Raw genomic sequence first — 57,671 nt, forward strand, 5'->3', positions numbered from 1 at the left:
TGCGACACCATCATTTCCGCCACCGGCGGCCCGCCGGTTTTATAAGACAACTGCAACGGCGTATAGCCCTCCACCAAAAACACGCCCTTCGGTTTCAAAGCGGTTTGCACGCGATGATACACATCCGCCCGCAAGTCTGCCGGCAAATGGCAGAAAATCGACACAATGCCGTCCCAAGCTTCTTCGCCCAAATCAAACTGCGCCAGGTCGGCACAGACGGTTTCGATTTCCACTTGGTTTTCTTCGGCCAGACGCTCGGCCTTCTGCAAGCCAACGTGCGATAAATCCACCGCGGTGACGTCATAGCCTAACTTGGCCAGAAAAACCGCATTACGCCCTTCGCCTTCGGCCAGACACAACACCTTGCCTTTCGGCAAATGGTGGACCTGTTCGCGTAAAAAATCATTCGGTTCGGTGCCGTAAACGTAATGTTCCGTATCGTAAGTGTCGTTCCACATAGTGTCTGTCTATTCTTGCTACTCTTGTTTTGGTTAACCTTTAAAGTGCGACAGGATAGCATACTCGATTCAGGTAAAAACCCCATTTTCAGGAAGCTTAAAGCCTATCACAGGAGATTTTCAATAAACCTCAACACTTGCGGTTTGTTCTGGTAACAAACAGCGGAAAAACCGATATTGGCCGCCACCTGAACATTCCGTTCATTGTCGTCAATGAAAACCGATGTCTCTGCCGTGCTATGGGTCATGGATAAGGCTTTTTCGAAAAAGCCCCGCTCGGGTTTGGTCAAGGCAATGTCCGACGAGTTCACCACCGCGTCAAAGGCCGACATCAAATTGGATTGTTTGAGATCCTCCGCCAGTTTGGTCGTGGCATTCGTCGCCAAAACCAGCTTGGCTTGCGGGGCCAGTGCTTGAATATCCGCCAGCAAATCGAAATCGATGGTATAGTCCGCTTTTTGCCAGGCCTGTATCAAGCCTTCCGCGACCGTGTTTGAAAAATCATCGGCCAGGCACTGTTTGACCGACGCTTCCCAAGCTTCATGACACACTGTCCCAGTAATGGCCGGATGCAAACGAGCTCGATCAAACGCGGCTTGAAACAAAGTGCCCGTCGGCACCTTTAAGTCTGCTTCGCGGGCATGAATGTCGTTTCCCGCCCAGTGACGCACCACGCCGTCGAAATCAATGAAAATCGTGCCGTTGAAACTGTCGGTCATCTATACCGCCCAAACAGCTTTATTTGGCCTGGTTAACGCGATACTGCCAATACAACAAACCGTAGGCGATAACCGGCAGGAAAATATCCGTCCACAACACCACGCCCGCATTACCCGGCGCAAAATTATGGTGCGCGAAGATTTGATAAACATGACCCGCCGCGGCGCCCCATGTGAAAAACGCCGGGCCGGTGATCGCCGCCGCTCGGAACGCCCACCCTTGACGGAACGCCAGCACGCCCACAATGCCAAAGCCCAGGCTGGCAAAGCCCACTTCATATTGGAACGGGCTGTTCGGCCAGCCGATGAAATGCGCCGCCATCTCCGCGAAAAACACATGAATCACAAAATTGTATAAATAGGCGATGCCCACCGCAAACAGCATGAAATACGCAAACACCCGCTCCATCACCACCGCTTGGGTCAACGGTTGGATTCGCGCATACAGTGCCAACGAGAATCCCGCACTCAATACCCCTAAAATAAAGGCCGTTAACGGGAAATTACTCAACGCCAATTTAATCAGTTCACCCATGCGATTCACCTGTCCCAATAAAAAAGTAAAATGGTTTCAAACCGTTTCAATGGATTATAGAAGAAATTAGCGGGCAGGAAATAAACAATCGATAAAACGACCAGGCCTGGCCGTTTTGGGGAATCTCAACGTCTAAGATTGTTTTACAGCAGCGTAAACAATTCGTCTTCGGAGAAGCGAGATTTCGGCAATTGCGCGTTGAAATCGTCTTCGGCATGGAAGCCCAGCGCCACCACCGCCACGGCCGTAAGGCCTTGGCTTGGTAAATCGAATTCCTGATTCAACACCGCCAAATCCACGCCTTCAATCGGCACCGCATCAATGCCCAGCATGCCCGCGCCCAACAACAGATTCCCGATGTTCAAATACACTTGTTTTTCCGTCCAGCAAGCGACGTCGTCCCATTCCTTGCGATGCAAATCGGCATAGAAGCCGCGCACTTTCAGCGCCATCTCTTTGGCTTCCGGTTTCGGGAAACGGCCGTCGGCGTCTTCCTGATCCGTCACCTTCTGCAAATACGCATCGGAAATATCGGTTTTGGCACAAAACAACACCACATGCGACGCCTCCATAATTTTCGGATGATTCGCCGCATAAGCGCCTTCGGCGCCCTTCGCCAAACGCGCCTTGCCGCCCGCCGAACTGGCCAGCACAAAATGCCAAGGCTGCGAATTCACCGACGACGGGCTCAAGCGCAATAACGCCTTCACCTGCTCAAACTGCTCGTCGGTCAAACGTTTCGTCGGGTCGAATTTCTTGGTCGCGTAACGGGTGTTTAGGATGTCATTTAAATTCATATTGTCTCTCATCATCGTACAAACCCGCCAAACATCTCGGCGGGCTTTGAACGGGTTTTAAAGTTGTGTCGAATATTTTAATATGGATGGTCTGATAAACTGCGGTTTATTATTCTATGGCGACGACACTCTCAGAGCAAGGAGACACCATGAGCATTACCCCTGAAGAACTCGAACGCATTATCGGCCACATGAATGACGATCACGGCGATGCTTTGGTACGCTACGCCCACGCCTTTGCCAATCGTAGTGACGTCACCGCCGCCAAAATGGTTGACCTGTCGGAAACGGAAATCGTGCTGGCATTGGAAAACGACGAACGCCTCGCGATTCCTCTCACCAGCCCGGTGCAAACCGCCGAAGACGCTCATATTGTGCTGGTAGAAATGGCCAAACAAGCACACAACATATTGGCCGCCAAAACCGATTAAATGCTTATGCTTGCTCGCGTCATTGTCGAAATGTAAAAACCACCAGGCCTGGTGATTTCTCAATTATCTTTTCATGAAATGAAATTTGCCCCTTCTAGCGCCGGTTTGGCGCTTTCCTCCCAAAACAACCAGATTGATTTCGGTGATGGCTCATATCATTTAGATTGAGGTCTGAGTCGATTTGATTAGAATAGAAAGCAGATGATTCTTTTAGCCTTTTTATTGTCTTATTCACACCAACTCAAAGGAGGTGATTATGAGCACCACGATCGGCTATGCCATCCTCGCGGACTTAGGCAACCTGAAAGTCTTTTCCATCCAACAAACAGACCAAAAAACCAACTCTTTGCAGGCCTATGAGTCTGTTGACAATATCGAAGGCCACGCCAAGCTGTCGGAAATCTACAGCGACAAAGCCGGCGATTATTCCAATACCGTTTCGGACAGCCACAGCACTTTCGAAACCAAAAGCGGAATGGAACGCGAAGCTCGCCTAATCGAAAGCCTGGCGGAATTCATCAACCACTTCGCCAAACAGCATCCCGGCAAACTCTATGTTTCCATTTCCAAGCCCATTCACGCCCAGATTAAAGACAATCTCAATGACTCAACCCTGAACAAAATCAAAGTGTTTCTAGGCAAAGACCTGAACCGACAGAACGTCGGCAGCATCATGGGCGCGTTTGAACTCTAACACCAGCGTTTGAGGTTAAAAACGCAGACATAAAAAAACCACCAGGCCTGGTGGTTTTTCAATATTCGGCAAATCACTTGAGCAAACGAGCTTAACGCAACCAAGCCAATTTAAAGCTTTCCCCTTTATACACATCTTGAGTCAAGGCGCACAAGCCGGCATTATCCATCACCTTATTCACGTGCGTAATCCACGCCGGGCGGGTATTGAAACTTCTCGGTTGGCCGCCAATGCTTTTCACAAAGTCTTTTGCGACCTGACAGTTCAATAACGCCGTTTTGCCGTCGCTCTTCACCAGCTTGTCCATGTTCTCCGCCGCTTTCAAAAACACCGGCACTTTGGACTTTTCACTGATCCAACTGCTGGAAAAATCCCGCATCACATTCGCATACGCCAGTTTTAACGCTTGCGGGTGGTTTCGGAAATACAGCAGATTATTCGCCGTTCCCGCATAAGGTTTCGGGCGATAATCCTTTTTCAAACTCGGCGGTCTTTTTTGCCAAACCACCTCATTTTTCGGCATGCGTTTCGCCTTGTCGACATCAATCATAATCTGATTGGTGGCTCGATTTCTCGGCAAGGTCAGCGGCGGCAATTCCGCCTCGCCTTTACGCGCGCCCAAGCTCATAATATTGCCGGTAATCTGCGCCACATAGCCTTGCCCATAACCGGATTCCCAACCCGCAATCGCCAATATCGCCGCCGGGGGAACATTGTCTTTCAAACCGATTTTAACGGCCTCTTCCGCCGTTAAATCGTAAAACGTTTGCACGTGTGCGTATTTGCGTAATGAATAATGAGACGCATTCGACTTTTTAACGAGGGCCTGTTCGTTGGCGTGCGCATTAACCGAAAAGGTTTGAATGGAAAATGCGCCAATAACAGACAAACTCAAGGCTAGGATTTTCATAGAAGTCTCTCATATCGTTTAGGATATTTAACCTGAATGTATCCGGAATTTCCAAATAAAGTTCTCAACCAATCAAACCGGACTCTTGGACTTTCATGGAATTTTAATCGGGTTTTAATACTTTCCTGAACACAGTTTTGCTCAAATGGCAAAAACGATTCAATCAAATGGTTTTAGAATAGCCTAATCGAATTATCCGAATAATCGTCACCTGCTTTCAATCAGCACATTAAGGAACAAACCATGTCCACAGATACCGCTGCGTTATTTCAGCCCGTTCAACTGGGCCACTTGACCTTAGCCAACCGTTTTATCATGGCACCTTTGACACGATGCCGTGCCATTGATCATTTACCAAACGACTTAATGGCGGAATATTACTCGCAAAGAGCCAGCGCCGGATTGATTATCAGTGAATGCACCATGGTCACCCCACAGACGTCCGCGTTCGGCAATGACCCAGGCATTTATTCGCAAGAACAAATCGATGGTTGGAAAAAAACCACCGACGCGGTGCATCAAGCCGGTGGCAAAATCTTTCTGCAAATCTGGCATGCCGGTCGTGCCGCCCATCCATTGCTCAACAACGGCCAAGAAGCCGTTAGTGCCAGCGCCCTGGCCATTGACGATGAAACCCACACGCCGGAAGGCAAAAAACCTTACACAGTCGCGCACGAACTGACCAAAGCGGAAATTGCCGACATTGTGAATGACTTCCGTCAAGGCGCGACCAATGCCATTGAAGCCGGGTTTGACGGCGTGGAAGTCCACGGCGCCAATGGCTATCTGATTGACCAATTCCTGCGAGACAGCGCCAATCAAAGAACCGATGAATACGGCGGTTCACTGGAAAACCGCGCCCGATTTTTGACCGAAATTTTGCAAGCCGTGACCGACGAAATCGGCAGCGACAAGGTCGGGTTACGTTTATCGCCGCTCAACAGCTTTAACAGCATGAAAGACAGCGACCCGGTCACGTGGATGGCGTTCCTGGCCAAACACCTCAACTCATTCAATTTGGCTTATCTACATGTCATGCGCGCGGATTTCTTCGGCCAACAACAGGCGGATATTCTTCCCGTCGCGCGGGAGCATTTTAAAGGCCACTTAATGGTCAATATGGGGTACACCGCCCAAGAAGCCGCAGACGTGATTGAACAAGGGCTGGCAGACTCGGTGGCCTTTGGCACCGGCTTCCTCGCCAACCCGGATTTACCGGCACGCATCCAAGCGGGTGCAGAGTTGAACACACCAGACCAAGATACCTTCTACACCAGTGATGAAAAAGGCTACACCGACTACCCGTTTATGAATGGCTAATCAAGCATCACCGAATAAAAAACCCGCTTTATGCGGGTTTTGTTTTAAAAGTAACCAAGCCTGGCCGATTTGATTCAAAAGCTTAGCTAAGCTCAATATGAAAAGCTAGACTTTCCGCCAATTTCATCAGATCTTCTGCATTGTCTAGCCCCTCAAGAAACCGCTTAGGGATGCCACTCAACCCCACTTGAGCCCCCGTAAGGGCACCGGTCAGTATGGCGCGTGCTTGATTTTGACCACCGCCGTTTACGGCATGTAACACCGCTGACTCATAATCATTATAAAATAAAGCGGACAGATAATAAGCCGCAGGCAGTTGATGGTAAATGGCGCATGGCATGCCGTAAACGATGGAGACTTTCCAGGGCTGATCAATTCGAATGTCCACATCAAAAGCCGCCTCCGCCATATAAGCCGGTGACAACAACGCATCCGGAGAGGCAAAACGTCCTGCACGTGGTGGATCAGGGTCGCCTTTTTGCGGCGGTTGTAAACCATCATTCGTCACCGCATGAAAAGGCAATGCACCGCTTTTCACCAGCTTCATCAGTTTGGTGGAGATATCTGCATCCAAACGATTACCCTGAACAAGCTGTCCCAATACCGCGCCAAACGCCACCGTCATGGAAACGACCATATCGTCATTCTGTGTCAGGAGTGTGTTATCAGAAATGGCGGCGGCAAGCTTGTCTGGCTGAAAGGCATAACGGACAGCAATGGCAAGGGTACGCTCAATCGCTTCTGTGGTATCCGCATGCCCACCAGTTTGCCCCCAAGGCAGGTTTTGTTGAACCCGCTTGCGCCAGGCGTCTCGAATGGATTGGCTGGTATAGTTTCCCGGTCCGCTGATTGGCTTGCCGTCAATGAGAGGAAAAAGTTCCTCATCCATTCGACGACAAAAATCTTGTTCATCATAACCTTTGTTTTCAACTAGGGAGCGCAGCGTGAGTTCCAGAATAAACCCCGCTTGAGAGAGTTGACCGGCTTTTAAGCCATCATGATATCGACCCGGTTTTGGGTCCGTGTAATCGTCTATCCACTCGCCATAATCTCGACGCAGTTCCGTCAGGTCGTAATACCAATGCGGCCCCAGCGCCAACGCATCACCGATAAAAGCGCCCATAATCGCACCCGCCGCACGATCTTGAATTTCTAAAGGATTCATCATCACGCCTCCTCTATTGCTGTTTTTAGTCTAACACTATTTTGCGGAAGAATATTCAATCCAAGATTTTCGCATACAAAAAAGCCTCGCAATGCGAGGCTTAATAACAAAGGCTCTATCCCGGCCTGGTAGATTTTGATATTTTCTACAAATCAATCGAGTTTGCCCCCCATTAATTCCTTTCTCATTAAAAGTTTATTTTCTTAACGGATCAAGCAGCTGCTTTAAACCATTGTGATCTAATTCATGCATGAGCGCCAATAACTGCCCTAAATGACCAGACGGAAAGCCCTTACGCGCAAACCAATTAAGGTAATTGCCTGGCAAATCGGCAATAATTCGTCCCTTGTATTTTCCATAAGGCATCGTGACTGTAACGAGTTTTTTTAAGTTCTCTGGATTCATAAGTCAAAGTAGTGAGATAAGCATTTAGGCCTGTGCATCTTTCAGTAGCGTTTAAGGGCATCCCTTTTCTAACCACCTAGCCCGGTAGGCTTTGGCTAAGATTAGGTCAATCGAGCCCGTCCCCCTATTGATTGAATAAAAAAACCGCGCAAGACGGGTTTAGATAATTCAAAACACCAGTCCTAGTGGTTTTTAGACGAGATTTTGAAAGATCAAATTATATTTACACTTATGACTCAACATCGCTAGTTTGGAATCCATCTGGACAAGAATGATTTTCATGCCTAGTATCGCAGACAGAAGCTGAACGGATAAACCTTACCCATTTACTAAACTGCTCTTTAGAAGGAACAAAACGGAAAGCTTTTTGGATAACATAAAAACTATCATTTCCCTTTATAGCCTTAAATAAGGTCAACTCTCTTTTTCCTGTCGACTTATTTAATGGACACTCTTGCAACCATACAGCAAATGGATATCCATTTTCTTTACCTTCTCTAATAGACACCATCTCCGCTTCTTTGCATACTGACATCCAAATTTTATTCATTCTTTGCTCGAACTGTTTTGGCGTAACATTCTTTAACCCTAAAAAAACCTGCGTTGTTACCATTTCTGTCCAGTTTTTTACTGACTCACTTTCAGGAACCATTTCGGTCATTATCATATTGTCTTTTCTTATTTTGAAATCTATTTTGTAACCTTTAGGCACAGTAACCAGTAAATTCTCATTTTTTAATTCAGCGTAAGATACAGAAGGCAACAATAAAACCAAAAAAAGAACGTAGTGTAATTTCATGAAATAAACCTTTAATTTATCTATTATTAAGAATTCTTAATTTAAAAAAATAAGTAAAAAAACTTAAAATAAATTTTACAATAAAAAACCCGCACAAGGCGGGTTTTAATGGTAAGTATGACTTAAACTAAATCTTTAGTGTTTTTTCTTTGGCGGCATCAAGTCCGTAATCGTCCCCTCCGCCATTTCCGCAGCGAAACAGAGCGTTTCGCTGAGTGTTGGGTGCGGATGGATGGTGAGACCGATGTCTTGCATGTCCGCGCCCATTTCAATGGCGAGCATGGCTTCAGCGACCAGTTCACCGGCGTTCGGGCCGACGATTCCGCACCCTAACAGCCGATGCGTTTCGGCACAGAACAAGGCTTTGGTCATGCCTTCGTCACGGCCCAGGCTCAAGCTACGACCAGACGCGGCCCAAGGGAAAGCGCCTTTTTCGTACTCGATGCCTTCGGCTTTCAACTCGTCTTCCGTTTTACCGGCCCAAGCCACTTCTGGGTCGGTATAGGCGACGGACGGAATGCCCATTGGCGTAAAGGCACTTGGCATGCCGTTAATGACTTCCGCAGCCACTTTACCTTCATGCACGGCTTTGTGCGCCAGCATCGGTTGCCCGACGATGTCGCCGATGGCGTAGATGTGGTCCACATTGGTTTTCTGGCGTTCGTCCACTTCGATAAAGCCCCAGTCGTTGACGGCGACACCGGCTTTTTCGGCATCAATCAACTTACCGTTCGGCGCACGACCGACGGCGACCAGAATGCGATCAAACGTATCGGTTTCCGGGCAGCCTTTGCCTTCGAAAGAAACCACCAGACCTGCGTCCGAGGCTTCCACATTGGTGACCTTGGAACCGAGATAGATGTTTTCGTATTTCTTTTTGATTTGCTTCAACAACGGACGGACAATGTCTTTATCCGCGCCGGGAATGATGTTGTCGGCCAATTCCACAATGGTGACATTTGCCCCCAGAGAATCGTACACCTGCGCCATTTCCAGCCCGATGATGCCGCCGCCGATGACCAGCATGCGATTTGGCACTTCTTCCAGCTCCAACGCATCGGTGGAGTCCATCACGCGCGGATCGTCATGCGGAATAAACGGCAGTTTCACCACGCGGGAACCGGCGGCGATAATGGCGTTTTCAAACGCGATGGTTTGGGTGCCGCCCTCGGCCAGTTCGACCGTGACGGTGTTGGCGGAGCTGAATTTGCCGTAACCTTGCACCACTTGCACATTACGCGCTTTAGCCAGGCCTGCCAAACCACCGGTCAACTTACCAATCACGGAATCTTTGTAATCACGCATTTTGTTGAGGTCGATTTCCGGCTCGGCGAAGGTGATGCCGTGCGCGCCCATTTCGCGGGTTTCGTTCAACACCACAGACATGTGCAATAAGGCTTTAGATGGGATACAACCCACGTTCAAGCAGACACCGCCGATGGAGGAATAACGCTCGATCATCACCACTTTTTTGCCCAAGTCGGCGGCACGGAACGCGGCGGTATAACCGCCCGGGCCGGAGCCCAGCACCAAGACTTCGCACTGAATGTCGGCATCCGGCAAATCGCTGGCGGCGACGGCCGCTGGCGCTTCCGGGGCTTTTTCTTCAGGGGTTTCGTCTGGTGTGACGCTTTCTTCGACATTGGAAGAAACGGTTTCTTCGTCGGCGATTTCGATTTTCCCGACGACGGAACCTTCCTTAACCTTGTCTCCGACGCTGATATTGACCTCGGTCACCTTACCGGCGAACGGCGCCGGGATTTCCATGGTCGCCTTGTCGGATTCCAAGGTCAGCAAGGAATCGTCCTGAATGACTTCGTCCCCAGCGGCGACTAATACTTCAATGACGTCTACTTCAGCGAAATCACCGATATCGGGAATGAGAATATCCACTACTTTACTCATACAACTCTCCCAATTACAGAATCAACTGACGTAGATCGGTCAGGTATTGACCAACGGTGGTGGTGAAGCGCACGCCTTCTGCCCCGTCGATGACGCGGTGGTCGTAAGACACGCTGAACGGCATCACCAAACGCGGTTCGAATTCTGCGCCGTTCCAGACCGGTTGCATCTTGGCTTTGGACAAGCCCATGATGGCGACTTCCGGTGCATTGACGATTGGCGTGAATTGCGTGCCGCCGATGCCGCCCAAGCTGGAGATGGTGAAACAGCCGCCGGACATATCCGCCGGGGTCAATTTGCCGTCACGCGCTTTGGCGGACAGTTCCATCAGGTCTTTGGACAAATCGAAGATGCCTTTTTGATCGACATCGCGCACCACCGGAACGACCAAGCCGTTCGGCGTATCGACCGCGACACCGATGTTGTAGTAATGCTTCTTGATAATGGATTGACCGTCCGGCGACAAGGAGGCGTTGAAGTTCGGGAACTCCTGCAAGGCTTTGACCACGGCTTTCATGACGAACACCAGTGGCGTTAATTTCACACCGGCTTTTTCGGCCTGCGTTTTCATGCTCTTACGGAAGGCATCCATCTCGGTGATGTCGCTTTCGTCAAACTGTGTGACGTGCGGCACATTCAACCAAGAGGTTTGCAGGAACTTGCCGGAGATTTTCTTGATGCGGCCCAGTTCGACGGTTTCGGTTTCGCCGAATTGGCTGAAATCGATTTCCGGAACGGATGGAATGCCCGCGCCGCCTTGTGGCTGGCCGGAAGCCGCGGCCGAACCTTGCATGACCGATTTGATCATGGCTTCGACGTCGTTTTGCTGGATACGCCCTTTTGGCCCGGTGCCGGTGACGGCATTCAGGTCCACGCCCAACTTACGCGCAAAGGCACGCACCGATGGCGACGCGTGATAAGCCGCGCCCATTGACTGAGCATTAACCGGCTTCGGCACAGGCGGTACATTAGGCGCTGGCGCTTTGGTTTCTTGTGGCGCTGGTTTTTCCGCCGGTGCGGCGGCTTTTGGAGCTTCTTTAGCAGGCTCTTCTTTTTTCGCGTCGGCTTTCGGTGCTTCTTCCGCCGCCGCTTCGTCGGCTTCGATGTCTAGAATGTAATCGCCTTCCGCGACACTATCGCCAACTTTGACCGTGACTTTGGTCACTTTACCACTGACTGGAGATGGGATTTCCATGGTGGCTTTGTCCGATTCCAACGTTACCAGAGAATCGTCCACCGCGACCACATCCCCTTCGGCAACCAATACTTCGATGACTTCGACGGAATCAAAATCACCTATATCCGGGATATTAATTTGCTGTGTAGCCATTTTTTTATTCCTTTTTGGATTCGGCTCGCCGTGAGCGAACCGAATGTGAATTCTTTAGGCCGTTTTCACGACCCATGTCTTAACGACACGTGTAATCAAGCATGAACCGGGTAAGGTTTTTCACTATCAATCCCGTATTTCTCAATTGCTTTCTGAACAACTTCCGGCTTGATGCTGCCAGCATCGGCCAGTGCTTTCAAAGATTCCACTACAACGTAGTAGCGGTCCACTTCGAAGAACTTACGCAGTTGTTCACGCGTATCGGAACGTCCGAAGCCGTCGGTCCCTAATACATAGAACTCACCTGGAACATATTCACGAATACGGTTCGGGTAATCGCGAATATAGTCGGTTGCCGCAATAAATGGTCCTTCCGAACCAGATAAAGTGGCTTCACAGTAAGACAGTTTTTGTGTCTCGGTCGGGTGCAACGCATTCCAGCGTGCCGTTTCAATACCGTCGCGACGCAACAGATTGAAACTTGGAGCCGCCCAGATATCAGCCGCGACATCCCATTCGGATTCCAGCATTTCCGCCGCCGCGATGACTTCGCGGAAGATGGTGCCGGAGCCCATAAGTTGTACTTTGTTTTTGTGCTTCGCATCGGATTTCTTGAAGGAGTACAGCCCTTTCAGAATGCCTTCTTCCGACCCTTCCGGCATGGCGGGGTGCGAGTAGTTTTCGTTCATGCACGTGATGTAGTAGTAAACGTCTTCCTTATCGTGGAACATACGACGAATACCGTCACGGATGATGACCGCCATTTCGTAAGCGAATGTCGGGTCGTAGGAAATACAGTTCGGAACCTGGTCGAATTGAATCAGGTTATGACCGTCTTGGTGCTGCAAGCCTTCGCCTTCCAACGTGGTACGACCGGCAGTCCCGCCCATCAAGAAACCACGTGCACGGGAATCCCCGGCGGCCCAAGCCAAGTCACCGATACGCTGATAACCGAACATGGAATAATAAATGTAGAAAGGCACCATGCTCACACCGTAGTTGGCGTAAGCGGTGGCCGCAGCAATCCAGTTGGACATGGCGCCGGCTTCGTTAATCCCTTCTTGGAACACTTGCCCGTTGGCGGCTTCCTTGTACCACATCAATTGGTCGGAATCCATTGGCTCGTAAAGCTGCCCGGCCGGATCGTAGATACCGACTTGACGGAACAGACCTTCCATCCCGAAAGTACGTGCCTCGTCCGGAATAATCGGCACACAACGTGGGCCGATTTTCTTGTCACGCAACAGGATGGAGATGATACGAACGAATGCCATGGTCGTGGACATTTCACGATCTTCCGTGCCTTCGGTCAGCATTTTGAACGCAGACAATTCCGGAACCGGTAAAGGCTCGGCATTGTCTTGACGCGCTGGCAGTTCGCCACCCAACGCTTCACGGCGTTCTTTCATGTATTTGATGATGTCGGAGTTTTCGTCCGGACGGTGGAACGGAATGTCTTTTTCCAGTTCTTCGTCGGAAACCGGCACCGAGAAACGGTCACGGAAGTATTTCAGCCCTTCCAAATCCAGTTTTTTCTGTTGGTGAGCGGTGTTGGCCGCTTCACCGTATTTGCCCATCCCGTAACCTTTGATGGTTTTCGCCAGGATGACCGTTGGTTGTCCTTGTGTTTCGGTCGCGCGCTTGTAAGCATTGTAAATCTTACGTGGCGAGTGACCACCGCGCGTCAGACGGAAAATTTCGTCGTCGGTCATGTCTTTGACCAGTTCGGCGGTTTCCGGATATTTACCGAAGAAATGTTCGCGCACGAAAGCACCATCTTTGGCTTTGTAAGCCTGGTACTCACCGTCCACGACTTCGCCCATACGTTCGATCAATTTACCGGTGGTGTCTTTTGCTAGCAAACGATCCCAGCCGGAGCCCCAAATCACTTTGATGACGTTCCAACCGGCGCCACGGAAAACGCCTTCCAGTTCCTGAATGATTTTGTCATTACCACGAACCGGGCCATCCAAACGCTGTAGGTTACAGTTGATGACGAAAATAAGGTTGTCCAGCTTCTCACGCTTGGCCAACTGCAAAGCACCACGGGATTCCGGTTCGTCCATTTCACCGTCGCCCAGGAACGCCCAGACTTTACGGCCTTGGGTTTCGGACAAGCCGCGTGCTTGCATGTATTTCATGAAACGTGCTTGGTAAATGGCCATCAAAGGCCCCAAGCCCATGGAAACGGTTGGGAACTGCCAGTAATCCTGCATCAACCAAGGGTGTGGGTAAGACGATAAGCCGTTGCCGTCGACTTCCTGACGGAAATTATGCAGTTGATCCACATCCAGACGCCCTTCCATAAACGAACGTGCGTACATCCCCGGCGCAGTGTGCCCTTGGAAGAACACCATATCGGCACCTTGTTCGTGTTTTGGCCCTTTGAAGAAGTGGTTCATCCCGACTTCATACAAAGTACAGCTGGATGCATAAGACGCGATATGCCCCCCGACACTGGTGGTTTTGTTCGCACGCGTCACCATTGCCATGGCATTCCAGCGCAATAAGGCGCGGAGTTTGCGTTCTAGGCCAACATCACCCGGATAGTTGCTTTGCTCTTCCGGTGCAATGGTGTTGATGTAAGGGGTGTTTGCGGAATAAGGAATGTCGATTCCGTGGACACGGGCTTTCTCGATCAAGGAGCCAATAATGTGTTGCGCCTTGTCGGAGCCTTCGAAAGAGACGACCGCCTCTAATGCATCGATCCACTCTTGTGTTTCTTGTGGATCTTGATCAACGAACTTATCGTTCATAAAAAATTAACCTCTTTGGTTGGTTCAAACCTGCTTCAGGGGCTGGGTTTTCCTGAAGCCATTCAGTAGAACGTAGTTCTTACGTCTACCGCCAACAAATCCATTTTGGTTTCCAGCTACTTAGTATTTCCAAAACGTCTGAACTTTTCAGGTTTGGGGACGTACGTCTCCCTATGGCGTAGCTATTACACTACACTAGTTCAAATTAAATGCGCTGGCATCATAACATTTTTTACCTAGTTTTCCTAACGAAGGATGCGCTTTAAGCGCCCTTTCGCCACTTATCGGGTGATGGAATGTCGTTAATATTTTGATTTAAAATGCGAAAACGTAATGGCAATCTTCCCGGGACGGGAACAAAAAGGCGGGAAAATCGACGCGATTGGAGGCGCCGATTCGGAATCAGGCGTGTTCTTTAATCCAGAATTTATTGAGGTGTTCTTCCAACTCGGTCAGCGCTTGCTGATAAACCGATTGTTTGAATTCCACCACATTCTGAACCGGCAACCAATAATCCACCCAACTCCAGCCTTCGAACTCCGGCGTTTCATGAGTGTTCAAATCGATTTTCTCTTCTTCGCTCAGCATGCCGAGCAAAAACCAGATTTGCTTTTGGCCGATACACACCGGTTGGCTGTAATGACGAATCAGGTGTTTCGGTAAATCGTACGACAACCAATCCTGCGTGCGTCCCAATACACGGACATCGGACGGTTCCAGACCGACCTCTTCTTTCAATTCACGGAAAACGGCTTGTTGCGGCGTTTCGTGCTCACGCACGCCGCCCTGCGGAAACTGCCAAGCTTCCTGGTGCATGCGTTTTCCCCAAAACAGCTTCCCTTCCTTATTTACGATAATGATACCTACATTTAAGCGGTATCCCTCTTCATCAATCACGGTTGACCCTTTGGTATTCTTTTTATTTTTCAATATACAATACCGTTAATTATTGCAAGAAAACGCCTTTTGTTTCAATCTCTTTTCACAAAGCTTTGTTCGTAAAATGTCGAAAAGACGTCCAGGCACACCCCAATCCCATGCTGAACGAAATCGTTTTTTCATAAAATGAATCGTGTTTTTCTTCGGAATAAACGCCTAAATAGGCTAAAATGGCGCTTCTTTTTTAATCGAAATAAACTGAATAAAATTATGGCTTTAGCAATCTTTGACCTGGATCACACACTCATCAATGGCGACAGCGACTATCTTTGGGGAAAATTTCTGGTCGAAAAAGGCGTGGTGGACAAAACCTATTACGAAACTCGGAACGACCAGTTCTATGAGGATTATAAAAACGGCACCCTCGATATCATGGCCTATCAGCATTTTTCGCTGGAACCGCTTTCAAAGCATGATATGAGGACCTTGAATGCCTGGCACGACGAGTTTATGGAGAGTTTCATCCGTCCGATCTATCAACCTAAAGCCCAATCTCTGGTGGACGAGCACCGCGCCAAAGGCGACACCTTGCTCATCATCACCGCGACCAACAGTTTCGTGACCCGGCCGATTGCCGAACTCTACGGCATTGAAAACCTGATCGGCACCGACCCGGAGATGAAAGAAAACCGTTACACCGGCGAAGTGGCCGGCACGCCGTCTTTCCAGGGCGGCAAAGTCATACGCTTGAACGAATGGTTGATTTGCAATCACCATGACCTATCCGGCAGCTTCTTCTATTCCGATTCGCAAAACGACATCCCGCTGCTGGACATTGTGGAGAATCCGGTGGCGGTGGATTGCGACGAGACTTTGGCGTCTTACGCTCAAGAGCGCAACTGGCCGATTATCAGCCTGAAAGACCAATAACCACCAGGCCTGGCTGGAAATACCCAAACCGCCGCACCGGTTCGGCGGTATAATAAAATTTAATAGAAACAAAAAAACAACAATAAAACAATCGGTTGCACGTATATTTTCGTATGAAATCTCATCTCATCATTTCACGGCAAACCAAAGCCGAACAAAGCAACCTGCGACGCATCCAACGCGGCCTGTTGCTCGGCATGGCCGCGTTGGTCATCGCCATCACAAGCTTGTCCTGGCATTATTACCAAAAAGACAGACAGGTTTTCATCCACTCCACCGAATCCATCTCACCATCCAAGCTGGACGTGATTTTGGAAGAATTGGTTTATTTGGTCAGTGACGTTATTCAAGACACCTTGTTCATTGCAAAAATGCATCAAGCCTATCTGGAAAATTCGCCGGGCGTGGCCATGCTGCAAACCAAGCAATTATTGGAAAACATTTCCTCCATCAAACCGATTTACGACCAACTTCGCGTGCTCGGCCCCACCGGCATGGAACAAATCCGCATCAACCACACCGAAGAAGGCCCTTATGCCGTGCCGCAAAACCAGTTGCAGGACAAACGGCATCGTTATTATTACCAGGAAGCGCTGGAGGTGCCGAAAGGTCATGTTTACATCAGCCCGATTGACCTCAATATCGAGCACGGCCAAATCGAACGTCCGTACAAACCCATGATGCGTTTTGCCACGCCGGTTTACGACCACAACAACCAGATTACGTCCGTCATCATCGTCAATTACCTCGCACAGGAACTGATCAATGTCCTCAGCAAGTACAGCGAAGGCAATGTCCAGCTGATGCTGTTGAACCATGCCGGTTACTGGATTAAGGCTCCCCGCCCCGACCTGGAATGGGGCTTTATGTTCCCGGAACGCAAAGACACCAATTTCAGCAAATCCTTTCCGGACGTCTGGGAATTGATCTCTAATCAAAAAAGTGGCCGCCTAGAACACCCGGAAGGCATCTTCAATTATGAAACGATTGATTTCGAGAGCATCAAACACGCCAACGAAAAACTCAATCAAACCTTTTCCCTGACCGCATTCACGCCGGAATTCAATAACTGGAAACTGGTGACCTATCTTCCCAAAGACACCATGAATGAAGCCATCGGTTCCATACGCGCCCGTTATGTATTGATTGCCGGGCTGCTAATCATATTGAGCGCCGTCAGCCTGTTCTTGATGTACCAGAACACCTTGAACCGCTACAAACAGCGACAAGCGCTCTTATCCCAGGCTTATTTCGACCAACTCACCGGCGCTTACAACCGTACCTCGCTGGACAATATCACCAAAGAAGCCTTCAAACACAATCAGGACGCGGCGTTCATCTTCATCGACTTGGACGGGTTCAAACCCATCAATGATGAATACGGACACCAGACCGGAGACGAAGTCTTGAAAATCGCCGTCAAACGGATGCAACACCTCTTGCGCAGCAATGATGTATTATTCCGTTTGGGCGGAGATGAGTTCGCTATTTTGCTCGGCGGTCAGTTAACTCATGCCGATATCGAGCACATCGTCACCCGCATCGAAGAAGTGATTGAAAAACCAATGCAAATCAATCAGAACCAGGTCGAAGTTCGCGCCAGTGTCGGTTACAGCTGTTACGGTGAAGACGGTCATGATGCCGACAGTTTGCTGAACGCTGCCGACGAAAAAATGTACGCCGTCAAGCACGCTCGAAAACAGTCCAAGCAACCCGGTTAAACCCGAGGCAACTTGTCAGACATAAAAAAACCGCCAGGCCTGGCGGTTTTTTTATATTGGTGTCACAACCTCCGAAAAAAGGCTTAACGCATGCCCGGTGGCAACATTCCGCCCATGCCCGGCGGCATTTTACCGGCCATGCCGCGCATCATGTTTTTCATGCCGCCTTTGGAGACCTTTTTCATCATCTTCTGCATTTGCGTGAACTGCTTCATCAACTTATTGATGTCCTGCACCGTGGTACCGGAACCGGAGGCAATACGTTTCTTACGCGAGCCTTTGATGATGGCCGGATGCGCACGTTCCTGCGGCGTCATGGAGAAGATAATCGCTTCCAGACGCTTGAAGTCCTTTTCCATCGCCTGATCGTTGATTTGATCCTTCAGCTGCCCCATGCCCGGCAGTTTGCCCATCAAACCGCCGACACCACCCATTTTGTTGATTTGCTGCAATTGTTCCAGAAAGTCTTCCAAATCGAATTGGCCCGACTTCTGGATTTTTTTGGCAAACTTGGCGGCTTTTTTCTGATCGATTTTGGTTTCGGCTTCTTCGATCAAGCTGAGCACATCGCCCATGCCAAGAATCCGCCCGGCCATACGATCCGGGTGGAACGGTTCCAACGCCTCAGTCTTTTCACCGGCCCCGATGAATTTAATCGGCTTGCCGGTGATTTCACGAATCGACAGCGCCGCACCACCACGGGCATCCCCGTCGGTTTTGGTCAGAATCACACCGGTCAACGGCAACGCATCGTCAAAGGCTTTGGCCGTGTTAGCGGCATCCTGACCGGTCATCGCATCGACCACAAACAGGGTTTCCACCGGCTTGACCGCCGAATGCAAACGCTGGATTTCCTGCATCATGTCGTTGTCGATGTGCAAGCGACCGGCGGTATCCAAAATCAATACATCCACAAATTGTTTACGCGCTTCCGCACGCGCATTATTGGCAATATCGACCGGATCCTGATCGGCGGAAGACGGATAGAAAATCACATCAATTTGTTCCGCCAGTGTTTCCAGCTGCTTGATGGCCGCGGGACGGTACACGTCGGCCGACACCACCATGACCTTTTTCTTCTCACGCTCTTTCAACCAGCGCGCCAGCTTGCCGACGGAGGTGGTTTTACCCGCCCCTTGCAAACCGGCCATCATAATGACCGCCGGCGGTTCGACATTGAAGTTCAACGGCGCGGCTTCCTGCCCCATGACTTCGGTCAGTTGTTCACGAACAATTTTGATGAACGCCTGGCCCGGATTCAGGCTGGTGGACACTTCCTGACCGATGGCTCTTTCCTGAACCTTGTCGATGAAACTTTTCACCACCGGCAAGGCGACATCCGCTTCCAACAAGGCACGACGCACATCACGCAACGCGTCCTTGATATTGGATTCCGTTAAACGTCCCTGACCGGTAATCGCTTTAAACGATTTGGCCAGACGATCCGATAGATTATCAAACATAGTCATTCCCTATACGAAGTTCGCGCCAACCGGATTCCATTCGCCCGCCCCGATGCATTCGAAGGCGCTGTGCTTTAAGGAATTGTGCGGAATTTCGTTTCATTTAATTCTGATTTTCGATATTATACGGCTTTAGTCACCAAATATCTAAGATAGCACGGGATTTTCATTGGATTTTTTCAGCCAAAACCGCTCCCCGGCTATCGTTCAAAACCGGAAGGATTAGAATGGCCATCAGCGTTTTCATCGCACTTTTTTCCAGTCTGCTCTATCTGTATGCCACCCATATTCTATGGCAGCGCTTTAAAAGTGACGAGAGCGAAGCGGCGAACTTCAACCGCCACAAGCTATTACTGATCGCCGCCTTGGCCGCCGTCGTGCATTTGATTTCCTTCTCCGGCCACTTGTTCAGCGACGGCATGTTGATGTTCCGCTTCGGTACCGGATTGTCGTTGATTTCATGGATTGCCGTGGTGATTTTGCTGATCACCAACATCAATAAAGCCACCGAAAACCTCGGCATTTTTATCTTCCCGTTGGCGGCATTGACAACCCTGCTCCCGTTCACCGGCACCACGCTTCAGCCATTGCCGCTGGCACTGGGCAGCCACATCCTGATTTCCATCACTGCTTACAGCATCATGGGACTGGCGGCGGCGCAAGCCACTTTGTACGCCATTCAGGAAAGACGATTCCAAAAACGCCAATTGAGCATTGTCTTTAAAAACCTGCCCCCGCTACAAATCATGGAAAAAACCTTGATTCAGCTGGTCATTATCGGATTCATTTTCTTGAGCTTCGCGCTTTTGAGCGGCGTTTTCTTTATGGAAGACATTTTCGCACAACATCTGGTGCATAAAACCTTCTTCGCCATCCTGGCCTGGCTGACCTACGGCCTGTTAATTTTCGGCCACTTTCAGTTTGGTTGGCGCGGTCAAAAAGCGGCTTATTACACCATCTGGGCGTATTTCCTGCTGATTCTGAGTTACATCGGCACCGAAATTGTTCTGAACTTCATGATGCACGCCAAAGGCTGAAGCGCTTTTCAGCCTGGATAAACCCGGCTTTCGAGCCTCAAAAACATCACGCATCCCTGTCGCAAAAATGTCATGGCGAATCCCTTTCAGAATCGCTATAATTTCCTTTCGATTAACTACCCAAAAGAATCATCTTGAACAGTATTCCCATTTCGGTCCTCTTCGGGATCCTAATCTTACTCATCATCCTGTCCGCGCTCTTTTCAAGTTCCGAAACCGGAATGATGGCGCTGAACAAATACCGTCTGAAACACAAAGTCAAAGAAGGCCACAAAGGTGCCATCAAGGTTCAGCGTTTACTGGAATCGCCAGATCGCCTGCTGGGCGTCATTTTGCTCGGCAACAACTTCGTAAACATTTTCGCGTCGTCCGTCGCCACCATCATCGCCATGCGCCTGATCGGCGAAGCCGGTATTGCTTTGGCCGCCGGGCTACTGACATTGGTCATTCTGGTCTTTTCCGAAGTGGCCCCGAAAACTCTGGCCGCACTTTACCCGGAAAAAATCGCCTATCCAGCGGCCTATTTTCTAGAACCGTTATTGAAAGTGCTGTCGCCGCTGGTCTGGATGGTGAATTTTTTCGCCAACAATTTCCTGCGCCTGTTCGGCGTTAAAGTGTCCGACCGAGAAGACGACGATCATGCGTTGAGCCGCGAAGAACTGCAAACCCTGATCAACGAAGCCACCGGGCGTTTGCCGAAACAATACCGCACCATGCTCAACGGCATCATGCAATTGGAAAGCATCACCGTGGAAGACGTGATGATTCCGAAACAGGATATTTACGCCATCGACGTCAGCCAACCGATGGAAGAAATCGTTAAAACCATCCTCAAATCGCCGTTCACACGCATTCCGGTGTACCGCGAAAACATGGACGAGGATTTACTGGGCGTCATCAACCTGCGTAAAGCGCTGCCGTTATTGACCAAACCTGACCTGTCACTGAAGGACATCATCAAGGCGACGCGTCCGGGCTATTTCATTCCGGAAACCACGACCTTGAACATCCAGTTGTCCAGCTTCAACAAGCACAAACGCCACATGGCGCTGATTGTGGACGAATACGGCAACCTGCAAGGCTTGCTGACACTGGAAGATTTGTTGGAAGAAATCGTTGGGAAATTCAGCACCGACACCCGCGAAAAAGCCTTCACTAAAGTGGCGATGCACCAGGACGGTTCCATCACCTTCGATGCGTCGGAATTCATTCGCGACCTGAATAAAACTTACCAGTTCGACTTGCCGACGGACGGCCCGAAAACGCTGAACGGCCTGATTCAGGAAGAATTGGAGACTTTGCCGGAAGTCGGCACCTGCTTGAAGGTCGACAACTACATTCTGGAAGTGACCGAAACCTCTAAGCACGCCATCGAAAAAGTCAAACTGACGCAGGTCGACCCGACACTTCGCTTCAAATAACCAAGGAAAGTTATGTCTTTTATTTTCGAAAACGACCAGGCCTGGCAAACACTGAAAAACGGTATCAAACAACTGGCCCAACAAGAAGTACTGCCGCGTTTCCGTCATGTGGATGCGTCCACCAAAGCCGACGGCTCGGTATTGACCGAAGCCGATACCGAAATGCAAAAAGCCACCGAAGCCTTCCTGAACGAACACTGGCCGCAATTCACCTTTTTGGGCGAGGAATCTTCGGCTCAAGAACAAAAAGACGCACTCGCCTCCAATAACGGTTGCTGGATTCTCGACCCGGTCGATGGCACCAGCAACTTCGCCAGCGACATTCCGGTTTACAGCGTCTCGCTGGCTTTGATTATCCAAGGCGATGTCAAACTGGGCATGGTGTACGACCCGGACCGTGACGAGCTGTTTGCGGCGCGCAAAGGCCAGGGCGCGGAATTGAACGACCGCGCGCTCATCGCGCAAACCACCAAAACGGAATTGAAAAAGTGCATCGGACTCGTCGATTTCAAACGATTGCAGGCGCCGTTGTCAACCGAGCTGGTATTGAAACCGCCTTATGCATCACAGCGCAGTATCGGCTCCGTGGCGTTGGACTGGTGTTGGGTCGCCGCAGGACGCGGTCAACTTTATTGCCACGGCGCCCAAAACATCTGGGATTACGCCGCCGGATGGTTGATTTTGAATGAAGCCGGCGGCAAAAGCGCCACCTTGACGGGCGAAACCGTTTTGGTGTCGGAAGTGGTCAAGCGCTCCGCTGTGGCCGCGACCACACCGGCGCTATTCGACGACTGGTTTCAAATCTTGCAGGATTATCAACACGCCAACTAAATACTGAAAACGCCCAGGCCTGGGCGTTTTTACTCAAACCCCGGCAATCGCTGATTGGCCGTACCCCAAACATTCAATAACCGCTTCAACTGCGATACATCTATCGGTTTGGTCAGGTAATCATTCATACCGGCATCCAAAACCTTTTCACGATCTCCGCTGAGCGCATTGGCGGTCAAGGCGATGATCGGCACACTCGCCCGGCTGGACGGTAATTCCCGAATATGCTGAGTCGCTGTCAGCCCGTCCATTTCCGGCATCTGCATATCCATCAGTACCACATCAAAGGGTGACTCGGCCGTTTCCACCGACTGAACCGCTTCCAGTCCGTTACCGACCACCAACACCTGATGCCCAAGTTTGGACAAAATGGCTTTCACCAATAACTGATTCGGCAAATTGTCTTCCGCCACCAGAATATTCAACGGTGCCGTTTCCATTTCCGGTGACACCTCCACCGGTTTTTCCGGCGCTTTGGCCGTTACCAGCGGCAATTCGAACCAGAAGGTGCTTCCTTGGCCATATTCACTGTCAATGCCGATGTCACCGCCCATCATGTACACCAGCTTTTTACAGATGGACAAGCCCAACCCGGTGCCGCCGAATTGACGCGTGGTGGACGCATCGGCTTGCGTGAACGCAGAAAACAATTTATCGATTTGCTCAGGACGAATGCCAATACCGGAATCCGTCACCTCAAAGCGCACACGTTTGTTCTCGGTCGGCCGAACCCGAATCGATATTTCCCCTTCCGAGGTGAATTTCAGCGCATTGCCGACCAGGTTCAAAAGGATCTGTCGTACGCGTGCCGCATCACCGAGGTAAAACGCCGACAAGCCATCCGAATAGTGTTCCGAAAGCTTGAGACCCTTTTTATCCGCCAACAGACGATTCATATCCAGAATGCTGCCGACCAACGTCGACAAGTCGAACGCCGCCGATTCCAGCTCCACCTTATTGGCTTCCAGCTTGTTGAAATCAAGGATATCGTTAATCAACTGCAACAGATGCTCACCGGAATGGCGAATCATATCGACGTAATGCTTTTGTTCGTCTTCCAGCACCATATCCTGCAACAGTTGCGCGGTCCCAATCACCGAGTTCAACGGTGTACGGATTTCATGGCTCATCACTGATAAAAACTCGGACTTGGTTTGTACCGCTTCTTCCGCGGCGATTTTCGCATCACGCTGTAAGTCTTCCGCCAATTTACGCTCGGTGATGTCGAGCGAGAAACCGAGCAGCCAGTTTTTGACCGAGTCGTCTTCGTAAATGGTAATCGGACCTTTCCCCTGCATTAACCAACGGCATTCGCCGTTCGGCAATTGCACCGGTTCTTCGGTGACCATCAAGCGTCCGGATTCGACCACCTGCTGATCTTGCAAGGCCGATTGTCTGGCCTGCTCAATCGGGAAAATTTCATAATCGGTTTTACCGATGGCCATGGCGCGATCGATGCCAGTATCTTTTTCGGTTTGCTCGCTGAAAAAGCGGAAACAGCCTTTGTCATCTTTTACGTAAATGCTAGTCGGCAAGCTGTCGATGATTTGTTCAACCAGTTGTTCACGTTGTTTCACCATGTCTTCGACAAATTTTCGTTCGGAAATATTGACCAGATTGCCGACAAAACGCACCGCTTCATCGTCTTCGGTATCTTTGATTGCCTTACCACAACTTTGCAACCAGATGTAAATGCCCATCGCTGTTTTGAAACGAAACTCCACTTCAAACGGCCAAGCGGTTTCCAGATGCATTTCCAGCGCTTCGTCCACCGCCTCGATATCATCCGGGTGGATGCGTTTAAAGAAATCGGATTTGGTTCGCCCCAAATCGGATACGGTGACACCGCAGATTTCATGGACATTACGACTGTATTTGACCGTTTCGTCGGTCAGGTTAAAATCGAACACGCCATTATGGGAAGCTTCCAGAACGGTTTCATAGAAATCGAAAATACCGTCGTCTTCGGAATGGTGTTCGGAAAAATCGGGAAAAAACTGCACCAACAAACGGCCTTGGTACGGTGTCACAATGAAACGTAACGACTGGATATTGCCGGGAATTTTATGCAGAAAACTGCTGGGAATGCGTTTTTTGTCGGCTTCCAACAGCGATAAGCGCAAGGATATGTCCTGCGAGATGTCGTAATCGCCCCAGATGGCTAGGGCAGCGTCATTTTGCGACTCAATCCACCATTCCGCTTCGCCGCGAGACTGCACCACGGCCGAAGCGAGTTCAACGTCTCCAAGGTGAATGGCGTCCAGCCCGGTGGATTGATGTGTCATAGCCTGATATCACCTGCCGTGATTGGGAAGATATAGGGCTATTCTACATGAAATCCCCTGCAATAGAACGGGGTAAAACTCCGTAGACGTGGCCTAAATTTGCGCCAACGCCTGCTGAAGCGTCGAGACGCCGATGACTTCCATACCGGGCACGCCGCCTTTCGGAATATTGGCATTCGGCACAATGGCTTTTTTAAAACCGTGCTTGGCGGCTTCGAGAATGCGTTCCTGCCCGCTGGAAACCGGCCGAATTTCGCCGGACAGCCCCACCTCGCCAAACACGATTAAATCCTGAGGCAATACTTTGTTTTTTAAGCTGGAGACAATCGCACACAATACGGCCAGGTCCGCGCTGGTCTCACTGACCTTCACGCCGCCCACCACATTGACGTAAACATCCTGATCCCCAGCCTGCACCCCGGCATGACGGTGTAACACGGCCAGCAACATCGAGAGACGGTTGTACTCCAAGCCGACCGTTACCCGTTTCGGCGCGCCGTAGGGAGATTCGTCCACCAAGGCTTGAATTTCCACCAACAACGGCCGAGAACCTTCCCAAAGCACCATCACTGCCGAACCGGGCGACGGTTCTTCCGCGCGAGACAAAAAAATCGCCGACGGGTTTTTGATTTGCTTCATGCCCTTGTCGGTCATGGCGAACACGCCCAATTCATTGACGGCGCCAAAACGGTTTTTGATAGCACGTAACGTTCGAAAGCGGCTATCGGACTGCCCCTCCAAAAACAGCACCGTATCGACAATGTGTTCCAAGACTCGAGGCCCGGCCACTTCACCGGATTTGGTCACGTGACCGACCAAGAAGACCATGATCTGATTCTGTTTGGCGAAACGCGTCAGATACGCGGCCGATTCGCGCACTTGCGACACACCGCCCGCGGCACTGCTGACGTCACCCAACTGCATGGTTTGAATCGAATCGACCACCATCACTTTAGGCTGTTCGGTTTGCGCCGCCATGGTAATGGCTTCCACATCGGTTTCCGTCAGCAAGCGCAGTTTATCTTCCGGCAGACTCATGCGTTTGGCGCGCATGGCCACCTGCTGCAAAGATTCTTCACCGGTGACATAGAGCACTTTTTGGCTCTGGCTTAATTGACAGCAAACCTGCAGCAGCAAGGACGACTTGCCGACGCCCGGGTCGCCGCCAATCAACACCACCGACCCCGGCACAATACCGCCCCCCAATACCCGATCCAACTCGGACAGGCTGGAGTCGACGCGTGGCACTTCCGACAGCTCGACTTCATTGACCGACATCACGGTTTGTTCGGATGCGCCGGCATAACCGACGGTTTGCGCCCGCCCGGAGGCTTTGGTTTTGGAGGCGGAGACCTTGAACTCCTTCAAGGAATTCCATTCACCGCAGGCCGTACATTGTCCTTGCCATTGCGCGTAATCCGCACCACACTCGGTGCAGACATACGCCAGTTTCACTTTTTTAGCCATTTCAGACATCACCTAAACAAAAAAGCCCGCAGAGCGGGCTTTCGAAAACAGCGATCAATGCTTGATGTCTCGCCAGTATTCTTTTTTCAATAAATAGGTCAACAGAATCAGGACCAATAGGAAGAGAATGACCTTCCAGCCCAAGTCGTGACGTTGCAGTTTAGCCGGTTCCCCCGCGTACTCCAAGAAGTTGGTGATATCGCGCGTGGCCTGCTTAAACTCTTCGGCCGACATGTGACGCTGCATACCTTCCAAGACATGCGGCATGACCGTGCCGTGCAATAGGCGGTTATCCCATTCACCGGTTTTCTCGTCCAACTCATAGCCTCGCATGAAGCTATAGATGTAATCGGAGCCTTTCAAGCGCGCCATCAGCGACAAATCCGGAACTTTCGTACCAAGCACTTCTTCATCAACGCCTGGCAACATACGCGTGGTGACGTTGTCCACCGCTCGGTTCTGACCGTAAGTCATCGCTTCGACCACTTCCTCATCGGTCCAACCGAAATCCCGCGCGATACGGTTATAACGCAGGTATTTCACCGAGTGGCATGCCATGCAGTAGTTTGAGAACAATACCGCACCGCGTTTCAGCGAGTCCTTGTCTTCCAGGCTGTTATCGGCCTTTTCCAAATCCAATGCCGGACCGCCAGCGGCCAAACCGGCCAGCGGGAAAAGCATGCATAAAATGAAAATTGAACTGATTTTTCTCATGTTAACTGACCCTCTCCGGAATTGGCTTGGTTTTCTCACTCACCGATGTGAATGGCAAGATAATGAAGAACAGGAAATAGGTCGCGGTGAAAACGCGCGCCAATTTCGTCAGTTCCGGTGTCGCCGGCTGCGTTCCGAGCCAGCCAAGTACTAAGAAGCTCACAACAAACATGGTCAGCAATACTTTAAAAGACGCCCCGCGATAACGGATGGACTTCACTTTACAACGGTCCAACCACGGCATAGCGAAGAGCACTGCAATCGCCGCACCCATGGCGATAACACCCAGCAGCTTATCCGGCACCGCTCGCAAAACCGCATAGTATGGTGTGAAATACCAAACAGGGGCAATGTGCTCCGGTGTCTTCAAGGGGTTCGCCGGTTCAAAGTTCGGCGGTTCGATGAAGTAGCCGCCGCCTTCCGGGAAATAAAACACCACTATGGCGAACAGCAACATGAAGACGGACGCGCCGAACAAATCCTTAACCGTATAGTAAGGATGGAACGGAATACCATCGATCGGCAACCCTTTTTCGTTTTTATACTTTTTGATTTCCACACCGTCCGGGTTGTTGGACCCGACCTTATGCAGCGCCACGATGTGCATAAACACCAGAATCACCAACACCAACGGCAAGGCAATGACGTGCAATGCGAAGAAGCGGTTCAAAGTGGCATCAGAGATGACGAAGTCACCCCGCACCCATACCGCTAAATCCGGTCCCACAACGGGTATGGCTCCAAATAGGGAAATGATGACCTGTGCGCCCCAGTAAGACATTTGTCCCCAAGGCAACAAATACCCCATAAAGGCTTCCGCCATCAACACCAGGAAGATCAGCATCCCCAATATCCACACCAGCTCACGCGGGTTCTTGTAGGAGCCGTAGAGCAGCCCCCGCATCATATGGAAATAAATCACAATGAAGAACGCCGACGCTCCGGTGGAGTGCATGTAGCGAATCAGCCAGCCCCACTCGACATCGCGCATGATGTATTCAACGGAATTGAACGCTTCCGCCGCACTCGGCTTGAAGCTCATCGTCAGCCAGATACCGGTGACGAATTGGTTGACCAGCACCAACAGCGCCAGTGAACCGAAGAAATACCAGAAGTTGAAATTCTTAGGCGCGTAATACTCGGCCACATGCTCGTTCCATGTGCTGACAAGCGGATAACGCGCATCCAACCAGGCCAGTAGAGAGTTTTGAGGTTTCTTGTGTTCTGTTTGCATCAAACCACTCCTTCTTCAGGGTTTTCACCCACTCTAATGACCGAATCGGAAACATAACGATAAGGTGGAATTTCCAGGTTAGTCGGCGCCGGAACGCCTTGGAAAACACGGCCCGCCAAATCAAAACTGGAACCGTGACACGGACAGAAGAAACCGCCTTTCCAGCCTTTCGCCATATCCGGTGAATCGACCGCCGGGCGATACATCGGCGCACAGCCCAAGTGGGTACAGACACCGACGACGACCAAGTATTCCTCATTCAAGGCTCGGACTTCGTTTTTACAATATTCCGGTTGCACCGAGTTATCGGAATTCGGATCACGCAACTCATTGTCCAATGTCGGCAGAATGCTCAACATTTCCGTCGTCCGTCTGACGACCCAAACCGGTTTACCACGCCAGGAAACCGTCAACATTTGCCCAGGTGACAACAAACTCAAATCTGCATCCACAGGAGCCCCGGCGGCCTTGGCTTTTTCGCTCGGCTGCCAGGAGCTCACGAAAGGAACCGCTACAAAGGTAGCGCCTGCCGCCCCTAAAACACCCGTCGCGGCCGTTAATACTTTACGACGCGTCAGGTTTTTGTTCTCAGTCTGCTCTTTTGACGACATAGAGACTTCCTCTTTTGTCCATTTTCTTAATCGTTATACGTTGATCGTATTTTTAAATTTTCTCGCGGCAAAGCCCGTGGCAAGCCCGAATAAACCTTAAAAATAATCAAAGCGGCTGGCTATTTTACCAAAGCAAAATTAATCCTTACATCAATATCTATTTATGACCATTAAAAATATTTTTATAAATAAAACTAATCATAGACATAAAAAAAATTGTTCATAAACCGACCATTCAAGTCGGTTTTTAGTCAAACCGGGTTAGGAATATCCACAAAAATTACTTCCAAATCAAACTCTTGCGCTAACTTTTCACCCAGCGCCTTGACCCCGACACGCTCGGTAGCATGATGCCCGGCCGCTAAGTAATGCACCCCACTTTCAAGCGCTTGATGCGTGGTTTGTTCCGATACTTCGCCACTGAGAAACACATCCGCCTGCCAGTCAATAGCTTGCTGGATATAGCCTTGCGCCCCGCCGCTGCACCAGGCCACCGTTTCAACCGTTTCCGGACCGCCCGGTAAATGTAACGGCGTGCGATCCAGGGTGGCTTCCACCGTCTGGATAAACTCGCTGATCGGCTTCGGAGAGGCCAAACGCCCCAGTCGAACCAAGCTTTTTGCATCCGGCGTGATGTCCTCCAGTTCCCACAGTTGGCCGAGCATCGCATTATTCCCGACGACCGGGTGCGCATCCAATGGCAGGTGATAGCCCAATAGATTGATGTCATTCATCAGCAAACTGCGGATACGCTTTTGTTTCATGCCCGTTAGGGTTACCGGTTCATTTTTCCAGAAATAGCCGTGATGCACTAAAATTGCATCCGCTTCCTGTTCAATGGCGGCATCGATCAACGCCTGACACGCCGTGACACCGGTGACGATTTTAGCGATTTCCGTTTTACCGGACACTTGCAATCCGTTCGGCGCATAATCTTTAAAATCTGCGACTTGCAGATAGGTATCCAAATATTCGGTCAGTTCGTGAATGTGCATTGCTTCTCCCCTGCAACCCAGCGGTTGCGTATATTGCGGACAAAAAAAATGACCAGGCCTGGTCATTTTTTATGAATCGAACACGAATCAGTCTTTCACACGATAACGTGCCGAAGCGGCGTGCGCTTGCAACCCTTCGCCATCGGCTAGGACGCCGGCCACTTGACCCAACACATTGGCACCTTCCGCCGAACACATAATCAAGCTGGAACGCTTCTGGAAGTCGTAAACGCCCAATGGCGACGAGAAACGCGCGGTACGTGACGTCGGCAATACATGGTTTGGCCCGGCACAGTAATCGCCTAACGCCTCGGCTGTGTAACGGCCCATGAAAATCGCACCGGCGTGGCGGATTTTCGGCAACAAAGCCTGCGGCTCTTCAATCGACAACTCCAAATGCTCCGGTGCGATGTAATTGATCATCTCCACGGCTTGATCTTCGTCGTCCACCACAATGATGGCACCACGATCGGTAATGGCTTTGGTAATGATTTCTTCACGCGGTAAGGTTTTCACTAGACGGTTCATGCTGTCATAGACCTTCTCGGCAAATTCCGCATCCTGCGTCACCAAAATCGATTGTGCATCTTCATCGTGCTCCGCTTGTGAGAACAAGTCCATCGCAATCCAATCCGGGTTGGTTTGACCGTCGCAGTACACCAAAATTTCCGAGGGCCCGGCAATCATGTCAATGCCGACGGTACCGAATACTTCACGCTTGGCCGTCGCCACGAAAATATTCCCTGGCCCGACAATTTTATCCACTTGCGGAACGGTTTCGGTGCCATACGCCAAGGCCGCCACCGCTTGGGCGCCGCCCAGCTTGAAGACGCGATCCACGCCGCAGATTTCCGCAGCCGCCAGCACCATGTCATTGACGTCTCCATCCGGCGTCGGCACCACCATGATCAATTCCGGCACACCGGCCACTTTCGCCGGGATGGCATTCATGATTACAGAAGACGGGTACGCGGCCTTGCCGCCCGGCACATAGAGTCCGACCTTATCCAATGCCGTGACCTGCTGCCCCAGCAAGGTGCCGTCGTCTTCGGTATAAGACCAGGATTTACCCACTTGTTTCTCATGGTAGTCACGCACGCGTTTGGCAGACAATTCCAAACCGTCACGCTGATCGGCCGGAATGCGCTCCAGTGCCGCTTTCAACTCCGCTTTCGGAATTTCCAAATCCGCGCCGGCCGATAAGGCCAAACGGTCAAACTTTTCCGTGTATTCCAGCAGCGCCACATCACCCTTTTCACGGACATTGCGCAAAACGTCCTTAACAATCTGATTCACCGAATCATTGGAAACCGTTTCCCAAGCCAACAAAGCTTCCAATTCGGCTTTAAACCCTTCATCGTTTGCAAATAGTTTTCGAACTTTCAACATTTTCATTTCCATCTTTTCAGGAAGCCGCTCATCCATCGGCTTCAAACCGTCAGGCGATTATTCAATCGCCGATTTAAATTTCTCAACAATATCGTTAATTTGATTGAATTTGGTTTTATAAGCATGCTCGTTCACAATCAAGCGCGAGCTGATATCGGCAATGTGCTCTTCCGGCACCAGGCCATTTGCTTTCAGTGTATTACCGGTATCGACCAAATCGACAATCTTATCCGCCAAGTCGATTAACGGCGCAATTTCCATGGAACCGTACAATTTAATCAAGTCCACCTGCTGGCCTTTTTCCGCGTAATAGGCTTTGGCCGATTGAATGTACTTGGTGGCGATTTTCAAACGATGCCCATGCGGTTTAGCTTCTTTCGGCCCCGCCACCATCAACTTGCACTTGGCAATCTGCAGGTCCAGCAATTCATTCAAATTGTCGGTCGGCGCTTCCATCAACACATCTTTACCGGCCACACCGATATCCGCCGCGCCATGCGCGACATAAGTCGGCGCATCGGTGGCACGGACAATCAGCAAGCGCACATTCTCGTGGTTAGTCGGAATAATCAGTTTACGGCTTTTGCTCGGATCTTCGGACGGCAAAATGTTCGCCGCTTCCAGCAAAGGCAAGGTATCTTTGTAAATTCGCCCTTTCGAGAGCGCTATCGTTAATTGATCAGCCATTATTTCGTCTGTTGCCGTGGCAACGTCCTCTTCATTCGTTTATCAGTTCGCTCGGTAAATATGGGCACCGAGCTTATGGAATTTTTCTTCAATCAGTTCATAGCCCCGATCGATATGATAGATGCGGCTCACCACCGTTTCGCCGTGCGCAATCAAACCGGCGAGAATCAAACTGGCCGAGGCTCTCAAATCCGTCGCCATAACAGGCGCGCCCACTAAATGGTCGACACCCTGGGTGTAAGCGGTATTGCCTTCCACATGGATATCCGCCCCCATGCGTACCAATTCCGATACATGCATGAAACGGTTTTCAAAGATGGTTTCTTCCACCTTCGCTTTGCCTTTGGCGATGCTGTTCATCACCACGAACTGTGCTTGCATATCGGTCGGGAACAACGGATACGGATCCGTAACGACGTTCACCGGCTTCAACTCGCGGCCACGCATATCCAGTGTAATGGTGTCTTCCGTCCATGAAACATCGGCGCCGGCTTCGGTAAATTTCTCGAGCACCGCGGTCAAATGCTCCGGCACCACATGCGTCACGGTGACACAACTTTTGGTCAAAGCCGCTGCCGCCAGATAGGTTCCGGCTTCAATCCGGTCGGGAATGACTTTATAAGAAACGCCCTGCAAGCGCTCCACGCCGTCAACCACCAGCGTATCGGTATCGATGCCACTGATTTTCGCCCCCATGGCGTTCAAGAAGTTCGCCAAGTCGGACACTTCCGGTTCACGGGCCGCATTGCGCAAAATGGTTTGACCTTCCGCCAATACCGCTGCCATCAACAGGTTTTCCGTCCCCGTTACCGTCACCGGTTCCATCGTGATGTCGGCGCCTTTCAAACGGTCGGCTTTGGCAATAATGTAGCCTTGCTCCACTTTAATGTCGGCACCCATTTTCTGCATGCCTTCAATATGAATATTAACCGGACGCGAACCGATCGCACACCCACCCGGCAAGGACACTTTCGCTTCGCCAAAACGAGCCAGCAACGGTCCCATGGCCAGAATCGAGGCCCGCATGGTCTTCACCAATTCATAAGGTGCTTCTTTGGTGGTGATATTGGATGCATCGATTTCAATGTTCAAATGCTCGTCGAACATCACCTCAACCCCCATCGTCGCCAACAACTGAATGGTAGTCGTCACGTCTTTCAGGTGCGGCACGTTCGACAAGGTCACCGGCGTTTCCGACAACAGGCAACCCATCAAAATGGGTAAGGCGGCGTTTTTCGCGCCGGAAATCTGTACTCTTCCAGAGAGTTGGCAAGGACCTTCTATGACTAATTTATCCATTCCTCACTCACTCTGGCAATTTGGTCTTAATCGACAGCGCGTGCAATTCACCCGTAGCGAATTCATCCTTGAAAATGTCGTTTACCATGCGATGACGCTGCAAAGGCGATTGATCTTCAAACGCGGCACTGGACACTTCAACCGCAAAGTTACAATCTTCGCCACTCATAGTGACCTGCGCATCATCGAGTACCGCTTGGATTTTTTCACGGATTTTTTCTGGAGACATAACAAATTCTTCTTTCTACAACAGCTTGAATTCACGGCCCTTTTACACTCGGACTCAACCGAGCGACAGACCTCTCAAAATTAATTGCGTATTTTAACGCCTTTGTACAATAAAATCAGATTAATCGTCGTAATCAGCACAAAGAACAACACCGTAATCGCTAAACTCAAGTAAACCGATACGTCGGATTGCTCAAAGAAACCGTAACGGAATCCATCCACCATATAAAAGAACGGATTGATGTGCGAAAACGCCTGCCAGAAATCCGGCAAGGCATGAATCGAATAAAACACCCCACTCAAGAAGGTCAAAGGGATGATAATGAAGTTTTGAAACGCCGCCAAATGGTCGTACTTGTCCGACAAAATCCCGGCTGTCATACCAACCCCTCCCATAATGGCGGCACTCAACACCGCAAACAGCAAAATCCAGCCCGGCGACTGCCAGGCGATGTCAAACCCGACAATGCCCACCACCAACACACCGATGCCCACGGCCAAACCGCGCACAATCGAAGCCCCGACAAACGCCAGATAAAACTCGAACGGCGAAATCGGACTGAGCATCACAAACGTCAAGTTGCCGTGCATTTTCGACTGAATCAAACTTGATGAGGTGTTGGAAAATGCATTCTGCAGAATCGTCATCATCACCAGACCGGGAATCAGGAATTGACTGTAACTCAACCCGGAAAACACCTCGATTTGAGTGACAATCACCTGACCGAAAATCAACAGATACAACAACGACGACACCACCGGCGCAAAAATGGTTTGCACCGCCACCGAATAAAAACGCCGGACTTCCTTCACAAAAAGCGCCCAACAACCTGTCCAATTCATTTCCACTTATTTCTCTCCCGTCAAATCCAAAAAGACCTCTTCCAGCGTCGCGTCGCGGCTGGTCAAATCTTTCACTGCCAAATGACTTTCCGACAAGGCACTCAACATCTGATTCAAAGGCTTTTCTTTTTCCAGTTTGAACATCAAACCATTCGCATCCTGCTCGAGAAAACGTTCTTGCAAGAACGGCGTAAATTGCTGTTCATCGACTTTTTTCGGCGACTCCAACACCACACGCAGATAACGGTAATTATGTCGAGACAACAACTCACCGGTGGTTTCCAATGCTTTCAATTCACCGCCTTTGACAATGGCGACTTCTTCACATAAGGCTTCGGCTTCTTCCAGATAATGCGTGGTCAGAATAATGGTATGCCCTTTTTGATGCAGTTCCTTTGTAAACTCCCATAAGGTCCGGCGTAAGTCGACATCCACACCCGCCGTCGGTTCATCCAGTACCAGTACTTGCGGTTTGTGCACCAGCGCCATCGCAATCAACACGCGACGTTTCATACCACCCGACAATTCATTGGTGATGGCATTCGCCTTGTCCGACAAAGCCAGACGATCCAGCAATTCGTCAACCCAAAGACGTTGCTCACGGCTTTTCAACCCGAAATAGCCGCTTTGAATGTCCAGCAATTCGCGAATCGTGAAAAACGGATCGGAAATCAGCTCTTGCGGTACCACGCCCAGAAAACGACGGGCCTGGCGGTATTCTTTCTCCACATCATAACCATTCACCAGAATTCGACCGGCGGAAGGCTTGACCAAGCCGGCCATACTGTTAATCAACGTCGATTTTCCGGCACCATTCGGGCCCAACAAACCGAAAAAACAACCAGGCCTGACATCAAACGAAACGCCTTTCAACGCTTGCAGTGAGCCATAATCCTTTTGAACGGCTTGAAATGAAACAGCGGCAGCTGACATAAAAATCCTTTTACATTAAAATACTTAATAATTGATTGAATTACACGAAAGAAACTTTCTTGAAAAGCGAGTTCAGGCCAATTCAAGCAGGTCTTGTAATCCATACAGGTCGACCAGCACCCGAAGCTCATCCGGCAGGCCCACCACTTTAAGCGGTTTGGACAACCGCGATTGCAAATGCAGCAATAAGGCAAGACAAGTGGAGTCCGCCCCTTTCAAAGAATGACAATCCACCTCCGTAACCGGCGCGGATAGATTTTTCAACCCTTGGTCATAAACACGGGTCACCACTCCGGCATCGACCTGGCCCGACAAGCGAAGTACCTCGCCCTCCAGAACGGCCGCCGTGTCCTCGGATAAATTGACCACTAACAAGCCTCAGCCCTCGTCCAAGACATCTTGATTCGCATTGTTTTTCGCGTTCAAACCGGCGATGACTTCGTCAATACCTTTTTTCTGAAACTCGGATGCGAAAGACTTACGGTAATTCAACAACATACTGATCCCTTCAATGGACACATCGTACAGGAACCATTTTTGATCATTCTTATTCAAATAAGCACGGTAAACCACGGTGGACACATTACCGTCCGCCTGAGTCACTTCGGTCGATACCGAAGCCCGACCAGGACGGGTTTCCACCATTTTGGATACCACGATTTTCGTCACACGTAACTTCAAGATGCTCTTGGCATAGGAACGCAACAAGGTATTGGTAAAGGCTTCGGTAAAGGCTTTCTGCTGGCTGGCAGAAGCCTGCTTCCAGTATTGTCCCATGACATAACGTGCCATTTTGGGTGTGTCCACATACGGCAACACATACTCGTTAGCAAAGACTTTGACCTTCTGCGGATCCGTCTCCAGCTCGGCACGTTGTTTATCGACCTCGGACACCACCGTTTCCGACAGTTCCTTCACCATTACTTCCGGATCTTTTTGGTTAATATCCACGGCATAAGCCGTCGATTCCAACGCCAGCGTCAGCAACATCACCGACACCATCAATTGTTTCAACAAACGCATCACTTCGCCTCCGAATCACTGTCCGCGAATTTGGTCAGGAACTGACCGATTAATTCTTCCAACACCAAAGCCGGTTGCACCAAATCAATTTGATCACCGTCTCTCAAATATTCTTCATCCGCCCCTGGTTCGAGGCCGATGTACTGATCTCCCAACAAACCGGAAGTCAAAATCGACGCCGAAGTATCCAGCGGCAACTGGTTGTAGTCTTGGTAAATATCCATCACTACACGTGCCTGGTAGGTATTTCGATCCACCGAAATGTTTCCGACACGCCCGACGACCACGCCACTGATTTTCACCGGAGACCGAACCTTCAAGCCACCGATATTGCTGAACAGCGCATTGACCTGATAGGTCGGACGATCCTGAAAGCCTTCGAAATTACTGACTTTCAAAGCGATTACCGCCAATGAGATCAACGCAAACAATACGAATGCGCCCACCCAAATTTCGATCATTTTCCATCGTGACATAATCATGTACCTTAAACTCTCATGTTTGTTAAGCCGCTCAATTGAACATCATGGCGGTTAAGATAAAATCCAGCCCCAGCACGCCGAGCGAGGAATGCACCACCGTGCGCGTGGTGGCTCGGCTCACGCCTTCCGAGGTCGGCAAGGCATCATACCCTTGGAACAAGGCCACCACCGCTACCAAAACTGCAAAAGCAATCGATTTGATAATGCCGTTGATAACGTCTTCGCGCCAATCCACCTGCTGATTCATTTGCGTCCAGAAAGCCCCTTCATCAACGCCAAGCCAGCCGACCCCGACCATATAGCCGCCTAAAATCCCCATCGCGATGAACATCAGGGACAACATCGGCAACACTAGCAATGCGGCGGTAAAACGCGGTGCGAATACATATTTCAACGGATCGACCGCCATCATTTCCAGGGCCGACAATTGCTCGGTGGAACGCATCAAGCCGATTTCCGCTGTCAAGGCGGAACCCGCCCGCCCGGCGAATAGTAAGGCCGCGACCACCGGCCCCAGTTCGCGCAATAATGACAAGGCCGTCATGGTACCGACCGCTTCTTCCGAATTGAAATCGACCAGGACGTTGTAGCCTTGCAGGCTCAGCACCATCCCCACGAACAAACCGGCGGTCAGAATAATCGGCAGTGAAAGCACACCGGAGAAATACATTTGTTTGACCAGTAAATCCAAGCGGACAAACGCGGATGGAATCGCCGGCAGCAGCGATAACAAAAAGAAAAAGCCACGGCCGAACGCGCCGAAGATGCGAATGAAGCTCTGCCCCGTGGCCGCGAGAAAATCAAAGACCGCGTTCATATCAAATCCTGCAAAAAGGGTTTGGCCGGATAATCAAACGGCACCGGGCCGTCCGGCAAGCCTTGCAAAAACTGCTGCACGTACTCCGATTCCGACGCCAGTAAGGCTTCCGGAGTACCTTCCGCCACAACGCGTCCTTCGGAAATCACGCATGCGAAATCCGCAATCGACAAGACTTCATTCACATCGTGCGACACCGCCACACTGGTCACTCCCAAACTGTCGTTCAATTTGCGAATCAGTTCAATCAAGACCCCCATCGTAATCGGATCTTGACCAACAAAAGGCTCATCGTAAAAAATCATATCCGGATCCAGAGCAATGGCGCGAGCCAGAGCCACACGACGCGACATACCGCCGGACAATTCCGCGGCCATAAGATCTTGAGCACCGCGCAAACCGACCGCCTGCAACTTCATCAACACCAAGGGTCGGATGATTTCTTCCGGCAATTTAGTGTGTTCGCGAATCGGAAACGCCACATTGTCAAACACATTCAAGTCCGTCAACAGCGCGCCACTTTGGAACAGCATTCCCATCGTGCGTCGCAACTCATACAGTTTGCTTCGGCGCAACTTATGTACATTTTGGCCGTTTACCAGAATGGTGCCCTTTTCGGGCTTTAATTGACCGGCAATCAACTTCAACAGAGTGGTCTTACCGGTACCACTGGGGCCCATAATCGCCGTCACTTTTCCGACCGGGATGTTCAACGAAAAATTTTCAAAAATCTTTCGCGACCCTCGTGAAAAGGTGACATTCTGGATTTCAATCAAGGTTTCCGAGGCCATAGACCGCTTCTGCACTCATGTAAATAAAAAATGGGAAAGCAGATATTAACAAACTTTCGTTTAAACCCAAAGACAATAACACCCTTTTCGGGCCGATACCGATTCAATATTCCACTCAAAACCCTAATAATTCACCGACCACTTTCAGGCTTTTCAATTGCGCGATATCCAGTTTTGGAGAACCGATTAAAAACAAAGCACCCTCGCGGCCCTCCGGCAAAGAGGCCATGAATTGCTTCAACATATCCGCTTGTTGCTTACCGTCTTCCGACAAGGTCGCCACATACCCCATAGGCTCGCCCCACAGAAACAGGCCGTCATACTGCCAGGACCAGCCTCCAACTGAATTCGGCAAGGCATTGTCTGAAACATGCGTAACACGGAAACCCTCCGCCGCAACCCCCTGCGCTTCGCCATGACACAGCAGGCCATACGCCTGATTTCCAAGATGTGCTTTCAGGTATCGCAAACGTTCGCCATTCACGGCATCCAGCGTTCCTTGCACCTCGAACACAAAATAAAAGGTTTCGTCTTCCAATGCCTCAGCGAGGTCACCGATGTCGTCGTTTGTCCAGCTTTGCCACTCCGATTCCGGCACTAGCACCGCCTGAAAAAACTGGCTATAATAATCCAATCGCCAATCTTCCGGCATATCCTCCGGATAAAAGCTCTCCAGCCAACCGGACTGATTCCAACCGTAAGCCCCGACCACCAAGTTCTCCACCGCGCACTCCATAAACTTTATTTATTTTAATTATAAAAAAACATATAATGGCGACTTTACATTGTTTGACAAAACGAAAAATAAAAAAGACACCCCATGATAAGCAGCCTTATTTTACCATTGATTGTCCTTGCAATTGGACTGGTCCTTCTGGTTTGGAGTTCGGATATTTTTATCGATGGCGCGGCAAGTACGGCGATACACATGAACATCTCGCCACTGATTATCGGGGTTGTCGTTTTGGGCTTCGGAACCTCCGCACCGGAAATCCTCGTCGCCATCCTCGCCTCGGTGGATAACAGCCCCAGCCTCGCCATCGGGAATGTCGTCGGGTCCAATATCGCCAATATCGGCTTGGTCCTTGGCGTCACCGCGATGGTATCGCCGATTGTCATCAAATCCTCCCTATTGAAACGTGAATTCCCGATGCTGCTTGTCATCTCGTTGATCGGCATCCTGCTGATGCTCGACAAAGACCTCGACATCACCGATGGTTTCATCCTGCTAACCCTGCTGCTGATTGTCATGACCTGGATGATTCGCGCCAACAAAAACATGGCACCAACCGACCCCTTAGCAAAGGAAACGGTCGACGAACTGGAAGATATGCCCAAGTTCAGCCGAGGTAAATCCTGGTTTTATCTGCTGGCAGGCCTAGTTGTTTTGATGATTAGTGCCAAGATGATGGTTTGGGGTGCCGTGGAAGTCGCGGTTTACTTTAAAGTACCGGAAATGATCATCGGCTTGACCATCGTCGCCATCGGCACCAGCTTGCCGGAGTTGGCCGCCGCCATCACCGCCGCCCGCAAAGGCGAAGCCGACTTGATGATTGGTAACATTCTTGGTTCCAACCTATTCAACCTGCTGGCGGTCATGTCCATGCCGGCTTTGCTCGCGCCATCCATCATCGAAAACACCACGCTCTTGTTGGATTACCCGATCATGCTCGCCCTCACCTTGGCCATGCTGCTGGTGGCGTTGCCGCGAAAAGGAAAAGCCGTCATCACCAAAGTCGAAGGGTTTATACTGTTAATGAGTTTTATCGCTTATATGGTGTTCCTGTACGTCCGCACGATTAACGGTTAATTTCAAGGAAGATTGAGGAAGATTATGATGTCGTTTACCCCTGAATTGGTGCAAAAAGCTGAAACCGTCAAATTGCTGATTTTGGATGTGGACGGCGTCCTCTCCGACAATAAATTGATTTACGGCGACGACGGTATGGAATACAAGGCCTTCTTCACCCGCGACGGCCACGGTATGGTCATGCTGCAAAAAAGCGGTATCGATATCGGCATCATCACCGGGCGCAAATCTCCCTTGACCACCAAACGCATGCAGGATTTGAAAGTCAAACACGTCTACCAAGGCGTGCCGGACAAGCTCCCCACATTTTTGAAACTGGTGGAAGAGCTCGGGCTGGATTTTTCCGAAATCGCTTACGTCGGTGACGACATTCTCGATTTACCGATTCTCACCCGAGTCGGTTTGTCGGTGTGTCCGGCCGATGCGGATAAAGAAGTGCCGCCGCATGTGGATTACGTCTCGCAATTCAATGGCGGCCAAGGCTGTGTCCGCGAGGTGTGCGAATTGATTTTGAAATCTCAAGACTTGTGGCAAGCCCACATGGACTTTTATTTACGCGAAAAACTCTGATAGAATTCAAGACACCTCTAAGCCACAACGTTATAAGCGTTTGAGGCGCCCAATGACTGATTACGGTGAACGAATTCCAACATGCTGAAAAAACTCCCTTCCGTTCTGATTTTTCTCGCCGCCATCATCACGCTGGTCATCGCATTCAAACAAACCACCCAAAACGGTGACGCCTTGGATTCCAAAGTCGATCCCATCCAGCTAAATCATAGCTGGCAGGCCTTTGACACCACCAGTTGGCAAGTCTCCAAACTCAAACCGACCGAATCCCAAACCCGGGTTTACGCCGAAGAAGTGTTTTACCAAAACCAAAATAAAACCAGCACCTTCAAGGCCCCTTACATCATCAAAGACGATTCGGAACAACAATACGTCCTGCAAAGCCAGTTTGGTTCTACCCGTAACGACGATAAAATCACCCTTAAGCAGGCGGTCGTCATTCACTCCTTCACCAAAACTGATCAAGGTGAAAATAGAATTCTGAAAACCGAACAAATTACATATAATACCGTCACCGGCCTATTGACAAGCCCAGTGTATACGGAAATCATTCAACCGAACGCCACCATCAGCGGCATCGGGTTTGAAGCCAACACCGAGACGGGGGATTATCAGTTTCTATCTCGCGTCAAAACCCATTACCAACCGGCATCACCGGAAAAAAACGGGGCTCCCGAGTCGCCTTGAATCGGACAACACGAACTATGCAAAAACAGCCGACATTGCTTTCTTATTTTTTCGCCGCACTGCTGTGCCTACCGGCAGCCAACGTCTTGAGTGCCGATTCGCAACCCGAAAATGACGAATCCACCTTACCGGTTGAAGTCACCGCAGACAAACTGGTTTCTCAAGAACAGAAAGGCGAAAGTGTCTATACCGGCAACGTCATCATCACCCAAGGCACCACCGTCATCAAGGGCGACAAGGTCACCCTACACCACCCGGATCGCAAGCTCGCCAAGGCCATCGTCATCGGCCAACCCGCCACGTTCAAACGTTTTTTACCCGAAGAACAGAAATGGGTGAACGGACACGCCGATCAAATCACCTATGATACCGAACAGAAAACCGTTCTATTAGAAGGTGACGCCTATGTCAACCAAGAAGGACAGAACAGCATTTCCGGCCCGAAAATCTATTATGACCTGACGAAAAAGACCCTTTCCGCCTACGGTGATCGTGACGAAAAACAGCGCGTCAAAGTCATTTTCCAACCGGAAGACGAAGCTCAGAAGGACGCGCCCTGATGGCCCATTTCTACGCACGCAATCTGGCGAAAAGCTACAAACGCCGCAAGGTTGTTTCTTCGGTGGACCTGGATGTTGAAAGCGGTCAGGTGGTCGGCCTGCTCGGCCCGAACGGTGCCGGCAAAACCACAACGTTTTACATGATGACAGGCCTGGTCAAAAACGATGCCGGCGACATCTATCTCGACGACCGGGAAATCAGCCAACTGTCCATCGACCAACGTGCCAAACTCGGCATCGGTTACCTTCCGCAAGAGGCATCCGTTTTCCGAAAGCTGACCGTAGAGCAAAACATTCTGGCCATCCTGGAAATGCGCTCGGAACTGAGCCTGGATGAAAAGCGCCAAAAATACGAAGCCTTGATTGACGACCTGCAAATCGGCCACATCACCACACAGCTCGGCCAAGCGCTGTCGGGCGGCGAACGACGCCGAGTTGAAATCGCTCGTGCTTTGGCAATGGAGCCGAACTTCATTCTGCTGGACGAACCGTTTGCCGGCGTCGACCCGATTTCCGTCAAAGACATCCAAGGGATTATCCTGCACCTGAAAATGAAAGGCATCGGCGTCCTGATTACCGACCACAATGTCCGCGAAACCCTCGGTGTCTGTGACAAGGCCTACATCTTGCACGCCGGCACCATTCTCGCCCAAGGCACCCCGCACGAAATCCTTGCCAACCCGGATGTCAAACGGGTTTACCTCGGCGAAAACTTCAAATAACGTCAGGATTCGACACTCGGTTTTTCACGAAAAGGCCGAATTCGTTTTATGACTCTATGCTATACTGAACTCGAAAAGAACGGGTTTGTAACACACAGAAAAACCTCAACCAAACATCGCAGAAAAAACAACGACTAAGGAGCGATATCATGCAAATCAACATTACTGGTCACCATATCGAAATCACCGACTCTCTTCGTGATTACGTTTCTGAAAAAATGCAAAAACTGACTCGTCATTTTGACCATGTTACCAATGCGCATGTTATTTTAACGGTAGAAAAACAACAGCAAAAAGCCGAAGCGACAGTGCACGCATCCGGTAAGGACCTATTTGCGGAACACACTTGTGAAGACATGTATGCTTCCATCGACGCGTTGGTCGACAAATTGGATCGTCAAATCATCAAACACAAAGAAAAAATCGGCAGCCACCACCAAAAATCCGGTGGGGTCAAAAACATGACGACGGCTGAAGAAGCTTGATTTATTGATTCTTTCGCTTAAAGGGCTTTTTCAAGCCCTTTTTTATTGCCTGGCCACCCTCGATTGTCATCCGCTTGTCATCCTACAAGCGCGCATCCCCGCTAAAATAAGCCCGAATCCGAAAATTAAACCAATTAAACCTTTAAATGGTGCTTAATCCGGCTAAAATAGGCCTATCCACAGCTTCGAGAAGATTTTATGTCGCAAATACATCACAGCATAGACAAACTTCAACTCACCGAGCACCTTCACCAAGCCGTCAGCGAACAAAACAGCGAATACATCCAAGAATTGTTGCACGGACTGGTTCCGGAAGAAATCGCTGAAATCCTCGAAGCCACCCCGCCAAAAGAACGTTACAGCCTTTGGGAGCAACTGCCCCCTGACGTTCAAGGGGAAGTCCTCGGCCACACCAACGACGAAGTCCGCGCCAGCCTACTCGGCCAATTGGACAAGCACGAAATCGTCGAACTGACCGAAGAGTTGGAAACGGATGACATTGCCGACATCATCCAATCCTTGCCGGAAGAAGACAAAGCCGGGCTTCTGGAAAAACTGCCCGAACAAGAACGGGTTGCGGTCCAGACCGCCCTCTCCTACCCGGAAAACACCGCCGGTGGTTTGATGAGCACCGACTTCATCGCAGTTCGTTCCGACGTTACGCTGGAAGTGGTGATTCGCTTGCTGCGAAAGGTCGGCTCACTGCCCAAAGACATGGTGGATTTGATTGTCCGTGACCGCGACGGGAAATACCAGGGCGCTCTCAAACTGAACGATCTTTTGACGCACGACGGCGAAACCCTGGTCAGTGAACTGGTCGACCCGAAGCGTTTTGCCATCAAGGCCCTCACACCCGACAAAGAAGTGGCCAACATTTTCGAGAAAAACGATTTGATTTCCATTGCCGTGGTGGACGAACGCAACCATGTCCTGGGCCGCATCACCATCGATGACGTGGTCGACATCATCCGTGAAGAAGCCGAACGCACCCAAATGGCCAGCGCCGGTCTCGACGATGAAGAAGATTTGTTCGCACCACCGCTTCGCTCCGCCAAGCGTCGTTCTTTCTGGCTAGGCATCAATTTGATTGCCGCCAGTTTAGCGGCCACGGTCATCAGCCTGTTTGAAGCCAGCATCTCGGAAATCGTCGCTCTGGCGATTTTAATGCCGATGGTGGCCAGCATGGGCGGTGTGGCCGGCACCCAGACCGCAACCATCGTAATACGCGCTCTTGCCACCGGTAAGCTCGGTGCGAAAAACAGTCGTAAATTGATTGCAAAAGAAACGCTGGTCGGGGTATTGAATGGCTCACTCTGGTGTGTACTCACCGGAATAGCAGCATGGCTGTGGTTTCAAAATGGATTTTTGGGCGCGATTTTCGGCGCGGCGATGCTGATTAACTTAACGGCGGCGGCGTTGGCGGGCGCGGTGATTCCATTGATTTTGAATAAATTGAAAATCGATCCGGCATTGGCGACGGGCTTGATGTTGACCACCGTCACAGATTCGTTGGGATTCTTTGTCTTTCTCGGGCTGGCGACGATTGTGCTCGCCGCTTAAAGCATATCCACCATCATCGACGGATCGATGGAATATAGATAAGAAGAAACCAAAATCATCAACAAGACGACGAACGTAATCATCTTGAAGTGCGATTTCTTCGGGTTCCGAAAAATATACTCTCTTCGTTTAAGCTTCATCATGCTCTCAACATCCTTCTCTGACCGGTTTCATCTAATAAACGTGTTTTTCGGGCCGAAAGTATGAGCTTGTCGTTGCTTATCTAAACTTTCTTTGCAACCCGGCGGTCTTGTCCTCAGAGACGAGATCCGTGGCTTTCCGTCCCTGCTTCACAACAGGTTTGGCCATCTTTTTATCCGTTAATTCCGTGCTTTTTGACACAATTTCGTAAAATTAACTACACAAACCATACCACATTTTTGCAAAGGGTCAAAATTTTTTTCTAACGAATCAATTGGTTACGAATTGGAATTCAAATAAAAATGACCAGGCCTGGTCATTTCTTTGAAACCACAGCGTTTTATGGATACAAAATTTGAAGCACCCGATTCAATAAATATCCGGGGGAACATTTGGAAAGAATCGCAAAAGCCCGCTTATAGCGGGCCGAGTTATCGAAATAGAATGAATCAGTGTTCGCGCGTGGCGACAAATTGCAGGTTAGGCCAACGCTCTTCCATCAAGGACAGGTTGACACGTGTCGGCGCGATGTACACCAACTGGTCGGCCGCATCGTAAGCGACGTTCTCTTTGACTTTGTCGAGGAACTTATCGATTTCCGCTTTATCGCCCAGCACCCAACGTGCCGTGCTCACATTCACCGGCTCAAACAAACAGGATACGTTGTACTCGTCTTTCAATCGTTGCGCCACCACTTCGAACTGAAGCACCCCGACCGCTCCGAGAATCAGGTCGTTATTGGCAATCGGTCGGAACAACTGGGTCGCCCCTTCTTCGGAAAGCTGCGTCAAGCCTTTTTGCAGTGCTTTCATTTTCATCGGGTCTTTCAGCTGGGCACGGCGGAACAATTCCGGCGCAAAGTTCGGAATCCCGGTGAACTTCAGCGCTTCCCCCTGAGTGAAGGTATCGCCGATTTTAATGGTGCCGTGGTTGTGCAAACCAATGATATCGCCCGGATAAGCCACTTCGGCCTGATCACGCTTATTAGCCAGGAAGGTAATCGCTTTGGCGATTTTGACATCCTTGCCGATACGGACATGCTTTAGCGTCATGCCTTTTTCGTAGCGGCCGGATACAATGCGCATAAACGCCACACGGTCACGGTGTTTCGGGTCCATATTCGCCTGGATTTTAAAGACGAAACCGGTCAACTGTGGCTCGTCGGATTCCACATAACGTTCGTCGGTGGCGCGTCCAACCGGTGCCGGCGCATAATCGGCAAACCCATCCAATAATTCTTGCAGCCCGAAGTTATTTACCGCGGAACCGAAAAAAACCGGGGTCAATTCCCCTTTCAGGAAACGCTGCAAATCGAACTCATGGCTCGCACCTCGCACCAACTCAATTTCCTCGCGCAATTCTTCCGCCTGACCGCCCAACTTGGCATCCAACTCCAGGTTATCCAGCCCGGCGATCAACTCACCCTCGGACGCATTCAAACCGTCGGCGGATTCGAACAAACGTACCGTATCGTTATACAAATGGTAAATCCCTTTAAAACGCTTGCCCATACCAATCGGCCAGGTCATCGGCGCGCACTCGATTTTCAGTACGTCTTCGACTTCATCAAGTAACTCAATCGGCTCCTTACCTTCGCGGTCCAATTTGTTGATAAAAGTCAAAATCGGCGTATCCCGCAAACGACACACCTCCATCAATTTGATGGTACGGTCCTCGACCCCTTTCGCCACGTCAATCACCATCAGGGCGGAATCCACGGCAGTCAGGGTACGATACGTATCTTCCGAGAAGTCTTCGTGCCCCGGCGTATCCAACAGGTTGATCATGACATCGCGGTACGGGAACTGCATCACCGAGGACGCAACGGAAATCCCTCTTTCTTGCTCCATCTTCATCCAGTCGGAGGTTGCGGCGCGGTCGGTTTTCCGGCTTTTAACGGCACCGGCCATCTGAATGGCGCCCCCGTAAAGCAACAGTTTTTCCGTGACTGTGGTTTTACCCGCATCCGGGTGGGAGATGATCGCAAAAGTGCGTCGTTTGTTGGTTTCAAGCTGCAGGGACATAACTTCTTCTTGGCTTCTTATCGCTTATTGCTGTCGGGTTGTTTAAGTTCTATTTCGATACCCGATGGCTATTAAGTCCAAACACTAAAAACACCAGGCCTGGTAGTTTTGGTTATTCAACGGGTCGAATGTGCGACGGATTATACCCGATTAGCGTTTTGATTCCTAAAGGTATTCGATATTCAAATGGGCGGTAAACGTGACGGAAAGCATTTTTGACGGGCAAAAAAAAAGAGGGCTTAAAAAAGCCCTCAAAATAATTTCCCCCAGTGTGGTATTCCCACGTCAGAAATGGGAAAGGGGAAATTCAGTTGCACTCTGAACAAGGTAAAAATTTGATAGACATTCCAAACGAGCGACCCTCCGAAGGGAAATTCGAACATTTCAATTCGCAACGAAAAATGGTTAAACCAAAAACGAATTGAACCGGATCGATTCGCTTAACAGAATGAAGCGTCAGAAATAAACGGAAAACAGGAATATGAAAAAGGAAGACTTAAGCAGCTTGCTAAAAGCTGTGACCTGAACGGTCTGAATAAGGCAACCCGGCCATCTCCGAGAGATCCGTGGCTTTCTGTCTTCGCCTCGCGACGAATTTAGCTTTATCAAATTAAGATGGTGAAATATTAAGACATCGAAAATAAAAACACAACGTTTTTTTTAAAAAAATTTACTCTTTTAGGGCACCTCGATTAACCCCCAATGAATTCTGGCAACGCCAAGTTTGTCAGATCAAGGCGTGAACGTGAAGGAATGTCTAGACCTTGCAAACGTTCACAACGCAGAACTGGCGAACTTGGCCAAGCCCCTTCGGGCGGGACTTAAAGACCACTTCTTCGTTGTTACGACTCTTAGCCATAGAATGACTAAGGCCGGCGAGTCGCGCCTAGAATAAGTAGCCTTTAAGTCCCGCAGAATTTTATTCGGGGTTAATCGAGATGCCCTTATTTTCGCAACAATACTTAAACGTTTTTTCAGACCAAAAATCACGCCAGCATTTCGAACTTATAGCCCACGCCGTATACCGAGTGAATCAACTCCTTATCGGTCAACTCTTCGGCCAGCTTATGACGCAGTTTCTTGATGTGGCTGTCAACGGTCCGATCCGACACCACACGATTATCCGGATAGATACTGCCGATCAATTGGGTGCGGGAATAAATACGGCCGGGCGACTCGCTCAATAGCTTCAAAATCGCAAACTCCACCAATGACAACCCTACCGTCTTGCCTTGATAACGCACTTGATAACGTTCCTCGTCCATCTGCCAGATGTCGTCGTTCAAGTGTTCATTATGGTTCGCACTGCGCCGAAGCAGGGCCTTAACCCGCGCCAGCAGTTCCCGAGGGCTGAAAGGTTTACACACATAATCGTCTGCTCCCAGTTCCAAACCGAGAATCCGATCGATTTCTTCCACCTTGGCCGTCAGCATAATAATGGGCACTTGGCTGAAGGCGCGCACTTCTTTACAGATTTGCAAGCCGTCTTTGCCCGGCAACATGACATCCAACAACACCAAGTCCACCGAATGCTTTTTCACCCAATCCACGACGTCCAAACCATTGTCAATCACCTTTACCTTAAAACCGCTGTCTTCAAGGTATTCCTGCACGATATTGGCGATTTTGATTTCATCTTCCACCACGAGAACCGTTTGTGCTGTCATGTTGTTTCCTTTTTTAAAGCGGTAAACGTACCGTTACTTTGATGCCGCCCAGCTCGGATTGACTGGCCGATACCTCGCCCTGGTGCGCCTGAACAATTTGCTGAACAATCGCCAATCCAAGGCCCGCCCCACCGTGCCGACGACTGCGTGACCCTTCGGTTCGGAACAGACGTTCAAACAGATGCGTCAAATCGTCCGGTTCAACGGTCGGAACCGAATCGGTGATGTCCAACTGCACATGTTTGGCGTCGCAAATCAGCGCCACATCGATTTGCCCCGGCTGTTGATCTTTATCAGCTTGCACCGCATCCGTATAAGCGATGCTGTTCAACAGCAAATTGGTAATCATCTGCTGCAAGCGGGATTCATCCCCGTTGATTTCACACTTATCCGCCGGCAAGGTCAAGGACAGTTTCAAGCCCTTCTCCTGAATGGCACCTTCCACGGTTTCCAGCGAACGCGACAAGATTTCCTTGAAGGACACCCGGTTCATTTTGTAGTGCAAACCACCGACATCATTCAAGGTCACCTGATAAAGGTCATCCACCAAGCGGTTCAACAACATCACCTCTTCATAGATTTGCTGGAGATTACGTTCCGTTGCCGGACGAATACCGTCTTTGATGGCTTCCAAACTGCCTTGCAACACCGTCAAAGGCGTCCGCAGTTCATGGGAAATATCCGCAATCCACTGATTACGACTTTGCTTACTTTGCTCCAAGGTCGCCGCCAAATGGTTGAAGTCCTGCTGAAGTTGCCCCAATTCGTCGGAACGGTTTTGTTTCAACCGCGTCGAGAAATGCCCTTGCGACAGACGGCGCATCCCGCGTGTGATTTTCCGAATCGGTATCAGGAAATGGCTGGCGAACGGTAACAGAAACAACAGAGCCAAAAGGGTGACCAGAATGGCACCCCAAGTAAAAATAAAGGACTGGTTTTGCGCAAACTCAATATCCGACTTATCGGTCAACTCTTTACGGTGGTTGTACCCCAGGTGCCCCGCTTCCTCGCGATCCACCCGGATACACTCCACCATTCCGTTTTCCGTCGGCGGCGGCCCGACAATCAGCTCGCCGTCCTTACTCATCAAACTGACGCGGCTTTCGAATTCATCGGGATGAATTTTCAGCAAGGTCGGGTATTCACGCTCCAACAGAATGTCCATCGGAATATAGGTATGTGTCAAATCCACCCGGTGCGAGGCCGTCAGCAAACGTTGCCAGACACCCAAATCAATGTCTTTGGTGTCGAAGATGCCTTTTTCGTCCATATAGACTTCGATGTTGTTTTTCAAACGTTCCAAACGCAACTGGTCACGTTTATCGACGTATTTGACCATGGTGTCATGCAACAAATACTGGTTGCTCCACACCATCGCACCGAGCATCAGAAACCCGAAGCTCAGCAACACCAGAATCAGTTTAAATCTTAAAGAAATCTTCATCGGAAACATGCTAGAACACGCTTATTTTTGCGGCGCTTTACGCCCCAACATACGCGTCAAGGTGGCATCCTTGTACACAAAGTGATGTTTCAAGGCGCCGGCAATGTGCAACAAAATCGCTGCTGGCAAAATGAATTGCCCGGCGATGGCGTGCACTGCTTTGGCGATTCCGCCGATGGTTTCGTTTTCCGGTACGATTTGCGGCATGGTGAACCAACCGAAGACCGACACTTCATGTCCGCCGGCATTGGACATCATCCAACCGGACAACGGCATCAAAATCAAACCGAGGTACAAAAAACCGCGAACGATATGCGCCAACACTTCTTCGGAACGTTTCGAGGCAATTACCGCCGGGTTTGGCGAGACCTTCAACCAAACCAAACGGATCACCACCAGCCCAAGCAGAATCACCCCCAAGGCCTTATGAATGTCATACAGTTCGAATTTCCCCGGCGACTTCGGCAGTCCGGCCATGTAAATTCCCAAAGCGATCAAGCCAATAAATAACAGTCCACTGATCCAATGGTTGGCTCGAGTCACTAAACCATAGGCGTCCGCCGAATTTTTCATGCTCATCTATTCTCTCTCCGAATGATGTTAGAAGAGAGCCTTGCTCGAAATGATTTCACGGCTAAAAATGGCTAAAATCCGCCTTCTCGTCGTTGAAAAACTTGCGAATAGCTTGCTATTCGCTGCGTTTTCCGTCTTGATTAGACAAATTTTATCTCATTTTTAGCTCGCGTCTCATCCGTGCAAAGCTCTCTAGAAGGATTAAATTGGGTTATCGTTGTATTTTACGCGATTATTTCGAATCATCAGTATAGGTTTCGATTGTTACATAAATGTGCAAAGAGTATGAAGCCGCGCCCACACCGCCGCTCAGGCCTGGCGGCTTTCCGTACAGTCTTCTAAAAAACTCAAAAACCGTTCCGAACAAAAGTCGTTTTCGGTACACTATGCTTCATTGAAATCAAACTTTTTTCGACCATGTTTTATACCACCGAACGCGACAAAATGCGCCAGTTTTACGCCGACACCTGGCGTAAAGCTACCCAAAACGACCCCTTGGACGCCATGGAAACCCGTGTGGCCCGGGTGATAGAAATGCACCCGGAATACCATGCCATGCTCAACAACGAGAAACATCTGGGCAACGATTACCTGCCGGAAATGGGCGAAACCAACCCGTTTCTGCACATGGGCATGCATTTGGCGCTGCAGGAGCAGGTGGCCTTGGATCGCCCGGCCGGTATTCAAGCCGTTTACCGGCAACTCGGTGAACAACTGGGCGATGTTCACGACACCGAACACGCCATGATGGACTGCTTGGGCGAAGCGCTTTGGCAGGCCCAACAAAACCAGGGCATGCCGGATGAAGACGCTTATTTAAGCTGTTTGCAAAATTTACTGAAATCCTAATTGGGAGCGCTTATGTCAAACGATGCCAAACCACAGGAAACCGTACCGGCCAAAAGCCGTTTCGAACCGTCGCGCCAGCCGCCTTTGAGACGTGCCCTACGCAATGCGATACTCATTGCCCTCGTCGTCGGCATCGTCACCCACCTTCAAGACTCCACACCGCAGGAAAGCTTGATGTCGGCGCTGTTCACGCTCGTTATCGTTCTGCCCGCCTTGTGGTTGTCTTATCGTTTGACGCAAAAAATGCTGTCCCCATCCGACGAGCAGAAACCGAGCGATTCCTAACAGAAGTTCCTAAAACGGCCAGGCCTGGCTATTTTTAAGACAACGCACAAGGATGTTCCCATGACCGACACAAATGCAATGCCTGACACGGCGAGTTTCAGCATCATTCAATCCAAAGGTTCTTTGGATTGGTCTTACCCGCCGATGATTCTTGCCAGCAGCGCGGTGGCCATGGGCAAAGACGTGGAAATCTTCTTCACCTTCTACGGCATCAACTGCCTGTTGAAAGACACCGCCCGCCTCAAAGTATCTCCGGTCGGCAACCCCGGCATGCCGTTGAAAAGCCCCATCGGGCCCAATTGGCTGCAAACCGTTGACTGGCGCTTTCTACCGGACATCGTCTGGTCGCTGCCCGGCATGACAAGCGCCGCCACCTGGATGTTTCACCGCACCCTGCAGAAACACGGCCAATTGCCTTTCGATGAAATGCGCGCCCTCTGCCAGGAACTTGGCGTCAAATTCACCGTCTGCCAGATGAGCATGGAACTGCTCGGCTATCAGCCGGAAGACTTAATCGACGGTTTGGAATTTGCCGGCGCCGCCACCTATTTTGCACAAACCCCGCAAGAACAAAGTCTGTTCATCTAATGTTGAATTTCATTCATATAGAGCTTTGCACGAGTAGGACGCGAAGAAAAAATGAGAGAAAATTTGGCTGATTGAGGCGGAAAACGCAGCTAATAGCGAGCTATTAGCCAGTTTTTCAACAAAAATCAGACGGATTTTAGCCATTTTTACCCGTGTATCTATCTCGTGTAAAGCTCTCTCATACAAGCTTGAATTAAATTTAATTGATAAACCGCATCAAACCTTTTAATATTTGCCCTTCAGGTGCGCGGCCATTCGCATGGATGGCGACGCGTTAAACGGGAAACTGGTGCGAAGCTCACGTTGAAGTGATCTTCCAATCCAGTGCTGCCCCCGCAACGGTGATAGAGAAAACCAGACCCCATGCCATTGAAGCATTGCTTTGAGAAGGCGTCTGCGAATTGCTCTTCAGCCCGGATACCGGCCTGACAGTAAACGACAAAGATGTCACCAAACCGATTGCGGTGGGCAATACGGCAGGTATTTCAAGGCTTCGTTCGCAATGCTCCTTTAGCAACGACCCTTTATCTGTTTTTACGGCAACCCGTCTGATGCGGCCGCCGTAAACCGTTTTGCCTTCGTTATTAGAAATCTCCTTAAAGAGATTTCAAACCCGAATGTTTCATGAATTTGTGCTGAGATTGCGCAGGACATTGGCTTCACAAGGAAATTTCTGAAGAAGTGTCGTATCAATGATTACGACCGACTGAAGAAATATTGCTTGTGGAATCAAGGAACCAGCAAGGTCAGTGTAAATTTGTGGAATATTCGGGTTCTGATCCAAACGAAGGAACTTTCCATGACCCCTAAAGTAACATGCAAACTCAGTCCAATTTCGATTGGCCTGGCTTCCGTGCTATGCGCCGGCCAACTACAGGCGGCCGAAACTCAATCGCTCGATAAAATCATCGTGTCCGCCAACAACACCGACCAAAGCGCTCATTCGGTCACCGCCGATTACGATGTCATTACCCGACAGGAAATCGAAGAAAAACAATATAAAACCCTGGCCCAAGCGCTGAAAACCGTGCCGGGCGTTACCGTCAAAAGCAATGGCGGCTATGGCACAGCCACCTCCATCTTCATGCGTGGTCAAAGTAATAACGCCACCTTGATTATGGTGGACGGCATTGAAATGACCAACCCGATGGGCACTGGCGGGGCCATTATTTCCTCCTTGCTGTTGGGCGATGTGGAACGCATTGAAGTGATCAAAGGTCCGCAATCCGGTGTGTGGGGTGCCAATGCCTCGGCCGGCGTCATCAATATCGTCACCCGTCAAGCGCAAAACGTGGCGCAATTCAGTCTGGAAGGCGGCACTTACAATACCCAACGTTTGAATACGGTCTTGGGGGCTTCCAGCGATAAAGCCGACTTCCTCTTCACGTTGTCAGACCTTTCCACCGATGGCTTCTCGGCGGTTCGTCCATATCACCATTCCAACGACGGTTTGGAAGACGACGCCTTCCAACAAACCGACGTTTCCATGAAAATCGGCCTCAAACCGGTGGCTGGTCATCGTCTGGAAGCCTTTTTGAAAAACACCAGCTCTTCCAGTCAATACGACAGCAGCACCAACCCGGATGCGGCCGGCACCTTTTATGAAAGCGACTACAGCAACACCATCAAAAAATTGAGCTATCAATACGAGCAAAATGACCTCAACGCGTCGGTCTACTGGCTGGAAAACGAAATCGACCAATATAATGACGGCCAGCTCACCGAATACGGTGCCAAAGGCCATTATGAATACGCCGCCAATCAACGGCTGGCCGCCAGCCTGACCTCCAAGGAATTCGAAGGCACCAACAGTTCCTCGGGCGACACCAGCCGTTATTACAACACCGGCGTGGCGCTGAATAACACCAACCAATTCAACGGCAACCGTCTGATCATTACCGAAGCCTTGCGTTATGACGAATTCAGTAAATTCGACAACAAAGTCACCGGAAAGGTCGGCATTAAAAACTACTTTACCGCGGACATCTACGCCAGCGCTAACGTTGGAACGGCCTATAACGCCCCCACACTCTATCAAGTGACCTACGGTGCCACTCACGACCTGCAACCGGAAGAAACCGAAGCCTACGACATCACTCTGGGCGCTTACGGATTGGAAGTGACCTATTACCAAACCGAAACCAAAAACCTCATCAACTACGGCGGCACCTGGCCAAACGATTACTACGAGAACCTGTCCGGTAAATCGAAATTCAACGGCGTGGAAGCGTCCTACCAAACCGATATTACCGCCATTCACACCGACTTAAAACTCGGTTACACCTACCAGAGCGCCAAAAACGACGACGACCAATGGCTCAGCCACCGTCCGGAACAACAAGCGTCATTGCAAATCGACAACTACAGTTTGGCCGGGTTACATCTGGGATGGGAAACACGTTACATCGGTACCATGTACGACAAAGTGGATAGACAAGGCGCTCAAATCGGCGAATACTTCGTCACCGACCTCACCGCCGACTACGCCCTGAACAACCACTTCACCCTGTACGGAAAAGTCTTGAACCTGTTCGACGACGATTACACCAGTGCCGTGGCCAGTTACGAAAGTGACGGCACCACGCCCGCCTATGTCTATGGCAATGGCGGCACACAAGTGTCGTTCGGTTTGCGAGGGACTTTCTAGCCGATGTCCGCGCGCTGTTTGATGGTTCAAGGTTGCACCTCCGATGCCGGCAAAAGCACGCTGGTCGCCGGATTGTGCCGCCTCTATGCCCGGCGCGGCCATCAAATCGCTCCGTTCAAGCCGCAGAATATGGCTTTGAACAGTGCCGTCACGGAAGACGGTGGCGAAATCGGCCGTGCCCAGGCATTGCAAGCCCAAGCGGCCGGTGCCCCCTTATCGGTACACATGAACCCGATATTGCTGAAACCCAACAGCGATACCGGCGCTCAAGTCATCCTGCAAGGGCAAGCCATCGGCCAGCTCAACGCGCAAGACTACCATCGCTACAAACCCCGGGCCGCCAACGCGGTTTGGGATTCCTTTCAAAAGTTGTCCGACCAATACGACACCCTATTTGTCGAAGGCGCCGGCAGCCCGGCCGAAGTCAATCTTCGGCAAGGCGATATCGCCAATATGGGCTTTGCCGAACAGGTCGATTGCCCGGTCATTCTCATCGCCGACATTGACAAAGGCGGTGTGTTCGCCCACATCGTCGGAACGCTGGCGTGTCTGACACCTTCTGAAAGGAAACGCATCCAAGGTTTTGTCATCAACCGCTTCCGCGGTGACATCGCCCTGTTACAGGACGGACTCGACTGGCTCGAAAAACGCACCCGAAAACCGGTGCTCGGCGTCCTGCCCTATCTGCACGACTTAAAACTCGATGCCGAAGACGCCATTGCTGTGGCCGATGTCACCGACACAAAAACCACCAGGCCTGGTGATATTCAAGATTCGGCCAATCACAGGTTCAACGTCATCTGCCCGCTCTTGCCGCACATCTCCAATCATACCGACATGGACCCACTGCAATGGCACCCGGACATCGACTTTCAATGGATCAAGCACAATGAAGCCATTCCCCCTGCCGACCTGATGATTCTGCCCGGCAGCAAAAACGTGGCGTTTGACCTGGCCTGGCTCAAACAACAAGGCTGGGAAAACGCCCTCAAACGCCACCTACGCTATGGCGGTAAAGTCATCGGCCTCTGCGGCGGATTGCAAATGTTGGGCTATAAAATTCACGACCCGGACCAACTGGAATCCACCCAAACGGAAATAAACGGTTTCGGCTGCTTCCAGTACGAAACCATCTTGAAACCGCGCAAACAGTTGAAACGCCATTCGGGTCATTTGAATTTCGGGTCCAAGGCCCCGATTTCCGGTTATGAAATCCATCAAGGAGAAACTGATTTCAGCGGTTACGCACCGGCCCTCAACTGGGAATACGGTCTAAGGGACGGCGCCCTTTCCAAAGACAACCAAATCCTCGCCACCTATTGCCACGGTTTATTCGACCACCCCGAAGGCCAAAAAAGCCTGTTAGAATGGGCAGGGTTACGCGACGCCGCCATTTTTCATCTGGACCAGCACCGGGAAACCCAACTGAACCGCCTGGCCGATACACTGGAACAGCATTTGGACATTGAAAAAATCGACAGTATCTTAGGACAGAAAGCATGACCCACTCAGCCACAACCGACAAGCGGAACCAATACCACAAAACTCGCATGGAACGTAAAAAAGCCCAAATCGACGCTTCCATTGCCCGCGCTCGGGACGAAAAAGGCGTGTTGCTCGTCATCACTGGCAACGGCAAAGGCAAATCCACCTCCGCTTTCGGTATGGTGGCCCGGGCGCTCGGCCACGGCTTGAATGTCGGCGTGTGCCAATTCATCAAAAGCCGTACCGACACCGGAGAAGAAGCTTTTTTCAGCGCCCACCCCAATTGCGAATGGCACGTGTTGGGCGACGGGTTCACTTGGGACACCCAAAACCGTGAACAGGACATCCGCACCTCCCAAAAAGGCTGGGAAGTCGCGATGGGCATGCTCACAAACCCACGTTACGACTTGGTGGTACTGGACGAACTCACCTACCTGCTCAGTTACGACTACCTCGATCAAGACACCGTACTGGATGCGCTTCTGGCCCGCCCGGAGAATCAACATCTGGTGGTCACCGGCCGGTCCGCACTGGCGGAACTGCGCGACATCGCCGACACCGTTTCCGAGATTCGCGATGAAAAACACGCTTATACCGCGGGTATCAAAGCGCAAAAAGGCGTCGACTACTGATGCTTTCGCGGCACACAAGCTGGATTCACCTGCTGTTCGGCCTTCTGATTTATGGTCAGGCCGGGTCTATTTGGGCGGCTGACGGTGCGCAACGCATCATCTCCTTGGCACCGCATCTGACAGAGCAAGTCTATAGCGCCGGAGCCGGTGACAAGCTGGTCGGCGTCATCGACTATTCCGATTACCCCGACGCCGCCAAAACACTCCCGTCAGTCGGAAACTTCGCCCACTTGAACATCGAGAAAATCGTCGCCCTCAAGCCAGACCTGATTCTGGCCTGGCAGTCCGGCAATCGCATGAAAGATTTAGACAAACTCAAACAACTGGGCCTGAACGTCTGGACAACCGATACTCACCGTCTGTCGGATATTCCCCGCCAAATCCGCGCCATTGGTCAACGCGCCGGAACCGAGTCGCAGGCAATCCCCGCCGCGCAAGCCTTGGAACAGACCCTGGCCACACTGAAATCACGCTATCAAAATGCGCCGGAAATTCGCGTTTTTTACCAAATTTGGGCCAAACCTTACATCACCATCAACCGTGATCAGTTTATCAGCCAAGGGATCGCACTTTGTCATGGCCGCAATGTGTTTGGAAACCTGCCCAGCCTGTCGGGCGAAGTGAGTTTGGAAAGTATT

The 57,671-nt window shown here is 50.5% G+C and carries 58 protein-coding genes and 3 riboswitches (2 of these 61 cut by a window edge); of the genes, 22 read left to right on the forward strand and 36 right to left on the reverse strand.

The annotated features are described in order from the left end of the window. From AYJ59_RS08185 to nfsB, 4 genes are all read right to left on the reverse strand, one after another. Positions 1-458, reverse strand: partial view of an SAM-dependent methyltransferase gene (locus AYJ59_RS08185; protein WP_127119824.1) — the 5' portion only. Its footprint begins 130 nt before the window's first position; only the first 458 of its 588 coding nucleotides appear in the window; it begins with the start codon at positions 456-458; its stop codon lies beyond the left edge, outside the window. 107 nt (positions 459-565) lie between these two features. Further along, positions 566-1,177: an HAD-IA family hydrolase gene (locus tag AYJ59_RS08190; protein WP_127119825.1), complete on the reverse strand. Its 612-nt coding sequence runs from the start codon at positions 1,175-1,177 to the stop codon at positions 566-568. Between the two features lie 19 nt (positions 1,178-1,196). Further along, positions 1,197-1,712, reverse strand: coding sequence for a DUF6790 family protein (locus AYJ59_RS08195; RefSeq protein WP_127119826.1), 516 nt, complete (start codon positions 1,710-1,712; stop codon positions 1,197-1,199). 143 nt (positions 1,713-1,855) lie between these two features. Next, positions 1,856-2,509, reverse strand: coding sequence for an oxygen-insensitive NAD(P)H nitroreductase (gene nfsB, locus AYJ59_RS08200; RefSeq protein ID WP_127119827.1), 654 nt, complete (start codon positions 2,507-2,509; stop codon positions 1,856-1,858). 149 nt (positions 2,510-2,658) lie between these two features. Here nfsB and AYJ59_RS08205 point away from each other — a divergent pair, with 149 nt between their 5' ends. Together AYJ59_RS08205 and AYJ59_RS08210 are read left to right on the forward strand one after the other, a co-directional pair. Continuing rightward, positions 2,659-2,940, forward strand: a complete 282-nt coding sequence (locus AYJ59_RS08205) for a DUF2470 domain-containing protein (RefSeq protein WP_164730752.1) — start codon at positions 2,659-2,661, stop codon at positions 2,938-2,940. A 256-nt stretch (positions 2,941-3,196) separates the two neighbouring features. Continuing rightward, complete coding sequence (locus AYJ59_RS08210) at positions 3,197-3,634, forward strand: host attachment protein (RefSeq protein ID WP_127119829.1); 438 nt, start codon at positions 3,197-3,199, stop codon at positions 3,632-3,634. Between the two features lie 91 nt (positions 3,635-3,725). On the opposite strand, the gene AYJ59_RS08215 is transcribed toward AYJ59_RS08210, so the two are convergent. After that, the gene (locus tag AYJ59_RS08215; RefSeq protein ID WP_127119830.1) at positions 3,726-4,544 is read right to left on the reverse strand and encodes a glucosaminidase domain-containing protein; all 819 of its coding nucleotides are present in this window, start codon (positions 4,542-4,544) and stop codon (positions 3,726-3,728) included. Between the two features lie 243 nt (positions 4,545-4,787). On the opposite strand from AYJ59_RS08215, the gene AYJ59_RS08220 reads away from it, so the two are divergent. Next, the gene (locus tag AYJ59_RS08220) at positions 4,788-5,864 is read left to right on the forward strand and encodes an alkene reductase (protein ID WP_127119831.1); all 1,077 of its coding nucleotides are present in this window, start codon (positions 4,788-4,790) and stop codon (positions 5,862-5,864) included. Positions 5,865-5,946: 82 nt separating this feature from the next. Here the strand turns inward: AYJ59_RS08220 and AYJ59_RS08225 are convergent, their stop codons facing one another. From AYJ59_RS08225 to AYJ59_RS08255, 7 genes are all read right to left on the reverse strand, one after another. Beyond that, on the reverse strand, positions 5,947-7,032 hold the full coding sequence (locus AYJ59_RS08225; protein WP_206197859.1) for an ADP-ribosylglycohydrolase family protein: 1,086 nt from the start codon (positions 7,030-7,032) through the stop codon (positions 5,947-5,949). Between the two features lie 192 nt (positions 7,033-7,224). After that, on the reverse strand, positions 7,225-7,434 hold the full coding sequence (locus tag AYJ59_RS08230; RefSeq protein WP_127119832.1) for a DUF3820 family protein: 210 nt from the start codon (positions 7,432-7,434) through the stop codon (positions 7,225-7,227). 229 nt (positions 7,435-7,663) lie between these two features. Continuing rightward, a complete protein-coding gene (locus AYJ59_RS08235) occupies positions 7,664-8,233 on the reverse strand; it encodes a hypothetical protein (RefSeq protein ID WP_127119833.1) in 570 nt (189 codons plus the stop codon). A 135-nt stretch (positions 8,234-8,368) separates the two neighbouring features. Further along, positions 8,369-10,138, reverse strand: coding sequence for a dihydrolipoyl dehydrogenase (gene lpdA / locus AYJ59_RS08240; protein WP_127119834.1), 1,770 nt, complete (start codon positions 10,136-10,138; stop codon positions 8,369-8,371). Positions 10,139-10,151: 13 nt separating this feature from the next. Then, on the reverse strand, positions 10,152-11,468 hold the full coding sequence (gene aceF, locus AYJ59_RS08245; protein WP_127119835.1) for a dihydrolipoyllysine-residue acetyltransferase: 1,317 nt from the start codon (positions 11,466-11,468) through the stop codon (positions 10,152-10,154). Between the two features lie 95 nt (positions 11,469-11,563). Next, positions 11,564-14,224 (reverse strand): pyruvate dehydrogenase (acetyl-transferring), homodimeric type, encoded by a 2,661-nt coding sequence (aceE, locus tag AYJ59_RS08250; protein ID WP_127119836.1) that lies wholly within the window; start codon positions 14,222-14,224, stop codon positions 11,564-11,566. 402 nt (positions 14,225-14,626) lie between these two features. Further along, positions 14,627-15,121 carry an RNA pyrophosphohydrolase gene (locus AYJ59_RS08255; RefSeq protein ID WP_029937859.1) on the reverse strand — a complete coding sequence of 165 codons (495 nt, stop codon included), beginning with the start codon at positions 15,119-15,121 and terminating at the stop codon, positions 14,627-14,629. A 252-nt stretch (positions 15,122-15,373) separates the two neighbouring features. On the opposite strand from AYJ59_RS08255, the gene AYJ59_RS08260 reads away from it, so the two are divergent. Together AYJ59_RS08260 and AYJ59_RS08265 are read left to right on the forward strand one after the other, a co-directional pair. Next, entirely contained in the window at positions 15,374-16,033 is a 660-nt protein-coding gene (locus tag AYJ59_RS08260) for an HAD family hydrolase (protein WP_127119837.1), read from the forward strand. A 113-nt stretch (positions 16,034-16,146) separates the two neighbouring features. Further along, positions 16,147-17,754, forward strand: a complete 1,608-nt coding sequence (locus tag AYJ59_RS08265; protein ID WP_127119838.1) for a GGDEF domain-containing protein — start codon at positions 16,147-16,149, stop codon at positions 17,752-17,754. An 83-nt stretch (positions 17,755-17,837) separates the two neighbouring features. Here AYJ59_RS08265 and ffh read toward each other — a convergent pair whose 3' ends face one another. Next, positions 17,838-19,217 (reverse strand): signal recognition particle protein, encoded by a 1,380-nt coding sequence (gene ffh / locus AYJ59_RS08270; RefSeq protein ID WP_029937856.1) that lies wholly within the window; start codon positions 19,215-19,217, stop codon positions 17,838-17,840. 227 nt (positions 19,218-19,444) lie between these two features. Here ffh and AYJ59_RS08275 point away from each other — a divergent pair, with 227 nt between their 5' ends. The 3 genes from AYJ59_RS08275 (at position 19,445) to AYJ59_RS08285 (ending at position 22,506) form a co-directional block, all read left to right on the forward strand. After that, positions 19,445-20,254, forward strand: a complete 810-nt coding sequence (locus AYJ59_RS08275) for a cytochrome C assembly family protein (RefSeq protein ID WP_029937855.1) — start codon at positions 19,445-19,447, stop codon at positions 20,252-20,254. A 134-nt stretch (positions 20,255-20,388) separates the two neighbouring features. Then, positions 20,389-21,675, forward strand: a complete 1,287-nt coding sequence (locus AYJ59_RS08280; protein WP_029937854.1) for an HlyC/CorC family transporter — start codon at positions 20,389-20,391, stop codon at positions 21,673-21,675. A 12-nt stretch (positions 21,676-21,687) separates the two neighbouring features. Beyond that, positions 21,688-22,506, forward strand: a complete 819-nt coding sequence (locus AYJ59_RS08285; RefSeq protein WP_127119839.1) for an inositol monophosphatase family protein — start codon at positions 21,688-21,690, stop codon at positions 22,504-22,506. Positions 22,507-22,535: 29 nt separating this feature from the next. Here AYJ59_RS08285 and AYJ59_RS08290 read toward each other — a convergent pair whose 3' ends face one another. The 18 genes from AYJ59_RS08290 to AYJ59_RS08375 all read right to left on the reverse strand — a co-directional run bounded on the left by AYJ59_RS08290 (position 22,536) and on the right by AYJ59_RS08375 (position 39,028). After that, entirely contained in the window at positions 22,536-24,791 is a 2,256-nt protein-coding gene (locus AYJ59_RS08290; protein WP_127119840.1) for a hybrid sensor histidine kinase/response regulator, read from the reverse strand. A gap of 93 nt (positions 24,792-24,884) precedes the next feature. Then, positions 24,885-26,258: a DNA repair protein RadA gene (gene radA, locus AYJ59_RS08295; RefSeq protein ID WP_127119841.1), complete on the reverse strand. Its 1,374-nt coding sequence runs from the start codon at positions 26,256-26,258 to the stop codon at positions 24,885-24,887. A gap of 54 nt (positions 26,259-26,312) precedes the next feature. Then, entirely contained in the window at positions 26,313-26,972 is a 660-nt protein-coding gene (locus AYJ59_RS08300) for a cytochrome c1 (protein WP_029937850.1), read from the reverse strand. A 1-nt stretch (position 26,973) separates the two neighbouring features. Next, a complete protein-coding gene (locus AYJ59_RS08305) occupies positions 26,974-28,206 on the reverse strand; it encodes a cytochrome b (RefSeq protein WP_029937849.1) in 1,233 nt (410 codons plus the stop codon). Then, complete coding sequence (petA, locus tag AYJ59_RS08310; protein ID WP_029937848.1) at positions 28,206-28,817, reverse strand: ubiquinol-cytochrome c reductase iron-sulfur subunit; 612 nt, start codon at positions 28,815-28,817, stop codon at positions 28,206-28,208. Before petA ends, AYJ59_RS08305 begins: the two co-directional genes overlap by 1 nt. A 251-nt stretch (positions 28,818-29,068) precedes the next feature. Next, on the reverse strand, positions 29,069-29,812 hold the full coding sequence (locus AYJ59_RS08315) for a Nif3-like dinuclear metal center hexameric protein (protein ID WP_127119842.1): 744 nt from the start codon (positions 29,810-29,812) through the stop codon (positions 29,069-29,071). Positions 29,813-29,899: 87 nt separating this feature from the next. Continuing rightward, positions 29,900-31,201: a histidinol dehydrogenase gene (hisD, locus tag AYJ59_RS08320; RefSeq protein ID WP_206197860.1), complete on the reverse strand. Its 1,302-nt coding sequence runs from the start codon at positions 31,199-31,201 to the stop codon at positions 29,900-29,902. Between the two features lie 57 nt (positions 31,202-31,258). Next, a complete protein-coding gene (hisG, locus tag AYJ59_RS08325; protein ID WP_127119844.1) occupies positions 31,259-31,888 on the reverse strand; it encodes an ATP phosphoribosyltransferase in 630 nt (209 codons plus the stop codon). A gap of 42 nt (positions 31,889-31,930) precedes the next feature. After that, the gene (gene murA, locus AYJ59_RS08330; protein ID WP_127119845.1) at positions 31,931-33,187 is read right to left on the reverse strand and encodes a UDP-N-acetylglucosamine 1-carboxyvinyltransferase; all 1,257 of its coding nucleotides are present in this window, start codon (positions 33,185-33,187) and stop codon (positions 31,931-31,933) included. Between the two features lie 7 nt (positions 33,188-33,194). Then, positions 33,195-33,416 (reverse strand): BolA family protein, encoded by a 222-nt coding sequence (locus tag AYJ59_RS08335; RefSeq protein WP_127119846.1) that lies wholly within the window; start codon positions 33,414-33,416, stop codon positions 33,195-33,197. Between the two features lie 80 nt (positions 33,417-33,496). Beyond that, entirely contained in the window at positions 33,497-34,258 is a 762-nt protein-coding gene (locus tag AYJ59_RS08340; protein ID WP_068650223.1) for an ABC transporter permease, read from the reverse strand. A 6-nt stretch (positions 34,259-34,264) separates the two neighbouring features. After that, entirely contained in the window at positions 34,265-35,191 is a 927-nt protein-coding gene (locus tag AYJ59_RS08345; protein ID WP_127119847.1) for an ABC transporter ATP-binding protein, read from the reverse strand. 72 nt (positions 35,192-35,263) lie between these two features. Beyond that, positions 35,264-35,560 (reverse strand): STAS domain-containing protein, encoded by a 297-nt coding sequence (locus tag AYJ59_RS08350; protein ID WP_164730753.1) that lies wholly within the window; start codon positions 35,558-35,560, stop codon positions 35,264-35,266. Between the two features lie 9 nt (positions 35,561-35,569). Next, positions 35,570-36,214, reverse strand: a complete 645-nt coding sequence (locus tag AYJ59_RS08355) for an MlaC/ttg2D family ABC transporter substrate-binding protein (RefSeq protein ID WP_127119849.1) — start codon at positions 36,212-36,214, stop codon at positions 35,570-35,572. Then, positions 36,214-36,690, reverse strand: coding sequence for an outer membrane lipid asymmetry maintenance protein MlaD (mlaD, locus tag AYJ59_RS08360; protein WP_029937838.1), 477 nt, complete (start codon positions 36,688-36,690; stop codon positions 36,214-36,216). The genes AYJ59_RS08355 and mlaD overlap by 1 nt, the downstream gene beginning before the upstream one ends. Before the next feature lie 37 nt (positions 36,691-36,727). Further along, positions 36,728-37,513 carry a lipid asymmetry maintenance ABC transporter permease subunit MlaE gene (gene mlaE, locus AYJ59_RS08365; protein ID WP_029937837.1) on the reverse strand — a complete coding sequence of 262 codons (786 nt, stop codon included), beginning with the start codon at positions 37,511-37,513 and terminating at the stop codon, positions 36,728-36,730. Further along, a complete protein-coding gene (locus AYJ59_RS08370) occupies positions 37,510-38,304 on the reverse strand; it encodes an ATP-binding cassette domain-containing protein (protein WP_029937836.1) in 795 nt (264 codons plus the stop codon). The genes mlaE and AYJ59_RS08370 overlap by 4 nt, the downstream gene beginning before the upstream one ends. A 115-nt stretch (positions 38,305-38,419) precedes the next feature. Beyond that, positions 38,420-39,028: a hypothetical protein gene (locus AYJ59_RS08375; protein WP_051673340.1), complete on the reverse strand. Its 609-nt coding sequence runs from the start codon at positions 39,026-39,028 to the stop codon at positions 38,420-38,422. 96 nt (positions 39,029-39,124) lie between these two features. On the opposite strand from AYJ59_RS08375, the gene AYJ59_RS08380 reads away from it, so the two are divergent. The 7 genes from AYJ59_RS08380 to mgtE all read left to right on the forward strand — a co-directional run bounded on the left by AYJ59_RS08380 (position 39,125) and on the right by mgtE (position 44,698). Next, positions 39,125-40,114 carry a calcium/sodium antiporter gene (locus AYJ59_RS08380; protein WP_029937834.1) on the forward strand — a complete coding sequence of 330 codons (990 nt, stop codon included), beginning with the start codon at positions 39,125-39,127 and terminating at the stop codon, positions 40,112-40,114. A 27-nt stretch (positions 40,115-40,141) separates the two neighbouring features. Further along, a complete protein-coding gene (locus AYJ59_RS08385) occupies positions 40,142-40,684 on the forward strand; it encodes a KdsC family phosphatase (protein WP_127120412.1) in 543 nt (180 codons plus the stop codon). Positions 40,685-40,765: 81 nt separating this feature from the next. Next, positions 40,766-41,371: an LPS export ABC transporter periplasmic protein LptC gene (gene lptC / locus AYJ59_RS08390; protein ID WP_127119850.1), complete on the forward strand. Its 606-nt coding sequence runs from the start codon at positions 40,766-40,768 to the stop codon at positions 41,369-41,371. 17 nt (positions 41,372-41,388) lie between these two features. After that, positions 41,389-41,931, forward strand: a complete 543-nt coding sequence (gene lptA, locus AYJ59_RS08395; protein WP_127119851.1) for a lipopolysaccharide transport periplasmic protein LptA — start codon at positions 41,389-41,391, stop codon at positions 41,929-41,931. Next, positions 41,931-42,653, forward strand: coding sequence for an LPS export ABC transporter ATP-binding protein (lptB, locus tag AYJ59_RS08400; RefSeq protein WP_127119852.1), 723 nt, complete (start codon positions 41,931-41,933; stop codon positions 42,651-42,653). The genes lptA and lptB overlap by 1 nt, the downstream gene beginning before the upstream one ends. 149 nt (positions 42,654-42,802) lie before the next feature. Further along, entirely contained in the window at positions 42,803-43,138 is a 336-nt protein-coding gene (gene hpf, locus AYJ59_RS08405; RefSeq protein ID WP_029937829.1) for a ribosome hibernation-promoting factor, HPF/YfiA family, read from the forward strand. A gap of 198 nt (positions 43,139-43,336) precedes the next feature. Continuing rightward, entirely contained in the window at positions 43,337-44,698 is a 1,362-nt protein-coding gene (mgtE, locus tag AYJ59_RS08410) for a magnesium transporter (RefSeq protein WP_029937828.1), read from the forward strand. Here mgtE and AYJ59_RS12965 read toward each other — a convergent pair. From AYJ59_RS12965 to AYJ59_RS08435, 5 genes are all read right to left on the reverse strand, one after another. Next, positions 44,695-44,841: a hypothetical protein gene (locus tag AYJ59_RS12965; RefSeq protein WP_164730700.1), complete on the reverse strand. Its 147-nt coding sequence runs from the start codon at positions 44,839-44,841 to the stop codon at positions 44,695-44,697. The two genes, mgtE and AYJ59_RS12965, sit on opposite strands and share 4 nt — an antisense overlap. A gap of 89 nt (positions 44,842-44,930) precedes the next feature. Next, positions 44,931-45,014: riboswitch (cyclic di-GMP riboswitch) on the reverse strand. Between the two features lie 274 nt (positions 45,015-45,288). After that, a complete protein-coding gene (locus AYJ59_RS08420) occupies positions 45,289-46,863 on the reverse strand; it encodes a peptide chain release factor 3 (RefSeq protein ID WP_127119853.1) in 1,575 nt (524 codons plus the stop codon). A gap of 536 nt (positions 46,864-47,399) precedes the next feature. Next, positions 47,400-47,474, reverse strand: a riboswitch (cyclic di-GMP riboswitch). Positions 47,475-47,849: 375 nt separating this feature from the next. Continuing rightward, positions 47,850-48,530, reverse strand: coding sequence for a response regulator (locus AYJ59_RS08425; RefSeq protein WP_029937826.1), 681 nt, complete (start codon positions 48,528-48,530; stop codon positions 47,850-47,852). A gap of 13 nt (positions 48,531-48,543) precedes the next feature. Then, positions 48,544-49,974 (reverse strand): ATP-binding protein, encoded by a 1,431-nt coding sequence (locus AYJ59_RS08430; RefSeq protein WP_237260305.1) that lies wholly within the window; start codon positions 49,972-49,974, stop codon positions 48,544-48,546. Positions 49,975-49,995: 21 nt separating this feature from the next. After that, positions 49,996-50,553 carry a cytochrome b gene (locus AYJ59_RS08435; RefSeq protein WP_127119854.1) on the reverse strand — a complete coding sequence of 186 codons (558 nt, stop codon included), beginning with the start codon at positions 50,551-50,553 and terminating at the stop codon, positions 49,996-49,998. Positions 50,554-50,964: 411 nt separating this feature from the next. Here AYJ59_RS08435 and AYJ59_RS08440 point away from each other — a divergent pair, with 411 nt between their 5' ends. The 7 genes from AYJ59_RS08440 to AYJ59_RS08470 all read left to right on the forward strand — a co-directional run. Then, on the forward strand, positions 50,965-51,396 hold the full coding sequence (locus tag AYJ59_RS08440; protein ID WP_127119855.1) for a DUF1841 family protein: 432 nt from the start codon (positions 50,965-50,967) through the stop codon (positions 51,394-51,396). Between the two features lie 12 nt (positions 51,397-51,408). Beyond that, positions 51,409-51,681, forward strand: a complete 273-nt coding sequence (locus AYJ59_RS08445; protein WP_237260306.1) for a hypothetical protein — start codon at positions 51,409-51,411, stop codon at positions 51,679-51,681. Positions 51,682-51,741: 60 nt separating this feature from the next. Then, complete coding sequence (locus tag AYJ59_RS08450) at positions 51,742-52,269, forward strand: DsrE/DsrF/DrsH-like family protein (protein WP_237260307.1); 528 nt, start codon at positions 51,742-51,744, stop codon at positions 52,267-52,269. 224 nt (positions 52,270-52,493) lie between these two features. Next, positions 52,494-52,712, forward strand: a riboswitch (cobalamin riboswitch). Positions 52,713-53,068: 356 nt separating this feature from the next. Then, entirely contained in the window at positions 53,069-54,916 is a 1,848-nt protein-coding gene (locus tag AYJ59_RS08455) for a TonB-dependent receptor plug domain-containing protein (protein ID WP_127119856.1), read from the forward strand. 3 nt (positions 54,917-54,919) lie between these two features. Continuing rightward, positions 54,920-56,419: a cobyric acid synthase gene (locus tag AYJ59_RS08460; protein ID WP_127119857.1), complete on the forward strand. Its 1,500-nt coding sequence runs from the start codon at positions 54,920-54,922 to the stop codon at positions 56,417-56,419. Beyond that, positions 56,416-57,033, forward strand: a complete 618-nt coding sequence (gene cobO / locus AYJ59_RS08465; RefSeq protein ID WP_127119858.1) for a cob(I)yrinic acid a,c-diamide adenosyltransferase — start codon at positions 56,416-56,418, stop codon at positions 57,031-57,033. Before AYJ59_RS08460 ends, cobO begins: the two co-directional genes overlap by 4 nt. Next, positions 57,033-57,671, forward strand: the 5' portion of a protein-coding gene (locus AYJ59_RS08470; protein ID WP_127119859.1) for a cobalamin-binding protein. Its footprint extends 234 nt past the window's final position; only the first 639 of its 873 coding nucleotides appear in the window; it begins with the start codon at positions 57,033-57,035; its stop codon lies off the right edge, out of view. Before cobO ends, AYJ59_RS08470 begins: the two co-directional genes overlap by 1 nt.

The organism is Thiomicrospira sp. S5, from assembly GCF_003991075.1.
Classification (GTDB): Bacteria; Pseudomonadota; Gammaproteobacteria; order Thiomicrospirales; family Thiomicrospiraceae; genus Hydrogenovibrio; species Hydrogenovibrio thermophilus.

What these genes read in the sequence shown, in the direction of transcription:
- AYJ59_RS08190 (WP_127119825.1), bottom strand. Translation starts at nt 1,177, where the DNA reads ATGACCGACAGTTTCAACGGCACGATTTTCATTGATTTCGACGGCGTG.
- AYJ59_RS08195 (WP_127119826.1), bottom strand. Translation starts at nt 1,712, where the DNA reads ATGGGTGAACTGATTAAATTGGCGTTGAGTAATTTCCCGTTAACGGCC.
- nfsB (WP_127119827.1), bottom strand. Translation starts at nt 2,509, where the DNA reads ATGAATTTAAATGACATCCTAAACACCCGTTACGCGACCAAGAAATTC.
- AYJ59_RS08205 (WP_164730752.1), top strand. Translation starts at nt 2,659, where the DNA reads ATGAGCATTACCCCTGAAGAACTCGAACGCATTATCGGCCACATGAAT.
- AYJ59_RS08210 (WP_127119829.1), top strand. Translation starts at nt 3,197, where the DNA reads ATGAGCACCACGATCGGCTATGCCATCCTCGCGGACTTAGGCAACCTG.
- AYJ59_RS08215 (WP_127119830.1), bottom strand. Translation starts at nt 4,544, where the DNA reads ATGAAAATCCTAGCCTTGAGTTTGTCTGTTATTGGCGCATTTTCCATT.
- AYJ59_RS08220 (WP_127119831.1), top strand. Translation starts at nt 4,788, where the DNA reads ATGTCCACAGATACCGCTGCGTTATTTCAGCCCGTTCAACTGGGCCAC.
- AYJ59_RS08225 (WP_206197859.1), bottom strand. Translation starts at nt 7,032, where the DNA reads ATGATGAATCCTTTAGAAATTCAAGATCGTGCGGCGGGTGCGATTATG.
- AYJ59_RS08230 (WP_127119832.1), bottom strand. Translation starts at nt 7,434, where the DNA reads ATGAATCCAGAGAACTTAAAAAAACTCGTTACAGTCACGATGCCTTAT.
- AYJ59_RS08235 (WP_127119833.1), bottom strand. Translation starts at nt 8,233, where the DNA reads ATGAAATTACACTACGTTCTTTTTTTGGTTTTATTGTTGCCTTCTGTA.
- lpdA (WP_127119834.1), bottom strand. Translation starts at nt 10,138, where the DNA reads ATGAGTAAAGTAGTGGATATTCTCATTCCCGATATCGGTGATTTCGCT.
- aceF (WP_127119835.1), bottom strand. Translation starts at nt 11,468, where the DNA reads ATGGCTACACAGCAAATTAATATCCCGGATATAGGTGATTTTGATTCC.
- aceE (WP_127119836.1), bottom strand. Translation starts at nt 14,224, where the DNA reads ATGAACGATAAGTTCGTTGATCAAGATCCACAAGAAACACAAGAGTGG.
- AYJ59_RS08260 (WP_127119837.1), top strand. Translation starts at nt 15,374, where the DNA reads ATGGCTTTAGCAATCTTTGACCTGGATCACACACTCATCAATGGCGAC.
- AYJ59_RS08265 (WP_127119838.1), top strand. Translation starts at nt 16,147, where the DNA reads ATGAAATCTCATCTCATCATTTCACGGCAAACCAAAGCCGAACAAAGC.
- ffh (WP_029937856.1), bottom strand. Translation starts at nt 19,217, where the DNA reads ATGTTTGATAATCTATCGGATCGTCTGGCCAAATCGTTTAAAGCGATT.
- AYJ59_RS08275 (WP_029937855.1), top strand. Translation starts at nt 19,445, where the DNA reads ATGGCCATCAGCGTTTTCATCGCACTTTTTTCCAGTCTGCTCTATCTG.
- AYJ59_RS08285 (WP_127119839.1), top strand. Translation starts at nt 21,688, where the DNA reads ATGTCTTTTATTTTCGAAAACGACCAGGCCTGGCAAACACTGAAAAAC.
- AYJ59_RS08290 (WP_127119840.1), bottom strand. Translation starts at nt 24,791, where the DNA reads ATGACACATCAATCCACCGGGCTGGACGCCATTCACCTTGGAGACGTT.
- radA (WP_127119841.1), bottom strand. Translation starts at nt 26,258, where the DNA reads ATGGCTAAAAAAGTGAAACTGGCGTATGTCTGCACCGAGTGTGGTGCG.
- AYJ59_RS08300 (WP_029937850.1), bottom strand. Translation starts at nt 26,972, where the DNA reads ATGAGAAAAATCAGTTCAATTTTCATTTTATGCATGCTTTTCCCGCTG.
- AYJ59_RS08305 (WP_029937849.1), bottom strand. Translation starts at nt 28,206, where the DNA reads ATGCAAACAGAACACAAGAAACCTCAAAACTCTCTACTGGCCTGGTTG.
- petA (WP_029937848.1), bottom strand. Translation starts at nt 28,817, where the DNA reads ATGTCGTCAAAAGAGCAGACTGAGAACAAAAACCTGACGCGTCGTAAA.
- AYJ59_RS08315 (WP_127119842.1), bottom strand. Translation starts at nt 29,812, where the DNA reads ATGCACATTCACGAACTGACCGAATATTTGGATACCTATCTGCAAGTC.
- hisD (WP_206197860.1), bottom strand. Translation starts at nt 31,201, where the DNA reads ATGTTGAAAGTTCGAAAACTATTTGCAAACGATGAAGGGTTTAAAGCC.
- hisG (WP_127119844.1), bottom strand. Translation starts at nt 31,888, where the DNA reads ATGGCTGATCAATTAACGATAGCGCTCTCGAAAGGGCGAATTTACAAA.
- murA (WP_127119845.1), bottom strand. Translation starts at nt 33,187, where the DNA reads ATGGATAAATTAGTCATAGAAGGTCCTTGCCAACTCTCTGGAAGAGTA.
- AYJ59_RS08335 (WP_127119846.1), bottom strand. Translation starts at nt 33,416, where the DNA reads ATGTCTCCAGAAAAAATCCGTGAAAAAATCCAAGCGGTACTCGATGAT.
- AYJ59_RS08340 (WP_068650223.1), bottom strand. Translation starts at nt 34,258, where the DNA reads ATGAATTGGACAGGTTGTTGGGCGCTTTTTGTGAAGGAAGTCCGGCGT.
- AYJ59_RS08345 (WP_127119847.1), bottom strand. Translation starts at nt 35,191, where the DNA reads ATGTCAGCTGCCGCTGTTTCATTTCAAGCCGTTCAAAAGGATTATGGC.
- AYJ59_RS08355 (WP_127119849.1), bottom strand. Translation starts at nt 36,214, where the DNA reads ATGCGTTTGTTGAAACAATTGATGGTGTCGGTGATGTTGCTGACGCTG.
- mlaD (WP_029937838.1), bottom strand. Translation starts at nt 36,690, where the DNA reads ATGTCACGATGGAAAATGATCGAAATTTGGGTGGGCGCATTCGTATTG.
- mlaE (WP_029937837.1), bottom strand. Translation starts at nt 37,513, where the DNA reads ATGAACGCGGTCTTTGATTTTCTCGCGGCCACGGGGCAGAGCTTCATT.
- AYJ59_RS08370 (WP_029937836.1), bottom strand. Translation starts at nt 38,304, where the DNA reads ATGGCCTCGGAAACCTTGATTGAAATCCAGAATGTCACCTTTTCACGA.
- AYJ59_RS08380 (WP_029937834.1), top strand. Translation starts at nt 39,125, where the DNA reads ATGATAAGCAGCCTTATTTTACCATTGATTGTCCTTGCAATTGGACTG.
- AYJ59_RS08385 (WP_127120412.1), top strand. Translation starts at nt 40,142, where the DNA reads ATGTCGTTTACCCCTGAATTGGTGCAAAAAGCTGAAACCGTCAAATTG.
- lptC (WP_127119850.1), top strand. Translation starts at nt 40,766, where the DNA reads ATGCTGAAAAAACTCCCTTCCGTTCTGATTTTTCTCGCCGCCATCATC.
- lptA (WP_127119851.1), top strand. Translation starts at nt 41,389, where the DNA reads ATGCAAAAACAGCCGACATTGCTTTCTTATTTTTTCGCCGCACTGCTG.
- lptB (WP_127119852.1), top strand. Translation starts at nt 41,931, where the DNA reads ATGGCCCATTTCTACGCACGCAATCTGGCGAAAAGCTACAAACGCCGC.
- hpf (WP_029937829.1), top strand. Translation starts at nt 42,803, where the DNA reads ATGCAAATCAACATTACTGGTCACCATATCGAAATCACCGACTCTCTT.
- mgtE (WP_029937828.1), top strand. Translation starts at nt 43,337, where the DNA reads ATGTCGCAAATACATCACAGCATAGACAAACTTCAACTCACCGAGCAC.
- AYJ59_RS12965 (WP_164730700.1), bottom strand. Translation starts at nt 44,841, where the DNA reads ATGATGAAGCTTAAACGAAGAGAGTATATTTTTCGGAACCCGAAGAAA.
- AYJ59_RS08420 (WP_127119853.1), bottom strand. Translation starts at nt 46,863, where the DNA reads ATGTCCCTGCAGCTTGAAACCAACAAACGACGCACTTTTGCGATCATC.
- AYJ59_RS08425 (WP_029937826.1), bottom strand. Translation starts at nt 48,530, where the DNA reads ATGACAGCACAAACGGTTCTCGTGGTGGAAGATGAAATCAAAATCGCC.
- AYJ59_RS08430 (WP_237260305.1), bottom strand. Translation starts at nt 49,974, where the DNA reads ATGAAGATTTCTTTAAGATTTAAACTGATTCTGGTGTTGCTGAGCTTC.
- AYJ59_RS08435 (WP_127119854.1), bottom strand. Translation starts at nt 50,553, where the DNA reads ATGAGCATGAAAAATTCGGCGGACGCCTATGGTTTAGTGACTCGAGCC.
- AYJ59_RS08440 (WP_127119855.1), top strand. Translation starts at nt 50,965, where the DNA reads ATGTTTTATACCACCGAACGCGACAAAATGCGCCAGTTTTACGCCGAC.
- AYJ59_RS08445 (WP_237260306.1), top strand. Translation starts at nt 51,409, where the DNA reads ATGTCAAACGATGCCAAACCACAGGAAACCGTACCGGCCAAAAGCCGT.
- AYJ59_RS08450 (WP_237260307.1), top strand. Translation starts at nt 51,742, where the DNA reads ATGACCGACACAAATGCAATGCCTGACACGGCGAGTTTCAGCATCATT.
- AYJ59_RS08455 (WP_127119856.1), top strand. Translation starts at nt 53,069, where the DNA reads ATGACCCCTAAAGTAACATGCAAACTCAGTCCAATTTCGATTGGCCTG.
- AYJ59_RS08460 (WP_127119857.1), top strand. Translation starts at nt 54,920, where the DNA reads ATGTCCGCGCGCTGTTTGATGGTTCAAGGTTGCACCTCCGATGCCGGC.
- cobO (WP_127119858.1), top strand. Translation starts at nt 56,416, where the DNA reads ATGACCCACTCAGCCACAACCGACAAGCGGAACCAATACCACAAAACT.